This window comes from Streptomyces sp. NPDC059355 (assembly GCF_042752335.1).
In the GTDB taxonomy this organism is placed as follows: domain Bacteria; phylum Actinomycetota; class Actinomycetes; order Streptomycetales; family Streptomycetaceae; genus Streptomyces.
Window position 1 is genome coordinate 213,916 of the sequence record NZ_JBHYXN010000005.1, and the last position, 56,623, is coordinate 270,538.

Genomic DNA, 56,623 nt, shown 5'->3' on the forward strand with positions numbered 1-56,623 from the left:
GCTGCTCGCGGTCGCCACCCCGGTCCTCGCCAGCCGGGTGGTCACCGCCATCGTGGACGGCAGGGGCGGCGGGGACGGCGGGACGGTCACCCGGCTCGCCCTGCTCATCGCGGTGATCGCGGTCGCGGAGGCGGGGCTCGGGCTGCTCACCCGCAAGCTGTCGGCCACCCTCGGCGAGGGGCTGATCCTGGACCTGCGCACGGCCGTCTTCGACCACGTGCAGCGCATGCCGGTCGCCTTCTTCACCCGTACCCGCACCGGCGCACTGGTCAGCCGGCTCAACAACGACGTGATCGGCGCCCAGCGGGCGTTCAGCAACACCCTCTCCGGCGTGGTCGCCAACACGGTGACCCTGGTGCTCACGCTGGCCGTGATGCTGAGCATCTCCTGGCAGATCACCCTGCTGGCCCTCGTCCTGCTGCCGGTGTTCGTACTGCCGGCCCGCCGCATGGGCGTGCGGATGGCCGCCATGCAGCGGGAGGCGTCGACCCTGAACGCGGCGATGGGCACGCAGATGACGGAGCGCTTCTCCGCGCCCGGCGCCACCCTCGTCAAGCTCTTCGGGCGCCCTGCCGACGAGTCCGCCGAGTTCGCGGCGCGGGCGGCGCGCGTGCGGGACATCGGGATCCGTTCGGCGATGGCGCAGTCCGCGTTCATCACGGCACTCACCCTGGTCTCGGCCCTCGCGCTCGCCCTCGTCTACGGGCTCGGCGGGTACTACTCCCTGCGCGGGACCCTGGACGCCGGGAACGTCGTCGCCCTCGCCCTGCTGCTGACGCGCCTGTACGCCCCGCTGACCTCGCTCGCCGGCGCCCGCGTCGAGGTGATGAGCGCCCTGGTGAGCTTCGAGCGGGTCTTCGAGATCCTCGACCTGAAGCCGCTGATCGCCCAGAAGCCGGACGCCGGACGGGTGCCGGAGGGGCCGGTGGCCGTGGAGTTCGACCGGGTCTCCTTCGGCTACCCCTCCCCCGACAAGGTCTCGCTCGCCTCCCTGGAGGAGGTCGCGGTCCTCGACTCCCGGGGCGGTACGCGGGTCCTGCACGAGGTGTCGTTCCGCGCCGGGCCCGGGCAGATGGTCGCCCTCGTCGGCTCGTCCGGCGCCGGCAAGTCGACCATCGCGCAGCTGCTGCCGCGGCTGTACGACGCCGACGCGGGCGCCGTCCGCCTCGGCGGGATCGACGTACGGGACCTCACGGCCGACTCGATCCGGGAGACGCTCGGCATGGTCACCCAGGACGGACACCTGTTCCACGAGTCGGTGCGGTCCAACCTGCTGCTGGCCCGGCCGGAGGCGGGCGAGGAGGAGATCTGGGAGGCCCTGCGCCGCTCGCGGCTCGACGGGCTGGTCGCCTCGCTGCCGGACGGCCTGGACACGGTGGTCGGCGAACGCGGCTACCGCCTCTCGGGCGGCGAGCGGCAGCGGCTGACCATCGCGCGGCTGCTGCTGGCCCGGCAGCGGGTGGTGATCCTGGACGAGGCCACGGCCCACCTGGACTCCACCTCGGAGGCGGCGGTGCAGGAGGCCCTGGGCGAGGCCCTGTCCGGCCGGACCGCGATCGTCATCGCGCACCGGCTGTCGACCGTACAGGCGGCCGACCTGATCCTGGTCGTCGAGGAGGGCCGGATCGTGGAGCGCGGTACGCACCCGGAACTGCTGGCCGCGGGCGGGCGGTACGAGGAGCTGTACCGCACCCAGTTCGCGGCGGCGGACACGGCGGCGGAAGCCGCCCCGGGCGGCGCCGTACCGGCTGCGGGAGCATGATGCCGGAAGGTCCGCGAGCGGCGGGCCGCCGCCGAGCACCGACCGTGGAGCACGTGGAGCACCGATGGACATCAAGCTGGAACTGGTCGCCGTCCCCGTCACCGACGTCGACCGGGCCAAGGCCTTCTACGAGCGGGTCGGCTTCCACGCCGACCACGACGTCACCGTGAGCGAGGACATCCGCTTCGTGCAGCTGACCCCGCCGGGGTCGGCCTGCTCGATCGCCCTGGGCAAGGGACTCACCCGGATGGCCCCGGGATCGCTGGACAACATGCAGGTCGTCGTCACCGACATCGAGGAGGCGTACGAGGACCTGCGCGGCCGGGGCATCGAGGTGACGGAGATCCAGGACATGCCGTGGGGCTCGTTCGTCTACTTCTCCGACCCGGACGGCAACGGCTGGGCGGTCCAGCAGACGACCCCGCGCACGGCGGCGGCCGAGGGCCGGGGGGACACCGCATAGGGGGTGTCCGGCGGTCGCCCTCTTTTCGGATCACTCCGGTCAAGTCCGCGGCGCCGGGCGTGGGATGACCCGCCGGGCGGGGTGCGGCGCCGAGACTGGACGCACTGTACGCATCCGGAAGGGAAGTGACGCCGTGAACACTGTCGCACTGCTGGGCACCGGGATCATGGGCTCGGGGATGGGCCGCAACCTGCTGCGGGCCGGGCTGGGGCTGCGGGTGTGGAACCGGACCCGGGAGAAGGCCGAACCGCTGGCCGCAGTAGGCGCGGTGGTCGTGGACACCCCGGCCGAGGCGGTGGCCGGGGCCGATGTCGTGCTGACCATGCTGACGGACGGCGCGGCCGTGGCCGATGCGATGGCCGCCGCCGCGCCGGGGCTGCGCGCGGGGCAGGTGTGGGCGCAGATGAGCACGGTCGGCGTGGTCGCGCTCGACGAACTGGCCGGTTTCGCCCGGGAGCACGGCCTGGTGTTCGTGGACGCCCCGGTGCAGGGCACCCGGCAGCCGGCCGAGGCCGGGACGCTGGTCGTACTGGCCTCCGGGCCGGCGGATCCGCGGCTGGCCCCGGTGTTCGACGCGGTGGGCGCCAAGACGCTGTGGGCCGGGGCCGAGGCGGGGGCCGCGACCCGCCTGAAGCTGACCACGGTCGGGTACGCGATCACGTTGACGGCGGCGGTCGGCGAGGCCCTCGCGCTGGCGGAGGGACTGGGTGTGGACCCGGGCCTGTTCGCGCAGGCGCTGACCGGCGGCCCGATGGACAACCCGTACCTCCAGGCGAAGATGAAGGCCGTCCTGGAACGGGACTTCGCGCCCAGCTTCACGGTGTACGGCGCCGAGAAGGACACCGGTCTGATCGCGGAGGCGGCGGACGGCGCGGGGGTCGCGGTCGACCTGGCCCGGGCCACGGGAGACCGCATGCGGCGCGCGGCGGCGGGAGGCCACGCCGAGGAGGACATGGCCGCCGCCTACTACGCGGGCTTCGAGACCGTGCCCGCGGGGACGGCGTCCTGAGCCCGTTCCAGTAGGACGTACGTCACGCGGAGGTGGGCGCCGGGGCGAGGACGTCGAGTTCCTCCAGGGCGCCCACCGCGATCTGCCGGGTCAGTGACTCGGCACGGTCCGCGTCGCCCTCCCGTACGGCCTCGGCGACCCGGACGTGGAGGGTGACGGCGGCCGGGTCGGGGTCGGGGAACATCACCGCGTGCTGCGTACGGCCGGTCAGCACCTCGGCGACCACGTCGCCGAGCCGGGCGAACATCTCGTTGCCGGAGGCGTTGAGCACGATCCGGTGGAAGTCGATGTCGTGGCGCAGGTACGCGCCGAGCTGGTGGCCGCGCGAGGTGCTGACCATCCCGAGGGCGGCCTCGGTGAGCGCGGCGCACTGCTCGGGGGTGGCCCGGGCGGCGGCGAGGCCGGCCGCGACCGGCTCGATCGCGGAGCGCAGCACGGTCAGTGAGCGCAGCTGGCGGGGGCGGTCGGCGCCGGCGAGGCGCCAGCGGATGACGCGCGGGTCGTAGACGTTCCACTCCTCGGCGGGCCGCACCGTGACGCCGACCCGGCGGCGCGACTCGACCAGCTGCATGGACTCCAGGACGCGGACGACCTCGCGGACCACGGTGCGCGAGGCGTCGAAGCGGTCCGCGATCTCATCGGTGCGCAGGACGCTGCCGGGCGGGTGCTCGCCCGCGGTGATCGCGAGGCCGAGGGTGTCCAGCACGTGGGAGTGGAGTCCCTGGCCTTCGGTGGTCATGGCGTAAGCGTACGGCGACCTCCCGGCGGACCAAAGATGTGATGTTTTCCGTCAGGCTCTTGAATAAGTACTACTTAATAGCTTCAGTGAGGGCGCACGAACCGATGTCGACGAAGACAGCGAGGTACGACGTGAGCGGCACCCAGCGCGTGATGGTGGTGATGGGAGTGGCCGGCACGGGCAAGACGACCGTGGGCAGGCTGCTCGCGGACGCGCTCGACCTCCCTTACGTGGAGGGCGACGCGTTCCACCCGGCGGCCAATGTCGCCAAGATGTCCGCCGGCATTCCGCTGGACGACGCCGACCGGCGGCCCTGGCTGGACGCCATCGGCGCCTGGATCAGCGCCCGGCCCGCCGGGCAGGGCGCGGTGGTGGCCTCGTCGGCGCTCAAGCGCGCGTACCGCGACCGGCTGCGCGGCTCCGCGCCCGACGCCGTGTTCGTACACCTGACCGGCGAACGCTCCCTGATCGAGCGGCGCATGGCGGCGCGTACGGACCACTTCATGCCGACCGCGCTGCTGGACTCGCAGTTCGCCACGCTGGAGCCCCTCCAGCAGGACGAACTCGGCGTCGTCGTCGACGTGTCCGGATCACCCGAGGAGATCACCGAACGGGCCCTGGCCGCGCTGTCCGCGCTGCCCGGCGTCTGCCCGAACACCGCTCCCTCCCGAGAGAACTGAGGAACCCCCACCGTGACAGGTCTCAGCGTCGAGATACTGGCAGCGGCGGCGCCCGCCCCGATCACCTCGGCCGGGAACACCCAGCTGGGCGTGGCCGTCCTCGCGGGTATCGCCGTCATCGTCCTGCTCATCACCCGCCTCAAGCTGCACGCCTTCCTGGCGCTGACGGTCGGCTCGCTCGCCCTCGGGGTGTTCGCGGGCGCCCCGCTCGACAAGACCATCGCGAGTTTCACGGCCGGGCTCGGCGCCACGGTCGCGGGGGTCGGCGTACTGATCGCGCTCGGCGCGATCCTCGGCCGGCTGCTCGCGGACTCGGGCGGCGCGGACGAGATCGTCGACACCATCCTCGCCAAGGCCAAGGGCCGGGCGATGCCCTGGGCCATGGTCCTGATCGCCTCGGTGATCGGGCTGCCGCTCTTCTTCGAGGTCGGCATCGTGCTGCTGATCCCGGTGGTGCTGCTGGTGGCCAAGCGCGGCAACTACTCGCTGATGCGGATCGGCATCCCGGCGCTGGCCGGACTGTCCGTGATGCACGGGCTGATCCCGCCGCACCCCGGTCCGCTGGTCGCCATCGACGCGCTGCACGCGAACCTCGGTGTGACCCTCGCGCTCGGTGTGGTGGTGGCGATCCCGACCGTGATCATCGCCGGGCCGGTGTTCTCCCGGTTCGCGGCCCGCTGGGTGGACATCCCGGCGCCCGAGCACATGATCCCGCAGCGGCCCTCGGCCGAGCCGGAGCACCGTCCGCGGTTCGGGGCGACGGTGTTCACCGTGCTGCTCCCGGTGGCGCTGATACTGGTGAAGGCGCTCGTCGACATCGTTGTCGACGATCCGAAGAACAGCCTGCAACGGGTCACGGACGTCGCGGGCTCCCCGCTCATCGCACTGCTCGCGGCGGTGCTGGTGGGCATGTTCACCCTCGGCCGGGCGGCCGGGTTCACGAAGGCGCGGATCTCGACGACGGTCGAGAAGTCGCTGGCTCCGATCGCGGGCATCCTGCTCATCGTGGGCGCGGGCGGGGGCTTCAAGCAGACCCTGATCGACGCGGGTGTCGGCCGGATGATCCTGGAGCTGTCGGAGAACTGGTCGGTCCCCGCCCTCCTGCTCGCCTGGCTCATCGCCGTGGCCATTCGGCTCGCGACGGGCTCGGCGACCGTCGCCACGATCTCGGCGGCGGGGCTGGTGGCCCCGCTCGCCGCGGGCATGTCCACCACGGAGACGGCCCTGCTGGTGCTGGCCATCGGGTCGGGATCGCTGTTCTTCAGCCACGTCAACGACGCCGGATTCTGGCTGGTGAAGGAGTACTTCGGGATGACGGTCGGGCAGACGGTCAAGACCTGGTCGGTGATGGAGACCATCATCTCGGTGGTCGGGCTGGGCTTCGTCCTGCTGCTGTCGCTGGTGCTGTGAGAGCGCCGACGGCGCTTCCACCACAGCGAGGAGCGGGGGACCGGCCGCCGGCCGCGGCGGCCGCGCGCGTGTGCCGCCTCGCCACTTCGGGCCATTTGGCGATCAAGATACTATTTCGCTCCTCGCACATGGATCACGCGGAGGGGGCGCACCGCCATGGGACTGACCGAGGAGATATCCGACTACCGGGAAGGCCGGGGGGATCCGGGGCGGCTGGTCGGCTCGTTCCGCCGCACGGTCCTGCTCGTTCCGGTCACCGACGCCGCCGGAGCGGGAACGGCTGCCGGTGACGCCGCCGGTGGCCTGATGTCGGCCCTGTCGGGCGGGATCCGCTGGTTCTACGCGTTCACCGACGAGGAGTCGTTGTTCCGGTTCGCCGGGGCCCGTGGGGAGGACGGCCGGGAGTGGCCGTACCTGGCGGTCCTCGGCGCGCGGCTGGTCGATGCGGTCGTTCCGCAGGTGGACGGGCCGGCCGGAGTGGCGGTGAACGTGGCCGACGGGGACGGGTCGATGCTGTTCCCGCCGGTGGCCGGGATCGTTCCCGACGCCTGCGCCGTAGACGTCGCACCCGAGGGAGCGGTGGCCTGATGGCGGGCGATGGGGACCTCGAGGTCTCGCCGGCGGCGGTCGCGTCCATCCAGGTCGGTCTGCGGGCGGCGATAGCGGAGTTGCGGGAGTCCGGCGACGCGGCCGGGGCTTCCCAGGGTGCGGGCTTCGAGAACCTGTCGATGACGGGGATGGAGACCGGGCACGCGGGGCTGGCCACGGACTTCGAGGACTTCTGCGAGCGCTGGGAATGGGGGGTACGCGCCCTGATCCAGGACGCCTCCACCCTCGCCGCGAACCTCGGCATCGCCGCGGGGACGATGTGGGAGGAGGACCAGTACATCCAGGGTGCGTTCAAGGTGGCCGCGAACGCCGCGTACGGCAATCCGCACGCCGGCGAGGACGAGATCGAGCAGAAGTCCTGGGGCGACATCTTCAGCGCGGACGTCTACAAGCCGGACTACAGCGCCGAGTCGTTCGAGAAGGGCGCGCAGGACATCAAGAAGACCTGGTCGGACACCAAGGACACGGTGACCTCCACCGGCAAGATCGGTTCGCTGAAGGACCTGCTGGACCAGGCGCGGGGCGACGGGGGCGACAACTGATGGGCTGGCGCGACTACATACCCGACTCGGTCGAGGACCTTGCGGAGGACGCCGCAGAGGGGGTCGGCGACGCCATCGAGTGGGCCGGCGACAAGACGGCCGACCTGGCGGAGGAAGTCGGCCTCGATGACGCGGGTGACTGGATCCGGGAGAAGAGCCGCTCGGCGGCCAACCGGCTCGGCGCGGACGTGGAGGAACTCGAACTCGGCCAGACCGAGGACCCGAAGAAACTGGTCTACGGCAGCCCTTCGAAGATCCGCGAGCAGGTCGCCCACCTCGACGACTTCAGGAAGGCCTTCGAATCCGTCGGCAACGGCCTCAAGAGCCTCACCCGCCCCGACGGGCTCAAGGGCCAAACCGCCGGGGCGTTCCGCGATTCCGTCGCGAAGGAGCCTCCGCGCTGGTTCAAGGCCGCCTCCGCCTTCGAGAAGGCCGCCGATGCCATGGGCCGCTTCGCCGAGACCGTCGAATGGGCGCAGGGCAGGGCCAAGGAGGCCCTGGAGGACTACAACAAGGCGAAGAAGGCCTCCGAGGACGCCCGCACCGCCCACAACAAGCTCGTCAAGGAGTACAACGACGCGTACGAGGCGAAGAAGGAGAACCTGCCTGCCCGCCCAGGGAAGGACTACGCCGACCCGGGCAAGGCGATGGCCACCGCCGCGCAGGACAAGCTCGACAACGCCCGTAAGCAGCGCAACGAGGTCGCCGAGAACCTCCGCGTCGCCATCAAGGCCGCCCGGGACGCGGCCCCGCCCAAGCCCTCGTACACCGAGCAGCTCGGCGACGGCCTCGACTACCTGGACCTCGCCACCACCCACCTGCTCGGCGGCGTCGTGAAGGGCACGGCGGGCATCGTCGACTTCGCCCGCGCGCTCAATCCGATGGACCCGTACAACCTGACCCACCCCGCCGAGTACCTCACCAGCCTGAATTCGACGGCCGCGGGCCTGGTCACCATGGCCAACGACCCCTGGGGCGCGGGCAAGCAGATGCTCGACGACTTCATGAAGGACCCCTCCGAAGGCGTCGGCAAGCTCATTCCCGAACTCGTCGGCTCCAAGGGCCTGGGCTCGCTGAAGAAGGTCGGCTCCGCCGCCAAGCACCTCGACGACATCAAGGGTCCCAAGGTGCGCGACCGGGTGGAGGAGGCCCCGGACGGCACCCACAACACCGCGGACGGCGACCGCGACGGCGGCGGCGACCCGGTGGACCTCGCCACAGGCCGGATGTACCTGCCCCAGACCGACGTCGAACTCCCCGGCATCCTGCCGCTGGTCTTCGCGCGCCGTACCGAATCCGGCTGCCCGGTCGGGCGCTTCCTCGGGCCGGACTGGACGTCCACGGTCGACGATCGACTGGAGATCGACGAGGCCGGCGTCATCCACGTCACCGCCGAAGGCCTGCTGATCGCGTACCCGCACCCGGCGCCCGGCGTGCCCACCCGGCCGGACAAGGGCAGGGCCCGCACCCTGCTGGCACGCGACGGCGACGGCGACTACACGGTCACCGACCCCGACAGCGGCCTGGCCTTCCACTTCACCGCCCCGGCCGGCAGTGAGCCGGGCGGTGATGGCGAAGCCTGGCTGTCCGCCATCACCGAACGCAACGGCCACACCATCACCGTCGACCGCGACGAGGACGGCCTGCCGCTGGCCCTGGTGCACTCGGCCGGCCATCGGGTGAACTTCACCGCCGCGGACGGCCTGATCACCGCCCTGTCCCTGGCCGGCGCGGGCGAGGGCGGAGCGGACCTGCCCCTGATGGAATACGGGTACGAGGACGACAACCTCACCGCGGTCACCAAGCCGTCGGGCGCCACCACCTCCTACGTCTACGACGACCGCCGGCGCGTCATCGCCTGGATCGACTCCAACGGCAGCCGCTACGACTACGTCTACGACGACCGCGACCGCGTCGTGGCCGAGGGCGGCGAGGCCGGCCACATCCAGATCACCCTCTCGTACACCGAGCCGGACCCGCGGACGGGCCGGCACACCACCACCCTGACCACCCCCGACGGTCACGCGACCCGTCACCTGTTCGGCCCCGGCTGCAAACTCCTGGCGATCACCGACCCCCTCGGCCACACCACCCGCTTCACCCACGACCCGCGCGGCAACCTGCTGTCCCGCACCGACCCGCTGGGACTCACCACGGTCTTCTCGTACGACGAGGCAGGCCGGGTGGTGCGCGCGCTCCGCCCCGACGGCAGCGAACTGCACACCGTACGCGGCCGGTTCGGCCTGCCCGTGGAGGTCGTCGGTCCGGACGGCGCACGCATGCTCCACGAGTTCGACGAACGCGGCAACCGCACGGCGGTCACCGACCCGGTCGGCGCGACCACCCGCTACACCTACGACCAGGCAGCCCGCCTCACGTCGCTCACCGACGCCGCCGGGGCCACGACCGACGTGGTGTGCGACGCTGCGGGGCTGCCCGTGGAGGTGACCGACCCCGCCGGCGCCGTGACCCGCACGGAGCGGGACGCCCTCGGCAGGCCGGTCCGCATCACCGATCCGGTCGGTGGCGTCACCCGCCTGGAGTGGGACGCCGACGGGCGGCTCGCCCGCCGTACCGGCCCCGACGGAGCCACCGAGTCGTGGACGTACGACGGCGAGGGCAACCTGCTCTCCCGCACCGACGCCGCCGGCCGGGTCACCCGCTACGAGTACACCCACTGCGACCTGCCGGTCTCCCGCACCGGACCCGACGGCGCACGCTACGAGTTCGAGCACGACTCCGCGCTGCGCCTCACCCGCGTCACCAATCCACAGGGGCTGACCTGGACGTACGCGTACGACGCCGCCGACAACATCGTCTCCGAGACCGACTTCGACGGCCGTACCCTCACCTACCGGCTGGACGCCGCGGGCCGGCTCGCCGCCCGCGTCGACGCGCTCGGCGGGAGCATCTCGTTCGAACGCGACCTGCTCGGCCGGGCGATCACCAAGGACGTCGACGGCCGGGTGACCGCCTATGCCTACGACACGGCCGGGCGCCTGCTGGAGGCAGCCGGACCCGACGGCGAGCTCCGCTACCAGTACGACCGCCGCGGCAAGGTGAAGACCGAGCTGGTGGACGGCCGTCCCCTCACCTACGCCTACGACGTCCTCGGCCGCCGCACGCGCCGCACCACCCCCACCGGCCACGTCACCACCTACGCCTACAACGCCGACGGAGCGCCGAACCGCCTGACCACGGGCCATCACCGCGTCGACTTCACCCACGACGCCGCCGGCAGGGAGCTCTCACGCGTCGTCGGCGAAACGGTCACCGTGACCTCCGCGTGGGACGAAGCCGGGCGGCTTTCCGAGCAGCACATCGCGGCCGGAGGGAACGCGGTCAACAGCCGCGCCTACACCTACCGGGCCGACGGCCACCTCACGTCCGTCGCGGACCGGCTGTCCGGCACCCGCACCTTCGACCTCGACCGGGCGGGCCGGGTCACCGCCGTCCACGCCCGGGGCTGGACGGAGCGCTACGCCTACGACGACGCCGGCAACCAGACCTCGGCCGCCTGGCCGTCCGGCCACCCCGGCGGTGAGGCCACCGGGTCCCGCACCTACAGCGGCACCTCCCTCACCCGCGCCGGCGGCGTCCGATTCGAGCACGACGCCCTCGGCCGGGTCGTCCTGCGCCAGAAGACCCGGCTCTCACGCAAACCCGACACCTGGCACTACGCGTGGGACTCCGAGAACCGCCTCACCTGTGTCACCACCCCCGACGGAACGCGGTGGACCTACCGCTACGACCCGCTCGGCCGCCGCACCGCCAAGCAGCGCCTGGCGGCCGACGGCGAGACCGTGGTCGAGGAGGTCAGGTTCACCTGGGACGGCCTGACCCTGTGCGAGCAGACCAGCCACCAGCCGGACCTCCCGCACACGATCGCCCTCACCTGGGACCACCGCTTCGACGTCCCCCTGGCCCAGACCGAGCGCATCCTGACGCCCGACACACACCAGGAGGAGATCGACCGCCGCTTCTTCGCCATCGCCACCGACCTCGTCGGCACCCCCACGGAACTCATCGACGAGTCCGGTGACATCGCCTGGCGAGCCCGGGCCACGCTCTGGGGCACCACCGCCTGGGCCCGTGACAGCAGCGCCTACACCCCGCTCCGTTTCCCCGGCCAGTACTACGACCCGGAAACCGGCCTCCACTACAACCTCTTCCGCCACTACGACCCGGAATCCGGCCGCTACACCTCCCCGGACCCCCTCGGCCTGGCCCCCGCCCCGAACCCCCTCGCGTACGTGGACAACCCGCACAGCTGGTGCGACCCACTGGGCCTGATGCCCAAGTACACGAAAGAGGAGAAGGCGGCCAAGGCCAGGGAGGACGCCCTCAAGGCCACGGACGAGGTCATCGAGAGGGCGCAGGACGGGAAGATCAAGAAGGCCGGCAACTACCACGGGGACACCAGGCACGGCTTCACCGATGAACGGGTCCTCGAGATCCTCAAGAACCCCGACGCGGTGTACCACTCGACGGCGAACAGCGGAAACCTGATCTTCAGGCAGGGCGAGGACATCGTGGTGACGACGGGTGGTCCTCCAGGAGCGGGCAACGCCATCACGGCGTACGGTCCGTCAGGCGTCCTCGGCGAGTCCGGAGCGAAGGCCACGGGCGGCCTGCCCACCGACCGCGGCAATCCGATTACCCACGAAGACGTCGTGGAGGGCAGGATTCCGGCCAAGCAAGGCTATATGGCTCCGGCCGTACAGATCCGATGAGGCGGCGTTCCCCATGAGACTCACCCTCGACGACGACTGGACCGCGACGGTGACGGGCGAACCCCTGAGCATCGCGCCGCGCTTCGTCTTCCGGGACTTCACCGTGTGCGTCGCGACGTACGCGGACGTGCAGGAGCGCGAGCGGTTCCAGCTGGACACCTTCGGCAGCCAGGACCACGTGTGGGACACCCCCGACGAACTCCGCTTCGATCCTGCCGGCCTGCAGCTGGTCGGGGCGGAGTTCCGGGTGCCCGCCTGGGTCGCCGCTGCCGAGGACTCGGCCCGCGTTCCCGCCGCACCCCTCGTCCGCCCGGGCGGTCTGCGGGCCGACGAGGCCCGGGACTTCCGCCTGGAGGTGACCTCGGACCTGTGCCGCGGCCCCGGGGACTCCGTGCTGACCTGTCTGCGCGACCTCGACGTTCTCGACGAACCGCTCCAGGCGCGTATCGGCATCGCCCCCGACGTGGCGCTCCTGGTCCAGCACGGCACCGTCGTCGGCTGGAGCCTGACCGACCCCGTGCGGTACCTGACCGTCGCCTTCACCGAGCCCGACCCGGCTCCTCCCGCCCTGGCGACCCGGCATCTGTTCACCGCGTGCATGGACCTGGTCACCACACGGCTGCTGGACGAGGTGCGCGACCGGGTACCGGCCGCCCTGGAGCGGCTCCGGGCCTTGGACGAGGCCCTGCGCAACCAGGACGACGACCGGCACCGCGTCGGCGCCCTGCACGCGCTGATCGCCGATCTGGTCGAGGACTACGGGAACCGGTGACCTCCGGCGTGGCCGGGAACCGGCGTGCGCCCCGGCCTCAGTGGCCGTCCTCCAGCTGCGCGGCCGCCACGGCGAGGCCGTTCGCGGCGGTGGCGCAGCGGTCGGCCAGGGCGGCGACCTCGGCGCGGAACGCGTCGGCCTGCGGGCCCTGCCAGTCCAGCGCTTCGGCCGCCGCGTGCAGGCGGAGCGCATGGGCGCGCAGGGCGGCGGAGTGGCCGCGCAGGCCGTCGGCCGGGTCCGGCGGGCCGGGCCGGAGCCGGGGGGCGGCCTTCACCGGCTGCGCCACGGCTGGACGAGGAGGATGCCGCCGGTGCCGATCAGGCCGAGGGTGTGGACGCAGCCTTTGTGCGGGGCGGCCGGGGCGGGGCGTTGCCCCTGATCCCGGTCTCGGTATCGGTCGCGGTCTCGGTCTCGGTCCCGGTCCCGGTCCCGGTCTCGGTCTCGGTCGAAGAACGCCCGGACGGCGGCGCCGAGTCCGAGCAGCGGCTCCGCCGGCACGGCCCGGCCGGTGGCCACCTGCCAGCCCGCGTGGTCGTTGAAGGGGTTCGCGTCGGTCAGGGCGTTCCAGGCGAACAGGTCGGCGAACGACGGGGACAGCAGGGCGAACGCCCGCTCGGCGCCCCGGTCCCGCATGAGCCGGCGGAACACCCGGGCGGCCGCCGCCTGCCGGTCCTCGTCCACGGCCCGGAGGATGGCCGCGCAGTCCGGGTCGTCCAGCAGGTTGGGCCGCTCCGCGCTCGCCGCCCGGATCCGGGCCTTCAGTCCGCAGACGGCGAGGCTGACCGCGAGGCTCTCGCGGCCGGTGAGGATCCCGGCGAACCAGCCGGCCCGCGCCACACCCCGGCCGCGCGGGGCCCATCCCAGGCCCGCGGGGTCGGTGAGGGTGCGCAGCAGGGTGCGCCAGCCGTGCCGGGAGCGGGTGTGGCGGCGGCCCAGGGCGGCGGCCGGGAGCCGGGTGCCGAGGGCCAGTTCGGAGGCGTGCCGGGCGGCTTCGCCGACGGCGTCGGCGGCCTCGGCGAGCTCGCGGCACAGGGCGTCCAGCAGCTCGGCGTCCGGGTCGGTGGGCGCGGAGCTCGCGGCGTCGGACATGGAATCCTCGCGGGATGTCGGTGGGGAGGGTGGCTTCGGCGTGGTCGTCGGGGCGCGTCAGCGGCGGGTGAGGGTGAGCCGGATGCCGCGCGGATCCAGTGCCTCGGGCAGTGGTCCCGGCGGGTCGAGCACCGGCCGCGTGGCCGTGATCCGGCGCCGGCGCAGGACCTCGGCGCACAGCGCGGTGGTGATGAGCAGGCCGAGCCGGTCGCCCGGGCAGCGGCCCGGGCCGTGGCCGAAGGGGGCCATCCGGATGTCCTCGTCCGCGCCGGGGGTCTTCCAGCGGCCCGGTACGAAGACGTGCGCGGCGGGCACGTGCTCCGCGTCGCGCTGGTGGAAGTGGGCGGGCAGCAGGACCGTGGTGCCGGCGGGATGGCGTACGCCCCGCCACTCGGTCTCGGTACGGGTGACGCGGATCAGGTCGGGCACCGCCGGGTAGAGGCGCAGGCACTCCCGTACGCAGGCGCGCAGCCGGGGCAGTTCCCCGGGGGCGGTGCATCCGGCGGCCTCGGCGGCCGCGGCGTCCTGTTCGGCGGGGTGGGCGCCGAGCAGGAGCAGGGTGCGCAGCATCGTGGCGGGGATGCCGTCCATGGCGCGCAGGGCCTGTTCCTCGCTGTCGGCGCAGGCGGCGGGGTGGCCGAGCAGGCTGTGCCCGCCGGTGGAGCCGCGGTGGCGGAGCCGGCCGAGGAGGCCGGTGGGGTACACGTCTCCTGCGGCCGCGCCGTCGCCGAGCACGATCCGGCGGGCGGCGCGGGCCACGGCGTGCCGGGCGCGGGCCAGGTCGAGGGTGGCGGTGGCCGTGAGGTGCCGGGCCTCTTCGGCGATGACGGCGCGGACGGCGGCGCGGGAACGGACTCCGCCGGGGCCCGGCGAGAGTGCGGCGACGGGTGCGGCTTCGGCTTCGGCTCCGTAGAACTGCCGCAGTTCCTGCCGGTCGAGCAGGACGAGCACCACTCCGGAGAGCCCGCGCACGAGTACGGGGGCCCCGCCGTGGCGGGCCCGCAGCGCGCGCAGCGTGTCGGCGGAGAAGGCCGGACGGGCGCCGCCGGAGCCGAGGCCGCGGACGAGGAGCGGAAGCGCGCGGCCGGCGGCGAACCGGACGGCGCCGGCGCGGCCGGCCCGCGCCCGCTGCCCGCGTGAGACGGCGGACTGGGTCGTACCGGGACCGGTCATGGCCGCACCACCTCCCTCGGATCGGGCCGCAGGGACGAGGTCCTCCGGCAGGACGTCCAGGGCGGCCTCGTGAAGCGTGCGCATCCGGGTACCTCCGCGCGCGGCCGGAAACCAACGTTCGGTGACATCGCCCTCACCGTACGTCCCCCCAGCGCCCCCCGCGCCCCGAGCACCACCCGGGTGGATCCGGTACTCGGGCCCGCCGCTGGTGCTGCGACCGGAAAGGTTCACCGGGTCACGGCGCCCGGCACGGCCCCTCGCCGCGTTGTCGGACCACGCCAGTACGTCCAGTACGAGCCGTGGCCCTCCGCCTTGCGATGCACCGCACCGAACACCGCGACCCGGCAAACCTTTCCGGCCACAGCACCAGGTCGTGTCGTCAAAGTCCCGTCTGGCCGGCCCGCCCTTTCGGGCGGCCGGCGCCACTTTGACGCCACTCCCTAGGGAACGGGCGCGAAGGCCGCTTCGCGGAAGGTCGTGCGGAGGGGGCCCGGGGGGTGGGTGGGGTGGAGGAGGGCCCAGCGGTGGAGGCGGGGGGAGAGCCAGACCGTCTGGGTTTCGCCGTAGGACCAGGTGCCGTGTGGGGCCGGGTGCCAGAGGAGGCCGCGGGCCGGGGTCAGCTCGCCGGTGCGGATACGGAGGGACTCGGTGACCCAGGCCCGGGTGAGGGGGTGCTCCGCCGGGGAGAGGAGGTGGCCGAGGAAGCGGGCCAGGTCGGCCGGGGTTGAGTGCAGGGTGGCGTCGGCGAAGCCGGTGCCGGTCATGCCGAGGGGGTGCCAGACGCGGGTGGCGGCGAGCTCGGCGAGCGGGCTGCCGGTGAGGTGCTCGGCGAGTCGGGTGAGGGCGGCGTGGGCCGCGGGGCCGGTGGAGTGGCTCAGCAGGTGGTGCGTGGTGGTCCCGGCGTCGGACCCCACCCCGTACGCCGCCAGGGGCGTGTGCAGCCGCAGCGCCTCTTCGGCCACGAGGCTCCCGATCACGGGCCACAGGGCGAGTACGGGCATCAGCCCGCCGACGTCGAGGACCGTGGCCGCGTCCGCGGATCCGGCGTGCGGCCCGTCCGGCCCTCCGGTTGCCCAGACCGCTTCGGGATCCGCAGCCTGGAGCACTCCCCTGATCCGGACTTCCGCGCCGGCTGCGTCGGCCGCGTCCGCGCGGTCGCTTTGGAGCGTCATGGGCTCCACGCTAGCCACCGCCCGGCGGGGCCCGCCGGTCCGGCGCCCCGGAGGCGGCTCGGATTCGGCCCGGGCCACCCGAATGCCAGCCGCGCCCCCGGCACTCCTGGCGCCGGAAAACCGCGTGCCTCCCGCCGGGGCTCCTGTCAGGGCCTCCCCGGTGACCCTGGTCCTGCCGCCCCGTATCACCGACTCCGCCGCCCGGCTCCGCGAAGCGGCTCGCGCGCGCGGGCTGGGCACCGTACAGCTGGAGTCCTTCGCCGTGCCCGACGGGCTGCGGGCACGGCATCTGCATGCCGGTCCGGCATTCGCCGGCGCTGTGGCGCCGCGGCTCGGGATCGGGCTGCTGGAGGCGCCGGCCGACTGACTGGCGCGGCTGCCCCGGGAGTTCACCGGCCGGGAGGTCCGCCTGATCCCGATCCGCGAGGCCTACGCCCTGCGCCGGCCCGTCTACGTGAAGTCGCCCAACGACGAGTCGATCCCGGCCCTCGTCTACGCCGACGGCTCCCGCCTCCCCGGCCCGGACGCCGTGGGCCCGGAGACCGAGGTGCTGGTCAGCGATGCCACGCGCTTCACGGCCGAGTACCGGATGCACCTCCTCGACGGCGCCGTGCACACCGCGAGCCGCTACGCCGAGGACGGTCGGCTGAGCCTCGGCCCGGCGGCCGCCGAAGCGGTCGCCTTCGCCGGGCGGCTGCCGTTCGCCGCACTCCCGTCCGCGATCGTCGTCGACGTCGGTGTCGCGGACGGCCGCCGGCCGGTGATCGAGGACAACGCCGCGTGGGCCGGCGGCACGTACCCGTGCGATCCGCGGCGCGCCCTCGACGTCGTCCTGCGCGCCGCCGCCCCGCCGGACTCCTTCGCGGACCGCGGCCGGGAATTCCTGCGCCGGCGCCGGCGGCACGCACAAGGGGCGGGGCGCCCTCCGGCGCCCCGCCCCCGCTGTCAGCCGGTGCCCGTCAGCTCTTGTCGGGGCGGTCCGTCACGCGCAGGGAGTTCAGCAGCGGCTTGCCGTACCCCCCGTGTGCGACGAAGCGGACGTTGAGCACGCCGTCCGTGACCGTGACCGTGTACGTCCGGGTCAGGGCCGTGTACGTGCCCGCCTCGAGCGCGATGTCCAGCGAGGGCAGCACCTGGGTGCCCTCCGCCATCACGTCGAAGACCCGCTTGTTCGGCTTCGTCGAGGACAGCTCCGCGAAGCCGAGCTCCACGGTGTACGTGCCGTTCGGGACGTTGTCGAAGCGGTACTCGTACATGCCCTCACGGGCGTTGCGGAACAGCTTCTGATCGGCCGTTCCGGCGATCGTGCGCCCGGTGGAGTGCGTCGAGGAGCTGCCCTGGTAGCCGTACGAGCCGGCCGTGTACTTGCGGTCCGGGGACCAGCCGTCCCCGAGCGTGTCCGTGGCCGCCGAGTCGGAGCCCGCGTCCAGGGCCACCTGGTAGCGCGGGACCACGACCTTGACCGGGACGGTGAGGACCGGGCTGCGCCCGCTCACCGAGCTGATCCGCAGGTTCGCCGTGAGGACCGAGCCGGCGGCCAGCCCCGTCGTGTCGACGGCCAGGTTCACGGTGGCCTTGCCCCCGATCACCAGGTTCCCGGAGTCGGGGGTGGCCGTCAGCCAGGCCGCGTCCTCCGCCACGGTGAACCGCGAGTCGATGGTGCCCGTATTGGTGAGTTCGAGGGTGCGGGTGCGCTTCTGGCCCGCCGGGAGGACGAGCTCCAGGGAGGGCTGGGACGGGGTGACCCGCGCCGTCCACAGGGACTGGTTCACGGCGGTGACGCCGCCCGTCTCCACGGTGAAGGCGTTGGTCACCCCCGTGTACCAGTCGGCCAGGATCGTGTAGGAGTTCTTGCCGGAGTGGGCCTGCAGGAGGTAGCCGCCGTCCGCCGCGGTGGTGGCCGTGACGGCTTCGGCGCCGAAGCCGACGGTCACCGTGGCTCCCGCGACGCCCTTGCCGTCGTTCGCGTCGAGTATCCGGCCCGCGACCACGCCGCTCTTGGTGGCCCTGAAGGCGATGGCCAGCCCGTCGGTGATGCCGGCCTGGTTGAAGGAGTACTTGAAGGCGTCGGTGCCGATCGCGTTCTCCACGCCGACCGTGGCCGTGGAGCCGCCCTTGATGCCGGTGCCGCCCGTCCCCTTGTAGGTGTAGACGACGGTGCCGTCCTCACTGATGGCCGCCGAGAAGGAGAACCTGTCGGCTTGCGCCGACCAGTGGGAGACCTCGCGCCACTCGATCACGTACGTCCGGTGCGGGGCGGTGCCGGTGACGCCGGTGAAGACGCCCGAGCCGCTGCCGGCCGCTCCGACGACCAGGTCGTCCCAGAACGGGTACAGCGCCGCGTTGGGCGTGGCCGTGCTCGGGAGGTCCCCGTTGATGTCACCGGTGTTGTTTCCGCCGAAGCTGACCGTGCCGTTGGTCCCGATCCAGGCCTGGCCGTACGTCTTGCCGTACAGCGGGACCGGGAACGGGAGGTCGACGCGCTCGGTGGTGTTGTCGCCGGTCAGCGCGAGCTGCCGGTCGCCGGTCGCGAACGGGCGGCCGCCCGCGGTGGCGCAGGCGTAGCCGTAGTTGTCGGTGCGCTCGGGCAGCGTGAGCGCGACCGTCGTGTCGCCGGCGACGGTGGCCTGTGCGCTGGCGCCGGTGACGCAGCGGGAGGAGTGCGCGGCCCGTACCTCGTACGTGCCGTGCGGCACGGTGAGCTCGAAGCGGCCCTGGTCGTCGGCGGTCGCGGTCAGCGGGGTGTCCGTGAGCGTGACGGTGGCGCCCGCGGCGGGTCCCGCGGCCGAGGTGACGGTGCCGGTGAGCTTGCCGGAGGGGGCCTGGGTGAGCGTGAAGTCGCCGGTGGCGGTGGCGTTCTCGGTCACCGTCGCCTGGGAGGTCTGCTGGCCGTAGCCGAATTTGGAGACCGTCAGCGTGTACGCGCCGACCGACAGGGCCGGGAAGGCGTAGGTGCCGTCGGCCGCGGTGGTCGTCGTACGGCCGATCGGGCCGGCCGCGGTGATCTTGGCGCCCGCGACGGGGGCACCGGCGGAGCGGACGGTGCCGGAGACGGCGCCGACGGCGCCGCGCGGGGCGCCCGAGACGGCGGCGAACGCGTCGAGCTTGCCCTCGCCGAACACGTTGTTGTCGGCGGCGTTTCCGCCGCACTGGCCGTTGTCGGTGTCCTGGGCCGTGCCGTTCAGCAGCTCCTCGGTCCGCGCGACGTCGCCTTCGAGGGCGGGTGCGGCGGACCAGAGCAGGGCCACGGTGGCCGCGGTGTGCGGCGAGGCCATGGAGGTGCCGGAGAAGGCCTCGTACCCGCCGCCGGGGACGGAGGAGCGCACGTTCACGCCGGGGGCCGCGATGTTCGGCTTGACGATGCCGCCAGGGCCCGCGCCGCGCGAGGAGAACGACGCGATCGCGCCGTTGATGTCGAAGGCGCCGGAGCTGTAGGAGCTCGCGTAGTCGCCGGGCGAGCCGCTGGTGGCGCAGCCGGGGCCGGAGTTCCCGTTGGAGAAGGCGGGGAAGATGCCGGCGGCGCGCCAGGTGTCGACGATCTGCTGGTACCAGTCGTCGTGCGTCGCGCTGCCCCACGAGTTGTTGACCACGTGCGGGGCCAGGTCGGGGCGCGGGTTCTGGCCGCTCAGGTCGGTCGGGGCGACGATCCACTGGCCGGCGCCGAGCAGGGAGGCCTCGGAGCAGGAGTTGCTCTCGCAGCCCTTGGCGGCGATCCACTTGGCCCCGGGTGCCACGCCGATCTTGTTGGCGCCGCCGTCGTCGCCGACCATGGTGCCCATGGTGTGGGTGCCGTGGTCGTTGTTGTCGCAGGGGGCCGCGGTGGGACAGACTCCGGCCGGATCGAACCAGTTGTAGTTGTGGTCGTACGACCCGTCCGCGTTCTTGCCGCGGTACTGGCCGTTCACGGCCGGGTGCGTGTAGTCGACGCCGCTGTCGATGTTGGCGACGACGATGCCCTCGCCGCGCACGCCGAGCTGGTCCCAGACCTGCGGGGCCTTGATGCGGTCGACGTTCCACTCGACCGCGTCGGCGGCGGCCTTCTCCCGTTTGCCCTCGGCCGGCTTGGGGAGGGCGACCTTGTCGTCGGCGTCGATCCGGGAGACCTCGGGGCGCTGCGCGAGGGTGCCTGCCAGTTTCTGGCTGCCGACGACGCGGACGGCGTTCACGATCCAGTAGGAGGTGTACTCGGCCTTGGCGCCGTCCAGGGTCTTGATCACCTCGGCCTGGCTGCGCACGGCGTGCTCCTGCTTGGCGTGCAGAACCGTTTCCGCCTTGGCGGCGCGGGTCTTCTGCCGCCCCGCCGCCGTGAGGTCGGCGGCGCTGTTCAGGTACACCCAGAAGACGGCCTTGCCGGAGTCGTCGAGCTGGGTGCGGAGTTTCGGCTCGATCTTGCGCTCGGCCGCCGCGGGGGTGGGGCCGGGTTCCGGCGCGGCCGCCGCCACGCCCGCTCCTACGGGCAGGAGCAAGGCCGTGGTAAGAGCGGCGAGCGCCGCGCGTAACGATCGTCGCCTGTTGCGTTGGGCCACGTGTGGTCCTCCTCGGACGCCGTGTGCATGTTGTGCGGGAAGGGCGTGCGCGACGTGCGCGGTCATGGTGAAGGGAGGGTCATGAACATTACAAGAGGGCCTAATGAGCCGTATGCTGCGCGCCTGGGGTGGCCATCGCGGCCCCGGCGGGCCAGCCTGAAGACATGACCGATCCAGCGCCGGGCACGCAAGAGCGCGATCCGGCCGGGCCCGGTGTGCCGCTCGCGTCGGCCCGGGGCCGGTGGATCGTACTGACCACCGTGCTCGGCTCGACCATGGCCATGCTCGACTCGACCGTCGTCAACGTCGCCCTCCCCACCATCGGGGTGGACCTCGACGCCGACATGGCCGTGCTCCAGTGGACCGTCAACGCCTACATGCTCACCCTGGCCGGACTGATCCTCGTCGGCGGAGCGCTCGGGGACCGCTTCGGGCGGCGCCGGATCTTCGTCCTCGGGGTGGTGTGGTTCGCGGGCGCCTCGCTGCTGTGCGGGATCGCACCGAACACGGGAGTCCTGATCGCCGCGCGGGCCCTTCAGGGCATCGGCGGGGCGCTGCTGACCCCCGGTTCGCTCGCGCTGATCCAGGGCTCGATCGCAGCCGAGGACCGGGCCCGGGCCGTCGGGCTGTGGTCGGGGTTCGGCGGGGTGGGCGCGGCCGTGGGGCCGTTCCTCGGCGGCTGGCTGGTGGACGGGCCCGGCTGGCGCTGGGTGTTCCTGCTGAACGTGCCGGTGGCCGCGGTGTGCGCGCCGATCGCCCTGCGGCACGTACCGGAATCACGTGACCCGCAGGCGCACGGGCGGTTCGACGTGCTCGGCGCCTTCCTGGGGGCCGCCGCCCTCGCCCTGCTGACGTACGCGCTGATCGAGGCCCGATCCGGGTCCCCGCTGGTGATCGCATCGGCCGTCGGGGGCGTGCTGCTGTCCGCCGTGTTCGTGTACGCCGAGCGGCACCGGGCCGATCCGATGCTGCCGCCCGACATCTTCGGCTCCCGCCAGTTCACCGCCGTCAACGTGGTCACCCTGTTCGTGTACGCGGCCTTCAGCGGGTTCTTCTTCCTCTTCGTGCTCCAGCTCCAGGTGGTCTCCGGCTACTCCGCGCTGGGCGCGGGGGCGGCCCTGCTGCCGACGACCGCGCTGATGCTGCTGCTGTCGGCCCGGTCGGGGGAGCTCGGGGAGAAGATCGGGCCGCGGATCCCGCTCACGGTGGGTCCACTGCTGTGCGCGGCGGCACTGCTGCTGATGCTGCGGGTGGGGCCGGACGCCTCGTACGTACGGGACGTGCTGCCGGCGCTGATCGTGATGGGCATGGGCATGGTGGCCCTGGTGGCTCCGCTGACGGCGACCGTGCTGTCCTCGGTGGACCCCGGCCGGGCGGGCCTGGCCAGCGGCATCAACAACGCGGCCGCGCGGGCGGCCGGGCTGCTGGCGGTGGCGGCGCTGCCCCTGCTGGCCGGGATGGGGCCGGACGCGTACCGCTCGGCGTCCGAGTTCGACGCCGCGTTCGGGCGGGCCATGCTGTGGTGCGCGGGGCTGCTGGTGGCGGGCGCCGCCGTCGCGTGGGCCACCGTACGCAAGCCTGTGCCCGGGGCGGGGTGCCACCCGGAGTGCCACACCTTCTGCGCGACGACGTCTCCCCCGCTCGAACCCCCGAGGACGGCGAAGCCCTGACCGGCGGCGCGCCATGTGCTGGAACGCCACGGCCGATCTGACGGCGGGTACGGTCATCACCGCCGTCGGGATCGTGTGCGTGGCGCGCGTACGGCGGGCCCGCGATCTGCCGATCGCCGCACTGCCGTTGCTCCTGGGCGCCCACCAGCTGGTGGAGGCCGCCGTCTGGCACGCGGGCGGCGGCTGCGGCCCGGCCACCACGGCCTGGCTCGTGATCGCCCTGCCGGTGCTGCCGGTCTGGGTACCGCTCGGAGTCCTCCTCGCGGCCGCTCCGGCGGTCCGGCCCCGCCTCCGGGCGCCGGCGGCCGTCGGCCTGACCACCGCCGCGGTGCTCGCGTACTGTCTCGCGACCCGGCCGGCCGTCGCCGAGATCCGGGGCCACACCCTCGGCTACGGCGTGAATGTTCCGTGGATGCCGCTCGTCCTCGCGGGCTACCTCTTCGCCACCCTGGGCGCCCTGCTGCTGTCCGGCGACCAGTGGCTGCGGCTCCTCGGTGCGGTGCTCGGCGCCGGGGCATTGACCTGCTCAGCGCTGTGGCGGCTGGAATTCGCCTCCACCTGGTGCGCCTTCGCGGCGGTCGCCTCGCTGCTCGTCCTGGGGTGGGTCCGGCGCCCCCGGCCGGGCACATCTGTGACGTGACAGGCCGAAAGTTACCTTGACGTATGTAGTGACTTCCCATGCGCCCGGCAGTAGAACTCGTTCCCATTCCGCCGAGAGTGAGGAACGTCACATGAGCGATAAAGCCCTGCACAAATCCGGCTCCAATGGAATCTCACGCCGTGGATTCATAGCTAGAACGAGTTCTATTCTTGGGGCCGTGGCCCTCGCCGGTCAGGCCACCCCGGCCCATGCCCGGACCGCCGCCTCAGCGGCAGCGGCCGCCGGCCCCATCGACAACGGCGCGCACGTACCGGCCCTGGTGATCGGCACCGGCTACGGCGGGTCCGTCGCCGCCCTGCGGCTCGCCCAGGCCGGCGTCGACGTCCACATGATCGAGATGGGCATGGCCTGGGACACCCCGGGCTCCGACGGCAAGATCTTCTGCAACACGACCTCGCCGGACCAGCGCTCCTACTGGCTGCGGACCAAGACCAAGCAACCCCTGAGCAACTTCCTCGGCTTCCCGATCGACCGGGACATCCCCCGCTACACCGGGATCCTGGACGCCGAGGAGATGGGCGGCATCACCGTCTACCAGGGCCGCGGCGTCGGCGGCGGCTCGCTCGTCAACGGCGGCATGGCGGTGACCCCGAAGCGCGCGAACTTCGGCGCCATCCTCCCGTCGGTGGACGCCGAGGAGATGTACGGCACCTACTACCCGCGGGCCAATGCCGGACTCGGGGTCGGCCTGGTCGACCCCGCCTGGTTCGACACCGTCGACTGCTACCAGTTCGCCCGCGTCGGCCGCAAGCACGCCCAGCGCTCCGGCTTCCCCTTCGTCTTCGTCCCGGACGTGTACGACTGGGACTACATGAAGCAGGAGGTGGCCGGGACCGTCCCCAAGTCCGCCGTGGCCGGGGAGATCCTCTACGGCAACAACCACGGCAAGAAGTCCCTGCAGAAGACCTACCTCGCGCAGGCCGAGGCCACCGGCAAGGTCACCATCTCCCCGCTGCACAAGGTCACTTCGGTCTCCCCCGCGGCCGGCGGCGGCTACACCGTCGTCATCGACCAGATCAACACCACCGGCGCCACGACCGCCACCAAGACCGTGGTCGCCGACAAGGTGTTCTTCGCGGCCGGCAGCGTCGGCACCAGCAAGCTGCTCGTGAGACTCAAGGCCACCGGCGCGCTGCCCGCCCTGAACGGCGAGATCGGCAAGGGCTGGGGTGACAACGGCAACGTCATGTGCGGCCGGGCCAACCACCTGTGGGACCCGACCGGCAAGGTCCAGGCCTCCATCCCCTGCGGCGGCATCGACAACTGGGACGCGGGCGGGGCGTTCGCCGAGGTGGCGCCGCTGCCGACCGGGATCGAGACGTACGCCTCCTTCTACCTGTCGATCACCAAGAACCCGAACCGCGCCGAGTTCACGTACAACGCGGCCTCCGGCAACGTCGAGCTGAACTGGCAGACGGCGTGGAAGCAGCCGTCCATCGACATGGCCAAGAGCATCTTCGACAAGATCAACTCCAAGGAGGGGACGATCTACCGGACGGACCTGTTCGGCACCAACAAGATCTGGGGCGACCACCTCACCTACCACCCGCTCGGCGGCGCGGTCCTGAACAAGGCCACCGACAACTACGGCCGCCTGCACGGCTACACCGGCCTGTACGTGATCGACGGCGCGCTGATCCCCGGCAACACCAGCGTGAACCCGTTCGTCACCATCACGGCGCTCGCCGAACGCAACATCGAGAAGATCATCGCCACCGACCTGTAGGCGATCCGTTCGCAGACCCGGGGCCGTCGGAGGTACCGGCCGGCCCCGGACCCGTTGCCTCGCGGCCCGCGTCAGTGCCCCGGCAGTACGCACACGCTGTCGAGGCCGAGCACGTGGTTGAGCCGGCCGAAGGCCAGCCAGGAACCGATGCTCATCGTCAGCTCCACGATCTCGAGCTGGCTGTACCGCGCGGTCATCCGCTCCCAGAACTCCTCGTCGAGGTTGTGGTGGTCGAGCGTGTAGCGCTCCGCGTACTCCGCGGCCAGCCGGGTCCGCTCATCGAACCGGTCCGTGGTACGCCAGTCGGTGACGGCGTCGGAGAACTCCTCCTCGACCTTCTCCCCGTCCCGCTCCGTCCGCCAGTCGAGGCAGAAGACGCATCCGTTGATCTGCGCGACGCGCAGCCGGGCCGCCTCGAACTCGCGCAGGCCCAGGGTGGTGTGGGCGTACACCGACAGGGAGAAGTTCGCGGCGGCCATCCCGATCCCGGGGACCATGTCGCCCCACACGTACTCGATCGGGTGCTGGCCTTCGGGTATGTCGATCCTCATGGCTGTTTCCTTCCGAGCTTGCCGATGGCGGGGCGCAGGGGGACGTCGAGGGCGTCGTAGAGGCCCGGTTCGGCCTCCACCAGCCAGTCGATGGCGCCGACCAGGCGGCCGACGGCGGTGGCGTTGCCGCCCGCCGAGCGGTTCTCGCCCTCGTCGGTGGCCTCGACGGTGACCTCGATGTGCGGGCGGCCCTCGATGATCACGCGGTGGGCGCCGTCGCCGCCGTCGGGCGGGGACGGCCAGTCGGGGGCGCAGGAGGCGTGGATGCGGGTGACGTGCTCGATGACGAGGCGGGGTTCGCCCTCGACGATGCCCTGCACCTCGAAGCGGATGGCGCCCTGGGTGCCGGCTTCGAACTCGCCCATGGTGCGGGTGGTGACGGTGGTGTCGAGGGCGCGGCGGTCCACGGTCTCGCGGATCTCGTCGAGTTCGACGCCGAGCGCCCGGGCCATCATGCGGATCTGCCCGCCCCACACCATGGTGGGGACGGACGGCATGAGCATCATCGGCTCGGAGTCCATGGGCTGGCCCATGCCGACGAGGTAGCGGACCGAGTGCGGCTGGTCGTAGGTGGAGTAGTCGAATATCTCCTGGCAGCGGATGGCGTCGATGGTGCTGCCCAGGCCGCTGAGCAGGAGCGGGAGTACGTCGTTGCCCCAGCCGGGGTCGACGCCGGAGGCGAACAGCGAGCCGCCGCCCTCCGCGACCGCCGCGGCCACCGGATCGCGGAACTCGGGCGGGGCGTTGCGGTGGTCGTAGAGCGGGTAGAGGGCGGGGCTGACGACGACCGCGCCGGACCGGATGGCCCGGGTGATGTCGGCGAGCGCGTCGTCGGGGCGGGTGTCGCCGGAGGCCGCGTAGACGACGGCCTGCGGCCGGGCGGCCAGGACCGCTTCGATGTCGTCGGTGGCCAGGACCCCGGTGTCGTGGTCGAGTTCACCGAGCCGGCCCGCGTCGCGGCCGATTTTCTCGGGATGGTGGACGATGACGGCGGCCAGTTTCAGCGCCGGATGGGCCTCTACGGCACGGATGGCCAAACGGCCGACGTTGCCGGTACCCCAGACAACCGTGGAAATCATGCGCGGAGGGTAGCGACAGGACCTGCACGTTTCCAGAGCCGCGGGCCCGGCCTTCGTTACTGGTTCTGGCCGCCCAGGACGAAGAGGAGATAGACGAAGAAGGCGAAGAGGTGGCCGACGAACAAGTAGGCGACCAGCCGAATCAGCAGACCGCGCGGGAACTTGGACTGAAGCTTCATGGTGGGACTCCTGGGCTGGGAGGGGTCAACGGTGGTGTGCGGGTGCGCCGGAGGCGCCGCCGCCGAGGCACAGCCCGGCGAGGCTGCTCTGCAGCAGGGTGTGGACGAACAGCAGGTCGGCCCCGCCCTGGGTGGCCGCGCCGATCCGGTGCGGGGTGAGGGAGTCGAAGTGCGCGCTGTCCCCCGGCTCCAGCAGGTACTCGGCCTCGGCCAGGTGCAGCCGCAGCCGCCCGCCCAGGACGTACAGCCACTCCTCGCCGGGATGTACGCGGACCAGCTCGCCCTGGCTGCGCCCGTGGGGGACGTGCACGCGCAGCGCCTGCATCCCGCGACCGGGGCCGCCGGCCTGCCAGTACGTCCACCCGTCGGCCTCGCGGGCGCCCGGACCGCCGGCCCGTACGATGGGATCGGCGACGGCGGGGGTCTCGCCGAGCAGTTCCGAGACCGTCGTACCGTAGGTGCGGGCGAGTCCGAGCAGCAGCGGCAGCGAGGGCTGGCGCCGCCCGGTCTCCAGCCGGGACAGGTGCGCGGGCGAGAGCCGGGCCCGCGCGGCGGCGGCCTCCAGGGTGAGCCCGGCGCGGCGCCGCAGGTCACGCAGCTGCGGTGCCACGGAGGGCAGCTCGTCGGCGCCGCTGTCGGGGCCGGGGGCAGGACCGGATGTCATGCCCCGATTGAGCCAGAATCCTGCCTGCCTGGCAATTTCCCTTGCCTCTGAGGCAAAGACGGGTCGGCCTCTTCCACCTCAGCCCCCGCCGAGCACCGTCTCCACCGTGTCCGCCTCCTGTGCACGCTTGTCCGGGCGGTGCCGCAGCACCCGCGCGAAGCGCAGCGCGACGCCGGCCGGGTAGCGCGGGGAGCGCTGGAGCCCGTCGTACGCGATCTCCACGACCAGCTCGGGCCGCACCCGCACCGTGAACCCGTCGTCCTCCACCGCCAGCTCCCCCAGCCGCTCGGTCTGCCAGCGCAGCATCTCGTCGGTGAGCCCCTTGAAGGTCTTGCCGAGCATGGCGTACGTGCCGTCGGCTGCCCGCGCCCCGAGGTGCAGGTTCGACAGCAGTCCGGTGCGCCGGCCGTGGCCCCACTCGACGGCGAGCACCACGAGGTCGAGGGTGTGCACCGGTTTCACCTTGAGCCACTGTCTGCCGCGCCGCCCGGCCGCGTAGGCGGAGTCGAGGCCCTTGACCATGACCCCCTCGTGACCGCGGCGCAGGGTCGCGGCCCAGAACTCCTCGGCTGCCGCCGCCTGCTCCCGCGGGTCCTCGACGACGAGCCGGCGGACCCGGGAGTCCTGCGGCACCAGAGCGGCGAGCGCCGCGTACCGCTCGCGCACCGGGAGGTCGAGGAGCACCTCGTCCCCCGCCGCCAGCACGTCGAAGAAGTAGGGGACGACGGGCAGCGTCCGGCGGGCCGCCTCGACGTCGATCCGTGATCCGACCCGGCTCGCGACCTCCTGGAAGGGCACGGGCCGGCCGTCCGGCGCCTGCCCGATCACCTCGCCGTCGAGGATGAACCGCTCCCCCGGAAGCGCCCGAGCGAGATCCGCCACCTCCGGCAGCCGGCCGGTGATGTCGTCGAGGGACCGCGTGTACACCCGTACGTCGTCCCCGTCGCGGTGCACCTGCACCCGGATCCCGTCGAGCTTCTCCTCCACCGCGCAGGGCCCGAGCGTGGCCAGGGCCTCGGCCACCGACTTGGCGGTGTTCGCCAGCATCGGCTGTACGGGCTGCCCGACGCGCAGGGTGACCTCGCGCAGCGCCGCCGCCCCGTCGGCCAGTACCGCCGCGGCCACCCGCGGCAGCGAGCCGTCGAGCATCGCGGCGCGGCGCAGTGCGGCGGCCGGCACCCCGGCGGCCGCGGCGACCCCTTCCAGGGCGACCGCATCGAGGGCGCCCTGGCGGACCTCGCCGGAGAGCAGGCTGCGCAGGAACCGCTGCTCGGGCCCGGTCGCCGCGCCGAGCAGGGAGCCGAGGATCCGGCGCCGCTCGGCCTGCGCGCCCGCTCCCGCGACGGCGGCGAACCCGGTCACCGCCGCGTCGACGGCGGTGACGGTCAGGGTGGGCTCGGCGGCGGGGTCGACCTTGGCGGCGAGCGCACGCCAGCCGATGCCGGGCCGGCCCTGCGGGAGGCGCCCGGAGAGGTACGAGACGACCAGACCGGCCTCCTCGGGCGGCGCGGCGGCGAACACCTCCGCGAGCAGGGCGGTCTTGCGGGAGCGGGCGGAGGTCTCGGCGACCTCCCGGGACACACGCGCGACCTCGGCGAGCAGCATGCCGTCATCCTCCCGCCGCTCGTCGTACACCGCAGGTCGGGTCCTGGGGGGGTGTCCCCGAAGCAGCGCCGGCCGCCCGGAGGGCGGTCCCGCGGCGTCCGGTGCGCCGACAGCACGCACCGGGCGTCGCGGGGCAGGCGGGACTTTGCGGACACCCCCGTACCGCAGGCGCGGTATGCCGGGCCGCCCGGGTACTCCTCCAGGAGGTGGGCGGTTCCGCCCGGGGGCGCTCAGGGCGCGGCGGCCCGGCGTCTAGGGTTTCGGTATGAAGCCCCGACTGCCGAAGCTCCGGCTGCCACGGCGCCGCCGCACCCGCCTGCTCGCGGGGGCCGCCGCGCTCGCCGTCGTCGCCGGGGCCGGTACGTGGACCGCCGCCGCGTCCGGCGAGGCGCCCGCCGTGCACCGCCAGGACCGCGTGGTGGAGATGCCCGGCGCGGCCATCGACACCTCGTACTTCACGGCCGGCGGCGCCGGGAAGCGGCCCGCCGTGCTCCTCGGCCACGGCTTCGGCGGCAGCAAGGACGACGTCCGCGCGCAGGCCGAGCGCCTCGCCCGGGACGGGTACGCCGTCCTGACCTGGTCGGCGCGCGGCTTCGGCCGCTCCGGCGGGCAGATCGGGCTGAACGATCCCGAGCACGAGGTCAAGGACGTGTCCCGGCTCGTCGACTGGCTCGCCCGACAGCCCGAGGTGCGGCTCGACGGGGACGGCGATCCGCGCGTCGGCGTCGCCGGCGCCTCCTACGGCGGGGCCGTCTCGCTGCTCGCCGCCGGATACGACAAGCGGGTCGACGCGATCGCGCCGCAGATCACGTACTGGAACCTCGCGGACTCCCTCTTCCCGCAGGGCGTGTTCAAGAAGCTGTGGGCGGGCTTGTTCTTCACCACCGGTTCGGCCGACGGAATGCGGCCCGGGGGCGTCCCGGGTACGGACACCGCCCCCGCGTCCGGCCCCGCCCCCGCACCCGCAGGCGGCGCCACCGCCTGCGGGCGGTTCCAGCCCGAGCTGTGCGCCATGTACGAGCGGGTCGCGGCGGCCGGGAAGCCCGACGCCGAGGCCCGCGCCCTGCTGGAGGGGCGCAGTCCGTCGGCGGTCGGGAACCGGATCAAGGTGCCGACGCTGATCGTGCAGGGCCAGGAGGACTCCCTGTTCCCGCTGGACCAGGCCGACGCGATGGCGAAGACGATCGCGGCGAACGGGGCGCCCGTCTCGGTGGACTGGGCGGCCGGCGGGCACGACGGCGGCCTGCGCGAGTCGGCCCGGGTCGAGGACCGGGTGGCCGGCTGGTTCGACCGCTACCTCAAGGACGAGCAGGGCGCGGACACCGGCCCGGCCTTCCGCGTCTCGCGCTCCGGAGGCATCGATTCCACCGACGGGGCGGTACAGCTGCGCGGCGCGAGCGGCGAGCGCTACCCGGGGCTGGCCTCCGCTCCCCGGGCGTTCGCCCTGAGCGGCCGGGAGCAGAGCTTCGCCAATCCGGCGGGCGGCGCCCCTCCCGCACTGTCCTCCCTGCCCGGGATCGGCGGGCAGCTCGCCGCCGTCGGGGCCGGGCTGTCACTGGACTTCCCCGGGCAGAACGCCCGGTTCGAGTCGGAGCCCCTGGCCGAGGAGGTACGGGTCACCGGGGCCCCGGCCGTCACCCTGAACGTGAGCTCGACGGCTGCCGACGGTTCGGCCGTCCTGTTCGGCAAGCTGTACGACGTCGGGCCCGACGGCCGCCAGGCGGTGCTGCCGAGTCAGCTGGTCGCCCCCGTGCGGGTGGAGAACGCGCAGCAGGGGGCCACCGTGCAGCTGCGGCTGCCCGCCGTCGACCACGCCGTGGAGGCCGGGCACCGGCTGCGGCTCGTCGTCGCCGCCACCGACCTCGGCTACGCGTCCCCGGCCGCGCCGGCCACGTACACGGTCGCGGTGCGGGGCGCCGTGGCCGTGCCGGTGGCCGACGGGGTCCGGACGGCCTCGGCGGGGCTGCCCGCGTGGACCTGGGGACTGCCGCTGGGTGCGGCGCTGCTGGCCGCGGCGCTGCTGGGGATCCGGAGGACCGGCCGGGAGAGTGCGGGGGCGCGGGGTCTGGCAGCGCAGCCCGAGCCTGCGCCGGCCGACGTACCACTGGAGATCACGGGTCTGACGAAGCGGTACCGGGGCGTGCAGGACCGCTACGCGGTGCGGGACCTGTCGTTCCGGGTGGAGAAGGGGCAGGTCCTGGGCCTGCTCGGGCCCAACGGCGCCGGCAAGACCACCACGCTGCGGATGCTGATGGGGCTGATCTCGCCGGACGCGGGCGAGATCCGGGTGTTCGGGCACCCGATTCGGGCGGGGGCGCCGGTGCTGTCGCGGGTCGGGGCGTTCGTCGAGGGGGCCGGCTTCCTGCCGCACCTGTCGGGGCGGGCCAACCTGGAGCTGTACTGGCAGGCCACCGGGCGTCCGGGCGAGGACGCGCACATGGCGGAGGCGCTGGAGATCGCCGGGCTCGGCGACGCGCTGGAGCGCGCGGTGCGCACGTACTCGCAGGGCATGCGGCAGCGCCTCGCGATCGCGCAGGCCATGCTCGGCATGCCGGACCTGCTGATCCTCGACGAGCCGACGAACGGTCTGGATCCGCCGCAGATCCGGGAGATGCGGGACGTGATGATCCGGTACGCGGCGGGCGGGCGGACGGTCATCGTCTCCAGCCACCTGCTGTCGGAGGTGGAACAGACCTGCACGCACCTGGTGGTCATGGACCGCGGGCGGCTGGTACGGGCGGGCGAGGTCGCGGAGATCACCGGCGGCGGGGACACCCTGCTGGTGACGCTGGCCGGGCCGGTGGACGGGGGGACCGTGGCGAAGGTGGCCGCGCTGGAGGGAGTGGGTGCGGTGACGGCCGCCGATGACGGGCTGCTCGTACGGCTGGAAGGCGCGACGGCCACCGGGCTGATCGCCGAGCTGGTACGGCTGGACGTGCCGGTGAGCGCGGTGGGTCCGCACCGCCGGCTGGAGGACGCGTTCCTCACCCTGATCGGAGGTGCGGCATGAGCGCCGTGACGGAGGTGGCCCCCGGCTACCGGGCGAGCCGTACGCTGCCGCTGCGCGTGGAGGCGCTGCGGCAGTGGCGCCGGCGGCGGACGCTGGTGATGGGCGGGGTACTGGCCGCGCTGCCGTTCGTCATGATCATCGCGTTCGCGGTGGGCGGTGGGCAGGACGGCCGGGGCGGCAGGGACGGGCGGATCACGCTCATCGACACGGCGACGGCCTCGGGGGCGAACTTCGCCGCCACGTGCCTGTTCGTGTCGGCCGGTTTCCTGCTGGTGGTGCCGGTGGCGCTGTTCTGCGGGGACACGGTGGCATCGGAGGCGAGCTGGTCCTCGCTGCGCTACCTGCTGGCCTCGCCGGTGCCGCGGACCCGGCTGCTGTGGAGCAAGCTGGTGGTGGCGCTGGGCTTCAGCCTGGCGGCGATGGTGCTGCTGCCGCTGGTGGCACTGACGGCGGGCACGATCGCGTACGGCTGGGGCCCGCTGAAGCTGCCGACCGGCGGCTCGCTGGCGGCCGGGGAGAGCGTGCCGCGCCTCGCGCTGGTGGTGGCGTTCGTCTTCGTGTCGCAGCTGGTCACGGCCGGACTGGCGTTCTGGCTGTCGACGCGGACGGACGCACCGCTGGGCGCGGTGGGCGGCGCGGTCGGCCTGACCATCGTGGGCAACGTGCTGGACGCGGTGACGGCGCTCGGCTCCTGGCGGGAGTTCCTGCCCGCGCACTGGCAGTTCGCTTGGGCGGACGCGCTGCAGCCGCATCTGGAGTGGGGCGGGATGATCAAGGGGACGGCGGTGTCGGTGTCGTACGCGCTGGTGCTGTTCGCCCTCGCCTTCCGCGGGTTCGCCCGCAAGGACATCGTGTCCTGAGGGCGGCCGCCCGCGGCGGGCGTGGGCCGTCTGTGGCAATCGGGGCGGCGGGCGCGTGCGTCTGCCGCCCCGTCACCCCCGGCACGCTGAACAATCGCGGTCGTCACGACGCATCGACGCGTCTGCGCGGCACCGAGGGGTACGACCGATGCACACAGCAGGACTTCCGGCTCGCAGGGGCGTATTGACCGGAGGTCTCGCGGCCGCCGTCGTCGCCCTCTCGGGGTGCTCGTCCCCGCCTCCCCGGAAGGTGGCGACCGCGGCCCCGCAGCCGCGTCCGGCCACCCCTCAGGCCGCGTTCACCCGCCTGATGGAGGGCAACAAGCGCTGGGTGAGCGGCAAACTCGACCACCCCGACCGGGATCCGGAGCGGCGCGAGCTGGTCGCCGAGGCGCAGGATCCCTTCGGGGTGGTCCTCTCGTGCATCGACTCCCGGGTGGCACCCGAGCTGATCTTCGACACGGGGCTCGGGGACCTGTACGTGCTGCGCACGGGCGGGCAGGCCGTCGGCCCGGTGGTGACCGGCTCCGTCGAGTACGGGCCCATGACGGGCGGGACCCCGCTGGTCGTCGTGCTGGGACACCAGCGCTGCGGGGCCGTCGAGGCCGCGTACACGTCGCTGAAGGCGGGAAAGCCGCTGCCCGGGAACCTGGAGGCGCTCGCGAAGGCGATGGTGCCGGCGTACGAGCTGACGGCCCGGAACCCGGGCGCCGACCCCGTCGACACCATGACCCACCACCAGATCAAGGTGACCGCGGACGATCTGCGCGCCAACTCCGACCTGGGGCCCCTCGTCGCGAAGGGCGCCCTCGGCGTCGTCGGCGCGTACTACTCGCTGGACACCGGCAAGGTCGAAGTCCTGACGGGCGCACCCGCCTGAGCCCGGCTCACCGCGTGGTCCACGCCCCCGCGATCGCGTCGATCTCCGCGAGCAGTTCGGGCTCCAGGGGGCGGTCGGCGACGGCCGCGTTGGCCCGTACCTGCTCGGGCGAGGTGGCGCCCGCGATGACGGAGGAGCAGCCGGGCCGGGCGGAGAGCCAGCCGATGGCGAGTTCGAGGATGCTGCGGCCGTGCTTGTCGGCGACGGCGGCCAGCGCCTCGACGGTGTCGAGGCGCTCCTCGGTGACGTAGCCGTCGCGGCCCTCCAGGCGGGAGCCCGCCGGTACCGCGGTGCCCCGGCGGATCTTGCCGGTCAGCAGGCCGTTGGCGAGCGGGAAGTAGGGCAGCACCCCGAGGCCGTAGTGCAGGGCGGCCGGCACCAGCTCCCGCTCCGCGGACCGCTGGAGCAGCGACCATTCGTTCTGCGCCGATACGAAGGGCACCGCGCCCGTCTCGCGGGCGACGTGGGCGGCTTCGGCGAGCTGCCAGCCGCTGAAGTTGGAGTGGCCGATGTAGCGGATCTTGCCCTCGGCGACGAGCTCGGTGAGCGCGGCCAGGGTCTCGGCGACGGGGGTCGCCGGGTCGGGGCTGTGCAGCTGGTAGAGGTCGATGTGGTCGGTGTCCAGGCGGCGCAGGGACTCCTCGACGGCCCGGCGGACGTAGGCGCGGCCGCCGAGGGATCCGGCCGCGGGCCCGTACTCCATGGACATGCCCGCATAGCCGAACTTGGTGGCGAGGACGACCTGGTCGCGGCGGCCCTTGAGGGCCTGTCCGAGGTGGCGCTCGGATCCGCCGCGCCCGCCGTAGATGTCGGCGGTGTCGAGGAGGGTGATCCCCGCGTCGAGGGCGGCGTCGACGACGGCGCGGGTGGCCTGCGCGTCGAGGCGGCCGCCGAAGTTGTTGCAGCCCAGTCCGACGGCGGAGACCTGAAGACCTGAACTGCCCAGCGGGATGTAGCGCATGCGTTTCGTTCCTCCGAACGTCAGAAGGGATCGGCGGGAGTCTTGCCGATCGTCCGGCCCCCGTCCACCGGGCGGACGGCGAGGCCGGGGTCCCGCCCGGCGGCCGCCTCGACCGGCTCGGCGGCGGCGCCGGCGATGGCGCCGGCAGGGCGGCGCGCCCGGCGGGGCCTCCCCCGCTCCCCTCTCAGAGGATGCGTCCGGCGCCGGCGGCCGGGGCCGCCGCCATCACGCGCGGCGGCTTGAACCCGGCCGCGACGAAGGCCTCCGTGACCGCCCGGGTCACGGCCGCCTCGGCGTCGGCGTCGATCAGGGCCAGGGCCGAGCCGCCGAACCCGCCGCCGGTCATCCGGGCCCCGTACGCGCCCGCGCCGTTGGCGGTGGCCACGGCCAGGTCGAGCTCCGGGCAGGAGACCTCGTAGTCCTCGCGCAGCGAGGCGTGTCCCTCGGTCAGCAGCAGGCCCGTCTCGCGCAGCCGTCCGGCGCGCAGCAGTTCCTCCACCCGTACGACCCGTCGGTTCTCGGTGACGACATGGCGGACGCGGCGGCGCCGGACCGGGTCGTCCAGGCGGGCCAGCGCCGGCTCCAAGTCCTCGTACGGGAGGTCGCGCAGGGCGGGCAGTCCGAGCGCGGCGGCCGCGCCGTGGCAGGAGGCGAGGCGCCGGGCGTACGCCCCGTCGCCGAGGGCGTGTTTGACGCGGGTGTCGATGACCAGGAGGCGCAGTCCGGCCGCCGCGCAGTCGAAGGGGATGTGGAGTTGTTCGAGGGTGCGGGTGTCGAGGTGGAGGGCGTGGCCTTCGGTCGCGCAGGCCGAGGCCATCTGGTCCATCACCCCGCAGGGCACGCCGACGTACGCGTTCTCGGCGCGGCGGGCCAGCGCGGCCAGTTCGGGCCGGGTGAGCGGGATCCCGTACAGGTCGGTGAGGGCGAGGGCGGTGGCCACCTCCAGGGCGGCGGAGGAGGAGAGTCCGGCTCCGGTGGGCACGTCGGAGCGGATGTGCAGGTCGGCTCCGCCGACGGGCAGGCCCGCGTCGAGCAGCGCCCACGCGACGGCGGCGGGGTAGGCGGCCCAGCTCTCCGGGCCTTCGGGCGGGCGGCCGGGGTGCAAGCGGTCGAGCGGAAGGGTGACCACGCCCGACGGGACGTCGGCGGAGTGGAGCCGCAAGGTCCGGTCCGGGCGGCGGGCCACCGCCACCTCGGTGCGGTGCGGGAGGGCGAAGGGCAGGGCGAAGCCGTCGTTGTAGTCGGTGTGTTCGCCGATCAGATTGACCCGGCCCGGCGCCGCCCAGACCCCCTCGGGCGGGGTCCCGTACAGCCGGTGGAATCCGTCCGCGGTCCCGCTCACCGGCTCGCCACCTCACGCAGCCGCGCGGCCGCGTCCTCGGGCCGGACGTCGTTCATGTAGGCCTCCATCCCGGATTCGGTACCCGCCAGGTGCTTGAGCTTGTCAGCGGTGCGGCGGACCGTGAAGAGCTCCAGGTGGAGCGCGAAGTCGGCCCGCCCGTCTTCCTCGTCCACGCCTCCGACCTCGCCCACGCCGGAGACCGGCGCCTGGTGCCAGGCGGAGATGTACGGGGTGGGCGCGGACGACCCGAACAGCCGGTCGAATCGGCGCAGCAGCTCCAGGTAGAGGCGCGGGAACTCCGCGCGGGCCGCGTCGTCGAGGGTGGTCAGGTCGGCGGTGCGGCGGTGCGGATAGAGGTGGACCTCGTACGGCCAGCGCGCGGCGTACGGCACGAAGGCGGTCCAGTGCTCCCCTTCGAGGACGACTCTGGTGCCCTCGGCGCGTTCGGCGGCGAGCACCTCCTCGAAGAGGTTGCCGCCGGTGCGGGCGCGGTGGGCGGCGACGGTGGCGAGCATGCGGGTGGTGCGCGGGGTGATGAAGGGGAAGGCGTAGATCTGGCCGTGCGGGTGCGCGAGGGTGACGCCGATCTCGGTGCCGCGGTTCTCGAAGCAGTAGACCTGCCGGACCCCGGCGTGGGCGGAGAGCTCGGCCGTGCGGTCGGTCCACGCGGCCAGGACGAGCGCGGCGCGTTCCTCGTCGAGTTCGGCGAAGGAGGTCCGGTGGTCGGGGGTGAAGCAGATGACCTCGCAGCGGCCGGTGCCGCCGGCGAGGGAGGGGAAGCGGTTCTCGAAGACGACCACGTCGTAGTCGGGGGCCGGGATCTCGCTCGCGCGCCCTTCGGTGGAGGGGCACAGCGGGCAGGCGTCGGCGGGCGGATGGTAGGTGCGGCCCTGGCGGTGGGAGGCGATGACGACGGCGTCGCCGAGCAGCGGGTCGCGGCGCACCTCGCAGGAGGTGTCGGACGCGTCGAGGGGGCGGGTGTCGGGGACGGCGCGGGCCGCACCGTCGTCGGCGTCGTAGTACAGGATCTCGCGGCCGTCGGCCAGGCGGGTGCTCGTTCGCTTCACGGGAAGAGCTTCTCTCAGGGGAAGGTCGGGCGCGTGTGCGGGGGTTCGCCGGGATCGGTGGGCACGCCGGTTCACTCGAGGGTGACGACGGTGGGGCGGCCGAGGTCGGGGCCGTCACGCAGTGGCAGATCGGCGCCGGGGCGCTCCAGTTCGAGGAGGACGATCTCGTTCCGGCCGGTCCGCCAGAGGGGCGCGGGGGCGTAGAGCGTGCGCTGCGGGCCGCGGGGGGTGTCGTAGTGGCCGAGGAGGAAGCCGTTGAGCCAGACGAGGCCGGTGCCCCAGCCGGAGAGGTCGAGGAATCCGTCGGCGGCGGCGCCCGGGAGGGCGTGGGTGAAGCGGTGGAAAGCGGGTCGGCTCGTGTCCTGCGGCGCTTCCCGGGTGTACGGCGACCAGCCGAGGCCGGTCAGGTCGGTGAGCGGGAGCGGCCGGATCTCCCACTCGAACAGCTGCTGGTGGCCGTGGCGGACACCGCGCCAGATGCCCTTGCGGTCGTCGAGCAGCGGGCCGTAGTTGACCCGGCCCTGGGCCCGGACGAGGACGTCGAGGACGACTCCGTCCTCACCAACGGCCAGGTCGAGTCCCTCGTCGGGGCGGTTGCGGTCGAGGATGCCGAGGGGCTCGCCGTCGGCGGACACGTACGCGCGGTCGCCGAGGCCGTCGATCCGGACGGGCATGGAGGGGCGCGGCCCGGTGACGGTGGTGCGGTAGTGGATCAGCCCGTGGGACTGGCCCAGCTTCTCCATCGGCTCGGGCGCCGGGCGCAGCGCTGGTTCCCCGCCGAGCACGTCGAGGTGGTCCATGAGCGCGGCTGTGCCGGCGGGGACGGCGAGGGCCGGGGTGATGCGGGGCGGCGGCTCGGGCAGCGGGCCCTCGGGCAGTGCCACGTACTTGCCGATGACCTCGCGGAACGCGTGGAACTTCGGGGTGAGTTCACCGGCCTCGCCGATGGGGGCGTCGTAGTCGTAGCTGGTGACGGTGGGCTGGTAGCCGGGGTCGCCGGGGCGGGATCCGGTGTGGTTGGCGCCGGCCCAGAAGCCGAAGTTGGTGCCGCCGTGGGCCATGTAGAGGTTGACCGAGGCGCCGGTGGCGAGGAGTTCGTCGAGGGACCGCGCCGCGTCCTCGACGGCGCGGACGTGGTGGTCCTCGCCCCAGTGGTCGAACCAGCCGATCCAGAACTCCATGGCGGCGAGCGGGCCGGTCCGCTGGTAGCGGCGCAGGTGGGCGAGGCGTTCGGCGGGCAGCGCGCCGAAGGTGGCGGTGGCGAGCCGGCCGGGGAGCGTGCCGCCCTGGAGCATGGCGTCCTCGGGCCCGTCGGCGGTGAACAGGAGGCAGTCCACTCCGCGTTCCACCAGTGCCCGTTCCACGTGTGCCCGGTAGCGGGTGTCGTTGCCGTACGACCCGTACTCGTTCTCGATCTGGACGGCGACGACCGGACCGCCGCGGCTGGTGAGCAGGGGCAGCAGCTCGGGCGCGACGAGGTCGAACCAGCCGTCGACCTCGGCCTCGAAGCGCGGGTCCGAGCAGCGCAGGTGGAGGCCGTCGACGGCGAGGAGCCGGGCGGGCAGGCCGCCGAAGTCCCATTCGGCGCAGATGTACGGGCCGGGGCGGACGATGGCGTCGAGGCCGAGGCCTTGGGCGGCGCGCAGGAAGCGACCGAGGTCGCGCGGGCCCGTGAAGTCGGCCTTGCCCGGGGCGCTCTCGTGGAAGTTCCAGGGGACGTACGTGTCGACCGTGTTGGCACCGAGTGCGCGCAGCCGCCGCAGCCGGTCCTCCCACAGGTCCGGATGGACCCGGAAGTAGTGCAGGGCTCCCGAGACGATGCGGTGGGGGCGCCCTGCGCGCCGGAATCCGTCCTGGTCGTACGTGAGCATGCGCTGACTCCCGAGAGAGGTCGTGATGCCGTGAGGTGCGGGACGCCGCCGAATATATGAACGCGGCGGCAGGCCGTCAATGACCGGTTGATCGGAAACGATCGAATCGATCGGTTCGGTTCTCTATGATGGCGGGGACACGGCGCGGACAGGGATGCCGTCGGAAGACCGCAGGGGGTAGGGAAACCTTGAGACCACATGTGGACCAGCGGCAGGCGCAGGTGCTCGCGCTCGTCCGGGCGCGGGGCAGTGTGCGCGTGGCGGACCTGGCACGGGAGCTGGGCGTCTCGCCGGTCACCTTGCGGCGCGACATCGAGGCCATGGCGGCCCGGGGCGAGATCCACCGGATGCACGGGGTGATCAGCCGGGTGGAGACCGGGCGTCCGGGCGGCGCGGCGACGGCGGGGCGGGCGTCGGCACCGGTGGGGACGGAGACGGCCGCGTCGATGGCGGGCCCGTCCGGAGGCCGGGCGGGCTCTGCGGCTGCCGAGGGGCTGGTGGTCGGGATGGTCGTGCCGACCACGGAGTACTACTACGCCGACGTCGCCCGCGGGGCCCGTGAGGTGGTCGAGGCACACGGGGCGCGGCTGACCGTGGGGCTGACCCGGTACCTGCCGGGCGAGGACCGGACACAGGCGGACCGGCTGCTGTCCACCGGGGCGGACGGGCTGCTGCTCACCCCGAACTGGGATGCCGGTTCGCCCGGCCCCGGCGAGGGGGCGTGGACCGCGGAGCTGCCGGTTCCGACGGTGCTGGTGGAGCGTTGGGCCCCGCCGGGGCATCCGGCGGCGGCGCTGGACCGGGTGGCCTCCGACCACGCGCACGGCGCGGCGACGGCGGTGCAGCACCTGGTGGAGCGGGGGCACCGGCGGATCGCACTGGCCAGCCGTGCGACACCGACGACGCCGCGGCTGCGGGCCGGGTACGAGGCGGCGGTGGCCGCGCTCGGCCTGGAGCCGGCGCCGCCGTGGCCGGCGGCCGGGCCGGGCCCGCTCTCGGACGCCGATCTGTTCGCGCGGACGCTGGAGTACCTGTGCGAGGCGGTGACGGCGGGTGGGGTGAGCGCCGCCCTGATCCACAGCGACACCGACGCGATCATGCTGATCCCGAGACTGCAGGCGCGCGGGGTGCGGGTACCGGAGGACCTCGCGGTGATCACGTACGACGACGAGGTGGCGGGGCTGGCCGACGTACCGCTCTCGGCGGTGGCGCCGGCCAAGCGCGAGGTGGGGGCGCGGGCGGCGGGGCTGCTGCTGGACCGGCTGACGGCGCCGGGGGCCGCCACGGGTGCCGGTGAGGGTCCGCGGCAGCACGTGGAGCTGCTCCCGCGATTGACGATCCGCTCATAAAGAACAGGGAGAGGCTCATTGGGCGATCATTTCGATCGAGTTGTGCGTTCGCTCTTGACGGTGTGCCTGTTCGCACAAAAGATGGGCCGCGTTCTCCCATCCGCCGCCGTCTGCGGTCGTCCGTAGGAGCCACTCCATGTCGCGCAGCTTCCGTTCCTCCCGCATGCCCCGATTCGTTCTGACCGTCTCGGCCGCCTCCCTGTCCCTGCTCGCCACCGCGTGCGGCGGGGAGGCGAAACCGGGCGGGTCCGCGACGGCCGGCGGCTCGCCGGAGCAGCCCGTCACCGTCACCTACTGGTCCTCGTCCGCGGGAGCCCGGCAGACGGCGGACGCGTTCAACACGACGCACCCGAACATCCGGGTGCGGTTCTCGGCGGTGCCGGGCGGGCCGGACGGGGCGGCGAAGCTGGCCAACGCCGTCAAGGGCGGCAACGCGCCGGACATCGCGACGATGGACTACTCGGCGCTCCCGGAGTTCGCGAGCGGCGGCAACCTGGAGGACCTGAGCGGGACTTCCGGGAAGCTCGTATCGGAGAAGTTCCCGGAAGCGGTCCAGTCGCTGGTGAAGCCGGGCGGAAAGACCTGGGCCGTCCCCTTCGACGTCACCCCCCTCGAACTCTTCTACCGGAAGGACATCTTCGAGAAGCACGGGGTGGCCGTGCCGACGACGTGGGACGAGTACAAGGCGGCCGGGGAGAAGATCCACCAGGCCGACCCGTCGGTGAGGATCACGAACCTCGGCGGCGGCGACCCGGCGGTGCTCGCGGGCCTCTCCTGGCAGGCGGGCGCCCGGTGGTACGGCACCGAGGGCGAGAAGTGGAAGGTCGCGATCAACGACCCCGCCTCGAAGAAGGTGGCGGAGTACTGGAACGGCCTGATGGCCTCCGGGGTGGTGTCGAAGACCCCCCTGTGGGGTGAGGGCGAGGCGAAGGAACGCTCGTCCGGGCAGGTCGCCACCGTCATCGGCGCGGCGTGGACGGCGGGCACCTTCCTGGCGAACTATCCCGACCTCAAGGGGAAGTGGGGCATAGCCCCGCTGCCGACCTGGGACGGCAAACCCGCCACCGGCATGTACGGAGGCACCTCGTACATCGTGCCGAAGGGCAGCAAGCAGACCAAGGCCGCGGCGGAGTTCATCGCGTGGGTCACCACCGACCCGGAGGCGGTCAAGGCGCGGCTCAGCTCGCTGAAGTCGCCGAGCAGCGCCCTGCCGGCCAATGCCGAGATGCGGGCCGAGGCCGCGAAGCTGTTCGACACGACGTACTTCGAGGGGCAGGACCCGTACGGCCTCGCCGGCGCGGCCGCGGCGACCATCGTGCCCGGCTGGACCTGGGACCCGGTCCACCTCCAGGTCGATTCGGCGCAGAACGCGACCGGCCCCGACCTGGTCAAGGCCCTGAGCGAGGGGCAGTCGGCCGCCGAGAAGGCCATCAAGGACCGCGGCCTGGGCCTGGCCGGCTGATGCCGCGCACCGACTCCGCCGGAGGCAGCGGCGGGGCGGCCGCCTGGTTCATGGCGCCCTTCTTCCTCCTCTTCGCGCTCGTGACCGTCGCCCCCATCGGGTACGCCGCCTGGCTCAGCCTCTTCCGCGAGGAGCGGTCCGGGCTCGGATTCGGCGGGGCCCAGCGGGTCTTCAGCGGAATCGGGAACTACACCGAGGCCCTGACCGATCCCCTCTTCCTCGCCTCGTTCCGCCACGTCGCCGTCTACTGCCTGCTCTACATCCCCGTCATGGTCGGCGGCGCGCTGCTCCTCGCCCTGCTGCTGGACTCCGTCCTCGCCCGAGCCCGGCGGTTCTTCCAGATCGCCTTCTACCTGCCGCACGCCGTCCCCGGCCTGATCGCCGCGATGGTCTGGCTCTACCTGTACACGCCCGGCCTCAGCCCCGTCCTCGACGTGCTCGACTCGGCCGGGGTCTCCTGGGACTTCTTCGGCCGCGACGAGGCCCTGCTGTCCGTGGTCAACATCTCGGCCTGGCAGTGGATGGGCTACAACATGATCATCTTCTTCGCCGGGCTCCAGGCCGTCCCCCGAGAGACCCTGGAAGCCGCCACCATGGACGGCGCCGGAGCCATCCGCATCGCCTTCCAGGTCAAGGTGCCGAGCATCCGGCCCACGATCGTCCTGACCGTCCTGTTCACCTGCGTCGGCGCCGTCCAGCTCTTCGACGCCCCGCAGCTGCTCCGGCTGCGGGCCACCGAAATGGGCGAGTCCTGGTCCCCGACCATGTACGTCTTCAGCGCCGCGTTCAAGGGCCACGACTACGGACTGGCGGCCGCGAGCGCGCTGCTCCTCGCCCTGGTCGCCGGAGCCGCCTCGTACGTCGTCACCAAGCTCGGCAACCGCTGGAGGTCCGCATGACCGCCTCACTCGCCGCCGCCGCCGGCGCAGCCGGGGCGGCCGGCGCGGCCCCGGGCCCGGGGCGCAGGGCGGGCGGCGGCCTGCTCTCCCGTACCGCCGTCAACGCCGTCCTCCTCCTCGTCGCCGCGTACACCCTGATGCCCCTGGCCTGGCTGGTCCTGGCCGCCACCAAGAACCGCCGGGACCTCTTCGCCACCGACCCCTACGCCTTCGGCGACTTCAGCCTCTTCACCAACCTCGGCGAGGTCTTCACGTACAACGACGGCATCTTCGGCCGCTGGCTCGCCAACAGCCTCCTCTACACCGTCGTCGGCTCCACCCTCTCCGCCCTCATCAGCCTGGCGTGCGGTTACGCGTTCCACGCCTACGAGTTCCGGCACAAGGAGAAGCTCTTCGGCGTCGTCCTCGCCGGGGTCCTCGTCCCCGCCACCGTGCTCCAGCTGCCGCTGTACCTGATGGCCTCGGCCGCCGGCGCCGTGAACACGTACTGGGCCTACCTGGTGCCCGTCCTGGTCAACCCCTTCGGCGTCTACCTGGCCCGGGTGTTCGCCGAGGGATACGTCCCCGACGAGGTGCTGGCCGCCGCCCGCGTCGACGGCGCGGGTGAACTGCGGCTCTTCGCGCACGTGTCGTTCCCGATGCTGTGGCCGGGGTTTGTGACCATCTTCCTGTTCACCTTCACGGCGATCTGGAACAACTTCTACGGCGCGCTGACCATGCTGAACGACGAGCGGCTCTACCCCGTCAGTCTGGGCCTGTTCATGTGGAACCGCAGCGTCTACCAGCAGCCCGAGCTCTATCCCCTGGTGATCACCGGTTCACTCGTCGCCGTCGTCCCGCTGGTTCTGGCCTTCCTCGGCCTGCAGCGGTTCTGGCGCTCGGGTCTCACCGCAGGAGCCGTCAAGTGACCCACCACCTCTTCCCCGCCGCACCCCCCGGTGCCCGGCGCCGCCCCGCCACCGTGCTCGCCATGAGCCCCGGCACCCGGGCCGCCGTCCTCAGCGGCCGCATGCTGCCCGAGCTGGTCCGGGTCGCCGATGTGGACACCGACCTGCTGCTGACGGGCTTCGAGCACGACGAGCCCGAGCTCCGGCGCCGTCTGGCGGACGCCGAAGTGCTGTTGACCGGCTGGGGCTGCCCGCCGCTCGACGCCCAGGCGCTGGAGCGGATGCCGCGGCTGCGCGCCGTGGTGCATGCCGCCGGCAGCGTCAAACACCATGTCACGGAGGCCTGCTGGGAGCGCGGGCTGCTGGTCTCCAGCGCCGCCGCCGCCAATGCCGTGCCCGTCGCCGAGTACACGCTCGCCGCGATCCTGTTCGCCAACAAGCGGGTCCTGGAATCCGCCCACGCGTACCGGGCGGCGCGCGGCCCGATCGACCTGCTGCGCCGCTACCCGGCCGTCGGCAACTACCACCGCACCGTCGGCGTCGTCGGCGCCTCGCTCATCGGGCGCCGCGTGATGGAGCTGCTGCGCCCCTTCGACCTGCGGGTGCTCGTCCACGATCCGTACGCCGACCCCGGCGAGCTCGGCGCGCTGGGCGGCGAGTCCTGCGTGCTCGACGAACTGCTGCGCCGCAGCGACGTGGTGACCCTGCACGCCCCCGCGCTCCCGCAGACCCTTCACCTGCTGGACGCCTCGCGGCTGGCCCTGATGCCGGACGGCGCCACGCTGGTCAACACCGCGCGGGGATCGCTCGTCGACACGGTGGCGCTGACCGAGGAGCTGGTCGCGGGGCGGCTGCACGCCGTGCTCGACCACACCGAGCCCGAGGTGCTGCCCGCCGGGTCCCCGCTGTACAACCTCCCGAACGTGCTGCTCACCCCTCATGTGGCGGGCTCGCTGGGCGGGGAGCTCGACCGGCTCGCGGCGACGGCGGTCGAGGAGCTGGAGCGGTACGCCCTGGGGCTGGACTTCCGCTACGCCGTCGACCGGGGCCGGCTCGCCTACTCGGCCTGAGCCGGCGCACTCGCTCCCTCGGCCACCAGCCGCTCCAGGTATTCCCGGCCCCGCGCGAGCCGACCCGGCAGCTCGGCGGCGCCGGGATACCAGCGTTTCTCGTACTCCCAGCAGAGCCAGCCGTCCTGCGGCACGGAGGCCACCGCCTCGGCGAGCGGCAGCACCCCCGCGCCGAGCCCGAGCGGGGTGAGCTCCTGCGCCGACGCCACGTCCTTCACCTGTACGTAGCCCAGGTGCCGGTCCAGCGCCCGCCGCGACTGCGCCGGCGACTCGCCCCCGAGCCAGGTGTGCAGTACGTCCCACAGCGCCCCCGCGCCGCCCTGCCCGACCCGGTCCAGCACCCGCGCGGCGGCGGCTCCGGTCCGGTGCGAGTCGTGTGTCTCGAGGAGGATCCGCACCCCGTGCCGCTCGGCGGACGGCGCGGCGGCGGCCAGCCTGCGGACGGCATGGGCATCGGCGGCGGAATCGGGCTGCCCGGCGCCTCCGGGGAACACCCGGACGTACGGGGCTTCGAGGTCGGCGGCGAGCCGGATCAGGGCGTGCAGTTCGGCGAGGACCGGCTCGTCCGCGCCGGCGGCGGCCACCCGGGCGTAGCCCGCGACTGCGAGGACCTCGACCCCGGCGGCGGTGAGGGTGCGCAGGCCCGCCGCCCGGTCCGCCGGAGGGCTGTCGGGGTGCAGGGGCTCCTCGGGGTGGGCGCGCAGCTCCAAGCCCTCGTAGCCGTGGGCGGCGGCGAGGGAGGCGCTGCGCTCGAGCGGCGCCCCGGGCAGGCCGAGCGTGGAGAAGGCATACCTCACGGACGGCTCCCCTCATGCGGGGGTGGTGCGGTGGAACCGCGCACCATGAGCTCGGTGGGCAAGGTGGTGATGCCGCCGGGCGGCAACGGCCTGCGGCCGGTGACCAGCTGGGCGGCGAGTATGCCGGCCTCGCGCAGCGGTACGCGGACGGTGGTGAGGGCGGGGGCGGTGTCCACGCAGACCGGGAGGTCGTCGAAGCCGGCGACGGAGACGTCCCCTGGGATGCGCAGGCCTGCCTCGCGCAGGGCCGCGGCCACTCCGGTGGCCACGGTGTCGTTGGCCGCGGCGACGGCGGTGAAGGGTGCCCCGCGGCGCAGCAGCTCGCGGGTGGCGTCGTAGCCGGCGGAGCGCTCGAAACCGGCGTGCACCGTGAGCGGGTCGCAGGCTTCGGGCAGGTCGGGATCGTGCCGGCGCAGCGCCTCGCGGTGGCCGCCGAGCCGCTCCCGGGTGGTGCTCAGCCCCGGCGGGCCGGCGACGTACGCGATGCGACGGTGGCCGAGCGACAGCAGGTGCTCGGCGAGGCGGAAGGCGCCGCCCCGGTCGTCGAACATGACGGTGGCGACGGGCAGTGCGGCAGGTACGGGCAACGGGGGCCGCCCGCACAGCACGACGGGGGCGCCGGCGTCCGCCATCCGGGTGATGCGCGCGGCGAGGGCGGCGGTGTGCCCGGGCTCCTCGACGGCGCCGCCGGTCAGGACCACCCCGCCCGCGCGCTGGCCCTCCAGCAGGGTGAGGTAGGCGAGTTCGGCTTCGGGGGCGCCCTCGGTGTTGCAGACGACGGCGAGGCGGCGGGGATCGCCCTGGCCGGTCGGCGCGAGGGCTCTCTGAAGGGATCCGGCGAGGATGCCGAAGAAGCTGTCCGCCACATCGTGGACGAGGACGCCGACCAGGTCGGAGGTGGCGGCCGCGAGGGCGCGGGCAGGGCCGTTGGCCACGTAACCGAGCTCTTCGACGGCCTGTTCCACACGGGTCCGGGTGCCGCCGGCCACCGGGTATCCGCCGTTGAGCACCCGCGAGACCGTCGCGGGCGACACGCCCGCGTACGCCGCGACCTCGGCGAGAGTCACCGCCATCTTTCACCCCTCCTGCTCGTCCCGGGCCATCGTCTCATCCGGGTGTGGATCTCCATACTCCCCGATTCAGAAAGCGCTTTCCATCACTCGAACGAGTGTTGCGCGGCGCTCAGGCCCGGCCCTAGCCTGATGGGAGTGAAAGCGCTTTCTATCGGACGACGGGCATGAAGGAGGGGACACCGTGGAGCGCAGGACGATCAAGATCGCCATGAACGGCGTGACCGGGCGGATGGGATACCGCCAGCATCTGGTCCGCTCGCTGCTCGCCCTGCGCGAGCAGGGCGGGCTGGACCTCGGCGACGGCCGGTCGCTGTGGCCCGAGCCGGTGCTGGTCGGGCGCCGGGAGCCGGCGCTGCGGGCCATCGCCGAGGAGCACGGGCTGGAGCACGTGAGCACGGACCTGGCGGCCGTGCTGGCCGACCCCGAGGTCGAGATCTACTTCGACGCGCAGGTCACCGGCGCCCGCGAGGCCGCGGTCCGGCAGGCCGTGGCGGCGGGCAAGCACGTCTACTGCGAGAAACCGACCGCTCTGAGCTTCGCCTCCTCACTGGAGCTGGCCCGGCTGGCCGCGGAGGCCGGGGTCAAGCACGGGGTCGTCCAGGACAAGCTGTTCCTGCCGGGGCTGCTGAAACTGAAGCGGCTGATCGAAGGCGGCTTCTTCGGCGAGATCCTGTCGGTGCGCGGGGAGTTCGGGTACTGGGTGTTCGAGGGGGACTGGCAGCCCGCCCAGCGGCCGTCCTGGAACTACCGGGCGCAGGACGGCGGGGGCATCGTCGCCGACATGTTCCCGCACTGGGAGTACCTGCTGCACGAGCTGTTCGGCCGGGTCCGCACGGTGCAGGCACTGGCCCGTACGCACATCGGGCGCCGCTGGGACGAGGAGGGCAAACCGTACGAGGCGACCGCGGACGACGCCGCGTACGGAGTCTTCGAGCTGGAGGGCGGCGCCGTCGCGCAGATCAACTCCTCCTGGGCGGTGCGGGTCCACCGTGACGAGCTGGTGGAGTTCCAGGTGGACGGGACGCAGGGGTCGGCGGTCGCCGGGCTGCGCGGCTGCCGCATCCAGCACCGGGGGACGACGCCCAAACCGGTGTGGAATCCCGATCTGCCGCAGACGGAGGCCTTCCGCGCCCAGTGGCAGGAGGTCCCGGACAACGGCCCGTTCGACAACGGCTTCAAGGCCCAGTGGGAGCTGTTCCTGCGCCATGTCGTCCTCGACGAGCCCTGGCGGTGGGACCTGCTGGCCGGCGCGCGCGGGGTGCAGCTCGCCGAGCTGGGGCTGCGGTCCTCCGCGGAGGGCCTGCGGCTGCCGGTGCCGGAGGTGGTCCTGTGAGCATCCGGCTCCCGGCGGCGGACGGCGGATATCGTCTGCACCGGCCCCGTACCGATCCGCTCGCCCCGCTGGTCCGCGGTCCGGCGCGCAGCCGCAGGTTCTATGCGGCGGCGCACGTGGTGGCGGATCCGCTCTCCGCCTGCGCCGGCGGCCCGGACGCCCAGGCCGGCCCGGCGGTGGACTGGGAAGCGACGCTGGCCTTCCGGCACCGGCTGTGGGCACAGGGCCTCGGGGTCGCGGAGGCCATGGACACGGCGCAGCGCGGGATGGGCCTGGACTGGCCGGCCGCGGCGGAGCTGATCCGCCGGTCGGCCACCGAGGCCCGGGCGGTGGGCGGCCGGATCGTCTGCGGCGCGGGCACCGACCAGCTCGCCCCGGGCGGCGGCCACACGCTGACCGCGATCGCCGCCGCGTACGAGGAACAGCTCGCGCATGTCGAGTCCTGCGGGGCGGGAGCCGTGTTGATGGCCTCTCGCGCTCTGGCGGCCGCGGCGCGTGGCCCGGAGGACTATGCGCAGGTGTACGGGAGGCTGCTGCGGCAGAGTGCCCGGCCGGTCGTACTGCACTGGCTGGGCCCGGTGTTCGACCCGGAGCTGGCCGGCTACTGGGGGCACGCCGATCTCGACGCGGCCACCGAGGTGTTCCTCAAGGTGATCGCCGACTGTCCGGAGAAGGTGGACGGGATCAAGGTCTCGCTGCTGGACGCGGAGCGGGAGAGGGAGATCCGGCGCAGACTCCCGCCGGGCGTGCGCTGCTACACGGGCGATGACTACCACTATCCCGAACTGATCGCCGGGGAGCGGGACGGGGAGCCGGGAAGCGATGCCCTGCTGGGCGTCTTCGGCCCGATCGCCCCGCTGGCCGCGAGGGCCGGGCTCGCCCTGGACCGGGACGACCCCGTCGGTTTCCGCGCGTTGCTGGATCCGACGGTGGCGTTGTCCCGGCACCTGTTCGCCCCGCCGACCCGCCACTACAAGACCGGGGTGGTGCTGCTGGCCTGGCTGGCGGGGTACCAGGAGCACTTCACGATGCTGGGCGGGCTCCAGTCGGCCCGGCCGCTCCCCCACCTGGCCACCGCTTACGAACAGGCCGATCTGCTGGGGCTGTTCCCCGATCCGGAGCTCGCCGAGGCGCGGATGCGGCAGCTCCTCGCGGTGTACGGGGTGGCGTCGTGAGCCGGGGAGCGGCCCCGGCCCGGTTCAGCCTCAACCAGGAGACCGTCCGGCAGTGGTCGATGCCCGAGCTGGTCGACGGGTGCGTCGCGGCCGGGGTGGGCGCGGTCGGGCTGTGGCGGGATCCGGTGCGGGAGTTCGGGCTGCGCGAGACGGCGAAGCTGGTCGCCGGGGCCGGGCTGCGGGTCAGCTCGCTGTGTCGCGGCGGGTTCTTCACCGCCGCCGATCCGCTGGGGCGGGCGGCGGCCCTCGCGGACAACCGCCGGGCCGTGGAGGAGGCCGCCGAGCTGGGCGCCGACGTACTGGTCCTGGTCTCAGGGGGCCTGCCCGAGGGCGACCGGGACCTGGTGGGGGCGCGGCGGCGGATCGTCGACGTCCTGGGTGAGCTCGCCCCGTGGGCGGCCGCGCACGGGATACGGCTGGGGATCGAGCCCCTGCATCCGATGTTCGCGTCGGACCGCTGTGTGGTCTCCACGCTCGGCCAGGCCCTGGACATCGCCGAGCGGTTCCCGGCGCAGCAGGTGGGAGTGGTCGCCGACTCCTATCACCTGTGGTGGGACGAGCGGCTGCCCGCCGATCTGCGCCGGGCGGGTGCGGGCGGGCGGATCGTGTCGGTCCAGGTGGCCGACTGGGTGACCCCGCTGCCGGCCGGGGTGCTGCTGGGGCGGGGGCAGTTGGGCGACGGCTGTATCGATCTGCGGGCGTTCCGGGAGCTGGCCGACGTGGCCGGCTACCGCGGGCCGGTGGAGGTGGAGATCTTCCATCCGGGGCTCTGGGCGCGAGACGGTGCCGAGGTGCTGCGGGAGGTGATCGACCGTTACCGCGCGCACGTGGCCTGAGGCGCGCGAGCCGAAGCACATGGCCTGAGCCGTTCCGAGTGGGGCAAGTGACGGGCCGGCGGGGGCCGGTACGGGATCGGAAAAGGAGCATGCGATGACAGACGTGTGGAGTCGGCGCGCCTTCCTCTCCGCCGCGGGCGGGGGTGCGCTCCTGCTGGGAGCGCCCGCCGCTCGGGCGGGGGCCGCGCCGGCGGACGAGGTGCACGAAGCCATACGGGCGGTGTGGCGCGGGCTCCTCCTGGGTGGTGACGTCCCCGCCGCGGCCGAGCCGTTCCGGTCGAGACTCGCCGATCTCGGCGTCCTGGCCGGCGGATGGCGTTCCGCCATGGCTCCGGCGGCCGGCTCGCTCTGGCCCGACCTGGGGTACGGCAGCGATCCCGAGATGATGATGCAGAGCTACTACCGGCTGCGGACGATGGCCGAGGCGTACGTCCGGCCCGGGACCGGGGTCACCGGGGATGCCGGGCTGCGCACGGCCCTGCTGACGGGGCTGGACCATCTGCACGCGGACGTCTACCACGCCGGCCAGGTGCGGTACGGGAACTGGTACTGCTGGCAGATCGGCGCCCCGCAGGCCCTGCTGGACCTGTGCGTGCTGCTGTACGCCGAGCTGCCGGCCGCCCGGTCGGCCGCGTTCTGCGCGGCCGTCGACCATTTCGTCCCGGACTCGGTCGTCGGCTCGTACACCGGGACCAGTACGGGGGCGAACCGGGTGGACCTGTGCCGGGTGCTGGCGCTGCGCGGGGTGGTCGGCGGGGACTCGGCGAAGACCGCCCTGGCCCGGGACGCGCTCGCGCCGGTGTTCCCGTACGTCACCGCGGGCGACGGGCTCTACCGGGACGGGTCGTTCGTGCAGCACACCTGGGTGCCGTACACGGGGACGTACGGGGCGGTGCTTCTCGGTGGGCTGGGGATGCTGTTCGCCCTGTTGAAGGGCACTGCGTGGGAGGTCACGGACCCCGGGGCGCAGATCGTCTTCGACGCGGTGGAAGGGGCCTGGGCACCGTTCCTCTTCAACGGGCTGATCATGGACTCCGTGTCGGGGCGGGCGGTGAGCCGGGGTCTGATGGTCGCCGATCCGCGGCAGGTGCAGCAGGACGGCCATGCCCGGGGGCATGCGGTGCTGGCCGCGATCCTGCTCCTCGCGGAGGGCGCGAGCGCAGCCGAGCGGGCACGCTGGCGGGGGCTCGTGAAGGGGTGGATGGCCCGGGACTACTTCAGCCGCCCCCTCGCGGACGCGACGCTGTCCCTGTCCTCGCTGGCCCGCCTGGCGGAGGTCGACGCCGACGCGTCGGTCGCGGCACTGCCCGAGCCGGTCGGGCACCGGCTGTTCGCGTCCATGGACCGGGCCACGCACCGCCGGCCCGGCTGGGCGGCCTCGCTGTCCATGGCCTCGAAGCGGATCGCCCACTACGAGACGGGCAACGGGGAGAACCTGCGCGGCTGGCACACCGGGAGCGGGATGCTCTCCTGGTGGGGGGCCTCGTACGGCAACGGCCAGTACTCGGACGCCTTCTGGCCCACGGTGGACCCGTACCGGCTGCCGGGGACCACGGTGTCGCGGAAGGTGCTCGCCGACGGGGCGGGCGGCGACTGGGGGGCGTCCCGGCCCGACGCGGTCTGGGTGGGCGGGACGACCGACGGGGAGTTCGCCTCGCTGGGCCAGCAGCTGCGGGGCCTGGGGAGTACGCTCACGGCCCGCAAGTCCTGGTTCTTCCTCGCCGACACGATCGTCTGCCTGGGGGCCGGGATCCGCTGCTCGGACGGGGCCGCGGTCGAGACGGTGGTCGACAACCGCAATCTGGGCGCGGCCGGGACCCATGCCCTCACGGTGGGCGGTACGGTCCAGCCGGCCGCGCTCGGCTGGTCGGCGGCCTTCCCCTCCCCCGGCTGGGCCCATCTGGCGGGCTTCGGCGGGTACGTGATGTCGGGCACGGGCTCGTTCAAGGCCCTGCGGGAGGCGCGTGCGGGCCGGTGGAGCGAGATCAACCGGGGCGGCTCCACCACGGCCCTGACCCGGCGCTACCTCACCCTCTGGTACGACCACGGCGAGGACCCCGCCGGAGCGGGGTACGTCCACCAGGTGCTGCCGGGCGCGACGGCGGCCCGGACCGCCGCCAGAGCCGCCACCGCCGGGTGGCTCGTGGTGCTCGCCAACTCGGAGACGGCGCAAGGGATCTCGGTGCCCTCGCTCGGCTTCACCGGGGTCAACTTCTGGCAGGCGGGGTCGGCGGGCCCCCTGGAAGCGGGAGCACCCTGTTCGGTGACGGTCCGGGAGAGACCGGACGGCACGGCCGTGGTCTGCGTCGCGGACCCGGCCCGGGCCCTGACCTCGCTGACGCTGGTGTGGGACCGCCCCGTCGCCGCGGTGCTGTCCCGCCCGCCGAGCCTGGTCTCGGAGGCCACGGGCGGACAGCTGCGGCTCGGCTTCGGGAACCTGACCGCGGCGGCGGGCGCCGGCCGGCAGGTGGTGGTCCGGCTGGGGTGAGGCGTCAAGCGTGACATAACGTGCCCTTCATGGATCAGGAGCACATAGCCGGGGCCGGGGACGGCGACGGCGCGGACAGGCGGCGGTTCCTCGCGATCGCGACGGGAGCGGCCACCGCCGCCGGGCTCGGGGCCGTGGCCGGCTGCGGGAACGGGGCAGCCGGCGGGGCAGCGGGGAAGAGCGAGGGCAAGGGGGCGAAGCCCGGCGGGGCGGCGGGGAAGGGCGGGCCGGCCGGTTTCGACGTCAAGGCCGAGAACGCCAAGCCGGGGCATGCCGATTGGCGTGTGACGAAGGCCGGGCCGGCCCGGGCCGTCGAGGGCTTCGCCGACAAGGTCAGCGTCCTGCCCGGCGAGTCCTTCGGCCTGCACGTGTCCACCACCGCGCCCCGGTTCACCGTCTCCGCCTACCGGATGGGCTGGTACGGCGGCGCCCGGGCCCGGCTGGTGTGGCGGTCCGAGGCGCTGCCCGGCGTGCGCCAGCCCGAGCACACGGTGGATCCCGCCACCCGGACGGTCCGCACCCGGTGGCCCCGTACCACCACCGTCGAGACCAAGGACTGGCCCGAGGGCTGCTACCTGCTGCGGCTCGACGCACAGGGCGGCGAGGGCCAGCGCTTCGTCCCGGTCACCGTCCGCTCGGCGGCGGGCGCGGGCCGTACGGTCGTGGTGAACGCGGTGGCGACCTGGCAGGCGTACAACCGGTGGGGCGGCTACGGCAGCTACGACGGCCCCAGCGGCGGCTACGCCTCGCGCTCCCTCGCCGTCACCTTCGACCGGCCGTACGAGTACGACGACGGCGCGGGCCTGTTCCTCGTGTACGAGGCCCCGCTGCTCGCCCTCGCCGAGCGGCTCGGCATACCCCTGGCCTACGCGACGACGACCGACGTCGCGCGGGAGAAGCGGCTGCTGGAAGGGGCCTCGGCGGTCCTCTCCCTCGGCCACGACGAGTACTGGTCGCCCGAGCAGCGGGCCCACTTCACCGCGGCCCGGGACGCCGGGACCAACCTCGCGATCCTCGGCGCGAACTGCTGCTTCCGCCGGATCCGGCTGGAGCCCTCCGATCTCGGGCCCGACCGTACGGTGGTCTGCTACAAGTCGGCCTACGACCAGGACCCCGGCTTCAAGCGCGGCCGGCGGGCCACCGTGGACTTCCGATCGGCGCCCGGCGCCGATCCGGAGAGCTCACTGCTCGGCGTGATCTACGACGGCTACCCGGTGGACGCCCCGTACGTGGTGACCCACCCCGGCCACTGGCTGTTCGAGGGAACCGGCGTACAGGCCGGCGACCGTTTCCCCCACCTGGTGGGTGTGGAGTACGACAAGGTCGACACGGGGTTCCCGACACCCCGGCCGATCGAGATCCTGGCCCACTCCCCCGTGGTGTGCGAGGGTCGGCCCAGCCACCAGGACACGGCGTACTACACGGTTCCGAGCGGTGCGGGCGTGTTCGCGACCGGGACCATGCGATGGGTGGAGGCCCTGGACGCGACGGGCGACGGCCACGGCGGCGCCAACCACGGCCTCGACGCGAAGGCCGGTGCGCTGACCACCCGGGTGACGGAGAACCTGCTGCGGGCGTTCGCCGCGGGCCCGGCGGGGCGCGCACACCCCGCGCAGGACAACGTCAAGGCGGTGTACGGGAGTTAGGATCGCACTCACGGCATCGCGTGTCGGTCACCGACCGGGTGAGGCATGGAGGTGCCCGTGATGTGCCTTGCGGAGGCATTCACTCATGTCAGTGCAGCTGAACCACACGATCGTCCACGCCCGGAACAACCGGGAGGCCGCGCGATTCCTGGCGGACGTCCTCGGCCTTGAAGTCGGGACCGAATGGGGCCCGTTCGTCCCCGTCAGCACCGCCAACGGCGTCACCCTCGACTTCGCGACCGTCCCGGCCGACTCCCTCACCACCCAGCACTACGCGTTCCTCGTGTCCGAAGAGGAATTCGACGTGTCGTTCGGAAGGATCCGGGCGGGCGGGATCCCGTACTTCGCCGATCCCCACATGAAGCAGCCGGGCGAGATCAACCACAACGACGGCGGCCGCGGCGTCTACTTCCTGGACCCGTCGGGCCACGGGATGGAGATCATCACCCGTCCGTACGGCCACCAGGAGCCCACGGCCGGCTGACCGGCCGGACCGGTGCGTCCGCCTCCCGCTCACTTCCCGTCGAGCGGGAGGTAGACGATGTTCGGTGCGGCGCCGGCCGGATGGGTGGTGATGCGGGTGCGGACCCCGTACACCTCGGCCAGCAGGTCCTCGGTCAGCACCTCCGCCGGCGTCCCCGAGGCCGCCACCCGGCCGCCCGCCAGTACGTACAGGCGGTCGCAGTACGAGGCCGCCAGGTTGAGGTCGTGCAGCACGAGCAGCGCGGTGGCGGGCAGCGTGCGGACCAGGGCGAGGATCTCCAGCTGGTAGCGGATGTCCAGGTGGTTCGTCGGCTCGTCGAGCGCGAGCAGGCCCGGCTCCTGGACGAGGGCGCGGGCCACCAGGGCCCGTTGCCGTTCGCCGCCGGAGAGCCCGTCGTACCGCCGGCCCGCGAAGCCGCTCGCACCGACGGTCTCCAGGGCCTCGGCGACGCGCCGGGCGTCGTCCGGGCCGTCCTGCTCCCAGAAGCGCTTGTGCGGGCTGCGCCCCATCGCGACCACCTCGCGGACGGTCAGCCCGAAGGTCCCCGCCGCGTCCTGCGGGACGACAGCGACCCGCCGGGCCCGGTCCTTGGCGCCCAGCCGCGCCGCGTCCTCGCCGTCCAGCAGCACCCGGCCGGCGGTGGGCCGCAGGGTCCCGTAGACGCAGCGCAGCAGCGTGGTCTTGCCGCTGCCGTTGGGGCCGACCACCCCGACCGTTTCGCCGGGCCGGGCGATGAGGCCGACTCCGTGCAGCAGCGTGTGCCCGTCGGTCTCGTAACGCACGGCCTCGACGGCGAGTTCCACCGGCCGGCGCCCGCTCATCCGGCCACCCCCTCGACCCGCGTCGAGCGGCGCAGCATCCACAGGAAGAAGGGGCCGCCGCCGACGAGCGCGGTGACCACGCCGACCGGTATCTCCTCGGGCGCCGCGGCCGTACGGGCGACCAGATCGGCCAGGGTCAGGAACACGGCCCCGCCCAGCGCGGCCACGGGCAGCAGCGCCCGGTGTCCGGCGCCGACCACCATCCGGGCGGCGTGCGGAACCATGAGCCCGACGAACCCGATGGCGCCGCTGTACGCGACGAGCACGCCGATGACGAGGGAGGTGAGGACGAAGACGGCGGCGCGGAAGCGCCCGGTGTCCAGGCCGAGGGTCCGCGCGCCCTCCTCCCCCGCGAGGAGCAGGTCCAGCGGCCGGGCGAGCGCGATCAGCAGAGCGGTGCCGACGAGCAGCGCGGCGGCGGGCAGGGCGAGTTCGTCCCAGCGGGCGCCGCCGAGGCCGCCCAGGGTCCAGAACAGGACGGACCGGATCTGGTCGGGGTGCGCGGCGAGCACCAGCACCAGGCTGGTGAGCGCGGACAGGATGTACTGGACGGCGACCCCGGCGAGGATCAGCCGGCCGGTGGTCAACGCGGCGCCGCGCCGGGCCATGGCGTAGACGGCGACGAGCGCGCCCATCGACCCGGCGAAAGCGGCGGCCGGCACGCCCAGGGCCCCGATCCCGCCGAGGGCGCCCGCCGTACCCGCGGCTCCGGCACCGAAGACGAGGACGAGGACGGCGCCCAGCGAAGCCCCGGACGAGGCCCCCAGCAGGAACGGATCGGCGAGCTGATTGCGCACGAGGGCCTGCAGGACGGTGCCCGCCACGGCCAGCCCGGCTCCGACGACCGCCCCGAGCAGCACCCGCGGCATCCTCACGTCCCACACGATGGAGGCGAAGGCCCCGGTGCGCTGTCCGGGTCCGCCGAGCACGATGTCGAGGACCCGGCCTGGGGCGATCCGTACCGGCCCCAGGGCGAGCCCGGCGACGGCGGACGCGAGGAGCGCGGCGGCGAGGAGCACGAGGACGAGCGGCGTACGGGGGCGGCTCACGCGGCGTCGGGGTGGAGCTGGCGGCCCAGGGACTCCACGGCGTCGGCGACGCGCACGCCGAGGACGGCCGAGGACAGGGGCAGCACCACGAACCGCTTGTTCTTGATCGCGGGAACCTCCGCCAGCGCCGGGTCGTTCAACAGGCGCTGCTTCTTGGCTTCGACGGTGGTGCCGCCGTAGTCGTAGATGAGGACGACCTCGGGCCGCCGCTCGATGACCTTCTCCCACGACACGTCACCGAAGGTGCCCTTGAGGTCGGCGAAGGTGTTCGTCCCGCCCGCCAGCGAGACGATCTCGTTGCCGATGCCGCCTCCTCCGGAGGTGAAGGCGGTGCCCTCGCCCGAGTCGTAGACGAAGACGGCCGGCTTGGGCTTGTCCTTGACCCGGGCGGTGACGGCATCGATGCGGCGCTGCTCGTCCTCGATGAGGCGCGCGCCGCGCTCCGGCAC

46 protein-coding genes and 1 pseudogene (2 of these 47 running past the window's edge) are annotated in these 56,623 nt (G+C 73.3%); 27 read left to right on the forward strand and 20 right to left on the reverse strand.

Going from position 1 to position 56,623, the window contains the following annotated elements:
* The 3 genes from ACFXGI_RS07420 to ACFXGI_RS07430 form a co-directional block, all read left to right on the forward strand.
* On the forward strand, window positions 1-1,762 hold the 3' portion of the coding sequence (locus ACFXGI_RS07420) for an ABC transporter ATP-binding protein (protein ID WP_384704436.1). The gene continues 161 nt to the left of window position 1, outside the view; the window shows 1,762 of its 1,923 coding nt (coding positions 162-1,923); its start codon lies beyond the left edge, outside the window; the stop codon is at window positions 1,760-1,762.
* Window positions 1,763-1,826: 64 nt separating this feature from the next.
* Window positions 1,827-2,225 carry a VOC family protein gene (locus ACFXGI_RS07425; RefSeq protein ID WP_384704438.1) on the forward strand — a complete coding sequence of 133 codons (399 nt, stop codon included), beginning with the start codon at window positions 1,827-1,829 and terminating at the stop codon, window positions 2,223-2,225.
* Window positions 2,226-2,289: 64 nt separating this feature from the next.
* Entirely contained in the window at window positions 2,290-3,234 is a 945-nt protein-coding gene (locus tag ACFXGI_RS07430; protein ID WP_384704440.1) for an NAD(P)-dependent oxidoreductase, read from the forward strand.
* A gap of 22 nt (window positions 3,235-3,256) precedes the next feature.
* Here the strand turns inward: ACFXGI_RS07430 and ACFXGI_RS07435 are convergent, their stop codons facing one another.
* Window positions 3,257-3,973, reverse strand: coding sequence for a FadR/GntR family transcriptional regulator (locus tag ACFXGI_RS07435; protein ID WP_384704442.1), 717 nt, complete (start codon window positions 3,971-3,973; stop codon window positions 3,257-3,259).
* 104 nt (window positions 3,974-4,077) lie between these two features.
* Between ACFXGI_RS07435 and ACFXGI_RS07440 the strand changes: the two genes are divergently transcribed.
* The 6 genes from ACFXGI_RS07440 (at window position 4,078) to ACFXGI_RS07465 (ending at window position 12,719) form a co-directional block, all read left to right on the forward strand.
* Window positions 4,078-4,653, forward strand: coding sequence for a gluconokinase (locus tag ACFXGI_RS07440; RefSeq protein ID WP_384704444.1), 576 nt, complete (start codon window positions 4,078-4,080; stop codon window positions 4,651-4,653).
* Between the two features lie 12 nt (window positions 4,654-4,665).
* Complete coding sequence (locus tag ACFXGI_RS07445; RefSeq protein ID WP_384704446.1) at window positions 4,666-6,063, forward strand: gluconate:H+ symporter; 1,398 nt, start codon at window positions 4,666-4,668, stop codon at window positions 6,061-6,063.
* A 156-nt stretch (window positions 6,064-6,219) separates the two neighbouring features.
* Window positions 6,220-6,651 carry an SseB family protein gene (locus ACFXGI_RS07450; protein ID WP_384704448.1) on the forward strand — a complete coding sequence of 144 codons (432 nt, stop codon included), beginning with the start codon at window positions 6,220-6,222 and terminating at the stop codon, window positions 6,649-6,651.
* On the forward strand, window positions 6,651-7,214 hold the full coding sequence (locus tag ACFXGI_RS07455) for a hypothetical protein (protein WP_384704449.1): 564 nt from the start codon (window positions 6,651-6,653) through the stop codon (window positions 7,212-7,214). The genes ACFXGI_RS07450 and ACFXGI_RS07455 overlap by 1 nt, the downstream gene beginning before the upstream one ends.
* Entirely contained in the window at window positions 7,214-11,947 is a 4,734-nt protein-coding gene (locus ACFXGI_RS07460) for a putative T7SS-secreted protein (protein WP_384704451.1), read from the forward strand. The genes ACFXGI_RS07455 and ACFXGI_RS07460 overlap by 1 nt, the downstream gene beginning before the upstream one ends.
* A 13-nt stretch (window positions 11,948-11,960) precedes the next feature.
* Window positions 11,961-12,719: a hypothetical protein gene (locus tag ACFXGI_RS07465; protein ID WP_384704453.1), complete on the forward strand. Its 759-nt coding sequence runs from the start codon at window positions 11,961-11,963 to the stop codon at window positions 12,717-12,719.
* 37 nt (window positions 12,720-12,756) lie between these two features.
* Here the strand turns inward: ACFXGI_RS07465 and ACFXGI_RS07470 are convergent, their stop codons facing one another.
* The 4 genes from ACFXGI_RS07470 to ACFXGI_RS07485 form a co-directional block, all read right to left on the reverse strand.
* Window positions 12,757-13,005 (reverse strand): hypothetical protein, encoded by a 249-nt coding sequence (locus ACFXGI_RS07470; protein WP_384704455.1) that lies wholly within the window; start codon window positions 13,003-13,005, stop codon window positions 12,757-12,759.
* Window positions 12,990-13,808: a hypothetical protein gene (locus tag ACFXGI_RS07475; protein WP_384704456.1), complete on the reverse strand. Its 819-nt coding sequence runs from the start codon at window positions 13,806-13,808 to the stop codon at window positions 12,990-12,992. The genes ACFXGI_RS07470 and ACFXGI_RS07475 overlap by 16 nt, the downstream gene beginning before the upstream one ends.
* Before the next feature lie 57 nt (window positions 13,809-13,865).
* Window positions 13,866-15,065, reverse strand: coding sequence for a cytochrome P450 (locus ACFXGI_RS07480; protein WP_384704458.1), 1,200 nt, complete (start codon window positions 15,063-15,065; stop codon window positions 13,866-13,868).
* 356 nt (window positions 15,066-15,421) lie between these two features.
* Window positions 15,422-16,153, reverse strand: a complete 732-nt coding sequence (locus tag ACFXGI_RS07485; RefSeq protein WP_384704460.1) for a hypothetical protein — start codon at window positions 16,151-16,153, stop codon at window positions 15,422-15,424.
* Between the two features lie 160 nt (window positions 16,154-16,313).
* Between ACFXGI_RS07485 and ACFXGI_RS07490 the strand changes: the two are divergent.
* Window positions 16,314-17,042 (forward strand): annotated as a pseudogene (locus ACFXGI_RS07490) (ATP-grasp domain-containing protein); the annotation flags it as partial.
* Between the two features lie 70 nt (window positions 17,043-17,112).
* Here the strand turns inward: ACFXGI_RS07490 and ACFXGI_RS07495 are convergent.
* Window positions 17,113-20,745 (reverse strand): S8 family serine peptidase, encoded by a 3,633-nt coding sequence (locus tag ACFXGI_RS07495; protein WP_384704462.1) that lies wholly within the window; start codon window positions 20,743-20,745, stop codon window positions 17,113-17,115.
* A 98-nt stretch (window positions 20,746-20,843) separates the two neighbouring features.
* Here ACFXGI_RS07495 and ACFXGI_RS07500 point away from each other — a divergent pair, with 98 nt between their 5' ends.
* The 3 genes from ACFXGI_RS07500 (at window position 20,844) to ACFXGI_RS07510 (ending at window position 24,736) form a co-directional block, all read left to right on the forward strand.
* Window positions 20,844-22,349, forward strand: coding sequence for an MFS transporter (locus tag ACFXGI_RS07500; protein ID WP_384704464.1), 1,506 nt, complete (start codon window positions 20,844-20,846; stop codon window positions 22,347-22,349).
* 13 nt (window positions 22,350-22,362) lie between these two features.
* The gene (locus ACFXGI_RS07505; protein ID WP_384704466.1) at window positions 22,363-22,989 is read left to right on the forward strand and encodes a DUF6629 family protein; all 627 of its coding nucleotides are present in this window, start codon (window positions 22,363-22,365) and stop codon (window positions 22,987-22,989) included.
* A 91-nt stretch (window positions 22,990-23,080) separates the two neighbouring features.
* A complete protein-coding gene (locus ACFXGI_RS07510; RefSeq protein ID WP_384704468.1) occupies window positions 23,081-24,736 on the forward strand; it encodes a GMC oxidoreductase in 1,656 nt (551 codons plus the stop codon).
* Window positions 24,737-24,807: 71 nt separating this feature from the next.
* Here ACFXGI_RS07510 and ACFXGI_RS07515 read toward each other — a convergent pair whose 3' ends face one another.
* The 5 genes from ACFXGI_RS07515 to ACFXGI_RS07535 form a co-directional block, all read right to left on the reverse strand.
* Window positions 24,808-25,287, reverse strand: a complete 480-nt coding sequence (locus ACFXGI_RS07515) for a carboxymuconolactone decarboxylase family protein (RefSeq protein ID WP_030154022.1) — start codon at window positions 25,285-25,287, stop codon at window positions 24,808-24,810.
* Window positions 25,284-26,366, reverse strand: a complete 1,083-nt coding sequence (locus tag ACFXGI_RS07520) for a dihydrodipicolinate reductase (RefSeq protein ID WP_384704469.1) — start codon at window positions 26,364-26,366, stop codon at window positions 25,284-25,286. Before ACFXGI_RS07520 ends, ACFXGI_RS07515 begins: the two co-directional genes overlap by 4 nt.
* Window positions 26,367-26,422: 56 nt before the next feature.
* Window positions 26,423-26,545, reverse strand: a complete 123-nt coding sequence (locus ACFXGI_RS07525) for a DUF6126 family protein (RefSeq protein ID WP_037846875.1) — start codon at window positions 26,543-26,545, stop codon at window positions 26,423-26,425.
* 25 nt (window positions 26,546-26,570) lie between these two features.
* On the reverse strand, window positions 26,571-27,209 hold the full coding sequence (locus tag ACFXGI_RS07530) for a helix-turn-helix domain-containing protein (RefSeq protein WP_384704472.1): 639 nt from the start codon (window positions 27,207-27,209) through the stop codon (window positions 26,571-26,573).
* 78 nt (window positions 27,210-27,287) lie between these two features.
* On the reverse strand, window positions 27,288-28,814 hold the full coding sequence (locus ACFXGI_RS07535) for an ATP-dependent DNA ligase (RefSeq protein ID WP_384704474.1): 1,527 nt from the start codon (window positions 28,812-28,814) through the stop codon (window positions 27,288-27,290).
* 265 nt (window positions 28,815-29,079) lie between these two features.
* Between ACFXGI_RS07535 and ACFXGI_RS07540 the strand changes: the two genes are divergently transcribed.
* The 3 genes from ACFXGI_RS07540 (at window position 29,080) to ACFXGI_RS07550 (ending at window position 33,564) form a co-directional block, all read left to right on the forward strand.
* Entirely contained in the window at window positions 29,080-31,824 is a 2,745-nt protein-coding gene (locus ACFXGI_RS07540) for an alpha/beta fold hydrolase (protein ID WP_384704476.1), read from the forward strand.
* Window positions 31,821-32,684 carry an ABC transporter permease gene (locus tag ACFXGI_RS07545; protein WP_384704478.1) on the forward strand — a complete coding sequence of 288 codons (864 nt, stop codon included), beginning with the start codon at window positions 31,821-31,823 and terminating at the stop codon, window positions 32,682-32,684. The genes ACFXGI_RS07540 and ACFXGI_RS07545 overlap by 4 nt, the downstream gene beginning before the upstream one ends.
* A gap of 184 nt (window positions 32,685-32,868) precedes the next feature.
* Entirely contained in the window at window positions 32,869-33,564 is a 696-nt protein-coding gene (locus tag ACFXGI_RS07550) for a carbonic anhydrase (protein ID WP_384704480.1), read from the forward strand.
* Window positions 33,565-33,571: 7 nt separating this feature from the next.
* Here the strand turns inward: ACFXGI_RS07550 and ACFXGI_RS07555 are convergent, their stop codons facing one another.
* From ACFXGI_RS07555 to ACFXGI_RS07570, 4 genes are all read right to left on the reverse strand, one after another.
* On the reverse strand, window positions 33,572-34,525 hold the full coding sequence (locus ACFXGI_RS07555) for an aldo/keto reductase (protein WP_384704482.1): 954 nt from the start codon (window positions 34,523-34,525) through the stop codon (window positions 33,572-33,574).
* A gap of 184 nt (window positions 34,526-34,709) precedes the next feature.
* The gene (gene galK / locus ACFXGI_RS07560) at window positions 34,710-35,867 is read right to left on the reverse strand and encodes a galactokinase (RefSeq protein WP_384704484.1); all 1,158 of its coding nucleotides are present in this window, start codon (window positions 35,865-35,867) and stop codon (window positions 34,710-34,712) included.
* The gene (galT, locus tag ACFXGI_RS07565; protein ID WP_384704486.1) at window positions 35,864-36,934 is read right to left on the reverse strand and encodes a galactose-1-phosphate uridylyltransferase; all 1,071 of its coding nucleotides are present in this window, start codon (window positions 36,932-36,934) and stop codon (window positions 35,864-35,866) included. The genes galK and galT overlap by 4 nt, the downstream gene beginning before the upstream one ends.
* A gap of 71 nt (window positions 36,935-37,005) precedes the next feature.
* A complete protein-coding gene (locus ACFXGI_RS07570) occupies window positions 37,006-38,805 on the reverse strand; it encodes a beta-galactosidase family protein (protein WP_384704488.1) in 1,800 nt (599 codons plus the stop codon).
* 188 nt (window positions 38,806-38,993) lie between these two features.
* Between ACFXGI_RS07570 and ACFXGI_RS07575 the strand changes: the two genes are divergently transcribed.
* The 5 genes from ACFXGI_RS07575 to ACFXGI_RS07595 all read left to right on the forward strand — a co-directional run bounded on the left by ACFXGI_RS07575 (window position 38,994) and on the right by ACFXGI_RS07595 (window position 44,472).
* Window positions 38,994-40,154: a substrate-binding domain-containing protein gene (locus ACFXGI_RS07575; protein ID WP_384704490.1), complete on the forward strand. Its 1,161-nt coding sequence runs from the start codon at window positions 38,994-38,996 to the stop codon at window positions 40,152-40,154.
* Between the two features lie 136 nt (window positions 40,155-40,290).
* A complete protein-coding gene (locus ACFXGI_RS07580) occupies window positions 40,291-41,616 on the forward strand; it encodes an ABC transporter substrate-binding protein (protein WP_384704492.1) in 1,326 nt (441 codons plus the stop codon).
* Window positions 41,616-42,515: a carbohydrate ABC transporter permease gene (locus ACFXGI_RS07585; protein ID WP_384704494.1), complete on the forward strand. Its 900-nt coding sequence runs from the start codon at window positions 41,616-41,618 to the stop codon at window positions 42,513-42,515. Before ACFXGI_RS07580 ends, ACFXGI_RS07585 begins: the two co-directional genes overlap by 1 nt.
* Window positions 42,512-43,423 carry a carbohydrate ABC transporter permease gene (locus ACFXGI_RS07590; RefSeq protein ID WP_384704496.1) on the forward strand — a complete coding sequence of 304 codons (912 nt, stop codon included), beginning with the start codon at window positions 42,512-42,514 and terminating at the stop codon, window positions 43,421-43,423. The genes ACFXGI_RS07585 and ACFXGI_RS07590 overlap by 4 nt, the downstream gene beginning before the upstream one ends.
* Window positions 43,420-44,472, forward strand: a complete 1,053-nt coding sequence (locus ACFXGI_RS07595; RefSeq protein ID WP_384704498.1) for a hydroxyacid dehydrogenase — start codon at window positions 43,420-43,422, stop codon at window positions 44,470-44,472. The genes ACFXGI_RS07590 and ACFXGI_RS07595 overlap by 4 nt, the downstream gene beginning before the upstream one ends.
* Here ACFXGI_RS07595 and ACFXGI_RS07600 read toward each other — a convergent pair.
* Together ACFXGI_RS07600 and ACFXGI_RS07605 are read right to left on the reverse strand one after the other, a co-directional pair.
* Entirely contained in the window at window positions 44,460-45,269 is an 810-nt protein-coding gene (locus ACFXGI_RS07600) for a sugar phosphate isomerase/epimerase family protein (protein ID WP_384704500.1), read from the reverse strand. The two genes, ACFXGI_RS07595 and ACFXGI_RS07600, sit on opposite strands and share 13 nt — an antisense overlap.
* The gene (locus tag ACFXGI_RS07605; RefSeq protein WP_384704502.1) at window positions 45,266-46,342 is read right to left on the reverse strand and encodes a LacI family DNA-binding transcriptional regulator; all 1,077 of its coding nucleotides are present in this window, start codon (window positions 46,340-46,342) and stop codon (window positions 45,266-45,268) included. Before ACFXGI_RS07605 ends, ACFXGI_RS07600 begins: the two co-directional genes overlap by 4 nt.
* Before the next feature lie 208 nt (window positions 46,343-46,550).
* Here ACFXGI_RS07605 and ACFXGI_RS07610 point away from each other — a divergent pair, with 208 nt between their 5' ends.
* The 6 genes from ACFXGI_RS07610 (at window position 46,551) to ACFXGI_RS07635 (ending at window position 54,304) form a co-directional block, all read left to right on the forward strand.
* Entirely contained in the window at window positions 46,551-47,675 is a 1,125-nt protein-coding gene (locus tag ACFXGI_RS07610) for a Gfo/Idh/MocA family protein (protein ID WP_384704545.1), read from the forward strand.
* Complete coding sequence (locus tag ACFXGI_RS07615) at window positions 47,672-48,850, forward strand: dihydrodipicolinate synthase family protein (protein WP_384704504.1); 1,179 nt, start codon at window positions 47,672-47,674, stop codon at window positions 48,848-48,850. Before ACFXGI_RS07610 ends, ACFXGI_RS07615 begins: the two co-directional genes overlap by 4 nt.
* A 59-nt stretch (window positions 48,851-48,909) precedes the next feature.
* Window positions 48,910-49,686: a sugar phosphate isomerase/epimerase family protein gene (locus ACFXGI_RS07620; protein WP_384704547.1), complete on the forward strand. Its 777-nt coding sequence runs from the start codon at window positions 48,910-48,912 to the stop codon at window positions 49,684-49,686.
* 94 nt (window positions 49,687-49,780) lie between these two features.
* Complete coding sequence (locus ACFXGI_RS07625) at window positions 49,781-52,174, forward strand: polysaccharide lyase 8 family protein (RefSeq protein ID WP_384704506.1); 2,394 nt, start codon at window positions 49,781-49,783, stop codon at window positions 52,172-52,174.
* 29 nt (window positions 52,175-52,203) lie between these two features.
* A complete protein-coding gene (locus tag ACFXGI_RS07630) occupies window positions 52,204-53,820 on the forward strand; it encodes a N,N-dimethylformamidase beta subunit family domain-containing protein (protein ID WP_384704508.1) in 1,617 nt (538 codons plus the stop codon).
* Window positions 53,821-53,905: 85 nt separating this feature from the next.
* A complete protein-coding gene (locus ACFXGI_RS07635; RefSeq protein ID WP_384704510.1) occupies window positions 53,906-54,304 on the forward strand; it encodes a VOC family protein in 399 nt (132 codons plus the stop codon).
* A 29-nt stretch (window positions 54,305-54,333) separates the two neighbouring features.
* On the opposite strand, the gene ACFXGI_RS07640 is transcribed toward ACFXGI_RS07635, so the two are convergent.
* The 3 genes in view from ACFXGI_RS07640 to ACFXGI_RS07650 are tightly spaced (each overlapping or abutting the next) and all read right to left on the reverse strand, a layout consistent with a single transcriptional unit that may run on beyond the window.
* Window positions 54,334-55,125: an ABC transporter ATP-binding protein gene (locus ACFXGI_RS07640; protein WP_384704512.1), complete on the reverse strand. Its 792-nt coding sequence runs from the start codon at window positions 55,123-55,125 to the stop codon at window positions 54,334-54,336.
* A complete protein-coding gene (locus tag ACFXGI_RS07645; RefSeq protein ID WP_384704514.1) occupies window positions 55,122-56,174 on the reverse strand; it encodes a FecCD family ABC transporter permease in 1,053 nt (350 codons plus the stop codon). The genes ACFXGI_RS07640 and ACFXGI_RS07645 overlap by 4 nt, the downstream gene beginning before the upstream one ends.
* Window positions 56,171-56,623 carry the final stretch of an ABC transporter substrate-binding protein gene (locus ACFXGI_RS07650; RefSeq protein ID WP_384704515.1) on the reverse strand. It continues 537 nt past the right edge of the window, so only the last 453 of its 990 coding nucleotides appear in the window; the start codon falls outside the window, past its right edge — the gene reads right to left on this strand; it ends in the stop codon at window positions 56,171-56,173. Before ACFXGI_RS07650 ends, ACFXGI_RS07645 begins: the two co-directional genes overlap by 4 nt.

What these genes read in the sequence shown, in the direction of transcription:
- ACFXGI_RS07425 (WP_384704438.1), top strand. Translation starts at nt 1,827, where the DNA reads ATGGACATCAAGCTGGAACTGGTCGCCGTCCCCGTCACCGACGTCGAC.
- ACFXGI_RS07430 (WP_384704440.1), top strand. Translation starts at nt 2,290, where the DNA reads ATGACCCGCCGGGCGGGGTGCGGCGCCGAGACTGGACGCACTGTACGC.
- ACFXGI_RS07435 (WP_384704442.1), bottom strand. Translation starts at nt 3,973, where the DNA reads ATGACCACCGAAGGCCAGGGACTCCACTCCCACGTGCTGGACACCCTC.
- ACFXGI_RS07440 (WP_384704444.1), top strand. Translation starts at nt 4,078, where the DNA reads ATGTCGACGAAGACAGCGAGGTACGACGTGAGCGGCACCCAGCGCGTG.
- ACFXGI_RS07450 (WP_384704448.1), top strand. Translation starts at nt 6,220, where the DNA reads ATGGGACTGACCGAGGAGATATCCGACTACCGGGAAGGCCGGGGGGAT.
- ACFXGI_RS07455 (WP_384704449.1), top strand. Translation starts at nt 6,651, where the DNA reads ATGGCGGGCGATGGGGACCTCGAGGTCTCGCCGGCGGCGGTCGCGTCC.
- ACFXGI_RS07460 (WP_384704451.1), top strand. Translation starts at nt 7,214, where the DNA reads ATGGGCTGGCGCGACTACATACCCGACTCGGTCGAGGACCTTGCGGAG.
- ACFXGI_RS07465 (WP_384704453.1), top strand. Translation starts at nt 11,961, where the DNA reads ATGAGACTCACCCTCGACGACGACTGGACCGCGACGGTGACGGGCGAA.
- ACFXGI_RS07475 (WP_384704456.1), bottom strand. Translation starts at nt 13,808, where the DNA reads ATGTCCGACGCCGCGAGCTCCGCGCCCACCGACCCGGACGCCGAGCTG.
- ACFXGI_RS07480 (WP_384704458.1), bottom strand. Translation starts at nt 15,065, where the DNA reads ATGCGCACGCTTCACGAGGCCGCCCTGGACGTCCTGCCGGAGGACCTC.
- ACFXGI_RS07485 (WP_384704460.1), bottom strand. Translation starts at nt 16,153, where the DNA reads ATGACGCTCCAAAGCGACCGCGCGGACGCGGCCGACGCAGCCGGCGCG.
- ACFXGI_RS07495 (WP_384704462.1), bottom strand. Translation starts at nt 20,745, where the DNA reads ATGACCGCGCACGTCGCGCACGCCCTTCCCGCACAACATGCACACGGC.
- ACFXGI_RS07500 (WP_384704464.1), top strand. Translation starts at nt 20,844, where the DNA reads ATGACCGATCCAGCGCCGGGCACGCAAGAGCGCGATCCGGCCGGGCCC.
- ACFXGI_RS07505 (WP_384704466.1), top strand. Translation starts at nt 22,363, where the DNA reads ATGTGCTGGAACGCCACGGCCGATCTGACGGCGGGTACGGTCATCACC.
- ACFXGI_RS07510 (WP_384704468.1), top strand. Translation starts at nt 23,081, where the DNA reads ATGAGCGATAAAGCCCTGCACAAATCCGGCTCCAATGGAATCTCACGC.
- ACFXGI_RS07515 (WP_030154022.1), bottom strand. Translation starts at nt 25,287, where the DNA reads ATGAGGATCGACATACCCGAAGGCCAGCACCCGATCGAGTACGTGTGG.
- ACFXGI_RS07520 (WP_384704469.1), bottom strand. Translation starts at nt 26,366, where the DNA reads ATGATTTCCACGGTTGTCTGGGGTACCGGCAACGTCGGCCGTTTGGCC.
- ACFXGI_RS07525 (WP_037846875.1), bottom strand. Translation starts at nt 26,545, where the DNA reads ATGAAGCTTCAGTCCAAGTTCCCGCGCGGTCTGCTGATTCGGCTGGTC.
- ACFXGI_RS07530 (WP_384704472.1), bottom strand. Translation starts at nt 27,209, where the DNA reads ATGACATCCGGTCCTGCCCCCGGCCCCGACAGCGGCGCCGACGAGCTG.
- ACFXGI_RS07535 (WP_384704474.1), bottom strand. Translation starts at nt 28,814, where the DNA reads ATGCTGCTCGCCGAGGTCGCGCGTGTGTCCCGGGAGGTCGCCGAGACC.
- ACFXGI_RS07540 (WP_384704476.1), top strand. Translation starts at nt 29,080, where the DNA reads ATGAAGCCCCGACTGCCGAAGCTCCGGCTGCCACGGCGCCGCCGCACC.
- ACFXGI_RS07545 (WP_384704478.1), top strand. Translation starts at nt 31,821, where the DNA reads ATGAGCGCCGTGACGGAGGTGGCCCCCGGCTACCGGGCGAGCCGTACG.
- ACFXGI_RS07555 (WP_384704482.1), bottom strand. Translation starts at nt 34,525, where the DNA reads ATGCGCTACATCCCGCTGGGCAGTTCAGGTCTTCAGGTCTCCGCCGTC.
- ACFXGI_RS07570 (WP_384704488.1), bottom strand. Translation starts at nt 38,805, where the DNA reads ATGCTCACGTACGACCAGGACGGATTCCGGCGCGCAGGGCGCCCCCAC.
- ACFXGI_RS07580 (WP_384704492.1), top strand. Translation starts at nt 40,291, where the DNA reads ATGTCGCGCAGCTTCCGTTCCTCCCGCATGCCCCGATTCGTTCTGACC.
- ACFXGI_RS07585 (WP_384704494.1), top strand. Translation starts at nt 41,616, where the DNA reads ATGCCGCGCACCGACTCCGCCGGAGGCAGCGGCGGGGCGGCCGCCTGG.
- ACFXGI_RS07590 (WP_384704496.1), top strand. Translation starts at nt 42,512, where the DNA reads ATGACCGCCTCACTCGCCGCCGCCGCCGGCGCAGCCGGGGCGGCCGGC.
- ACFXGI_RS07605 (WP_384704502.1), bottom strand. Translation starts at nt 46,342, where the DNA reads ATGGCGGTGACTCTCGCCGAGGTCGCGGCGTACGCGGGCGTGTCGCCC.
- ACFXGI_RS07610 (WP_384704545.1), top strand. Translation starts at nt 46,551, where the DNA reads ATGAACGGCGTGACCGGGCGGATGGGATACCGCCAGCATCTGGTCCGC.
- ACFXGI_RS07620 (WP_384704547.1), top strand. Translation starts at nt 48,910, where the DNA reads ATGCCCGAGCTGGTCGACGGGTGCGTCGCGGCCGGGGTGGGCGCGGTC.
- ACFXGI_RS07625 (WP_384704506.1), top strand. Translation starts at nt 49,781, where the DNA reads ATGACAGACGTGTGGAGTCGGCGCGCCTTCCTCTCCGCCGCGGGCGGG.
- ACFXGI_RS07630 (WP_384704508.1), top strand. Translation starts at nt 52,204, where the DNA reads ATGGATCAGGAGCACATAGCCGGGGCCGGGGACGGCGACGGCGCGGAC.
- ACFXGI_RS07635 (WP_384704510.1), top strand. Translation starts at nt 53,906, where the DNA reads ATGTCAGTGCAGCTGAACCACACGATCGTCCACGCCCGGAACAACCGG.
- ACFXGI_RS07640 (WP_384704512.1), bottom strand. Translation starts at nt 55,125, where the DNA reads ATGAGCGGGCGCCGGCCGGTGGAACTCGCCGTCGAGGCCGTGCGTTAC.